At 54.9% G+C, this 57,150-nt stretch carries 53 protein-coding genes (2 of these 53 only partly in view); 38 read left to right on the top strand and 15 right to left on the bottom strand.

All coding sequences use genetic code 11. From position 1 onward, the window contains the following. Window positions 1-513, bottom strand: partial view of an AraC family transcriptional regulator gene (locus D3A97_RS04475; RefSeq protein WP_119077086.1) — the 5' portion only. 360 nt of this gene lie to the left of the window's left edge; 513 of the gene's 873 nt are visible here — the first part of the coding sequence; its start codon is at window positions 511-513; its stop codon lies off the left edge, out of view. A gap of 120 nt (window positions 514-633) precedes the next feature. Here D3A97_RS04475 and D3A97_RS04470 point away from each other — a divergent pair, with 120 nt between their 5' ends. The 9 genes from D3A97_RS04470 (at window position 634) to D3A97_RS04430 (ending at window position 14,555) form a co-directional block, all read left to right on the top strand. Then, window positions 634-2,034 (top strand): sugar porter family MFS transporter, encoded by a 1,401-nt coding sequence (locus D3A97_RS04470; RefSeq protein ID WP_119077083.1) that lies wholly within the window; start codon window positions 634-636, stop codon window positions 2,032-2,034. 68 nt (window positions 2,035-2,102) lie between these two features. Further along, window positions 2,103-3,524, top strand: coding sequence for a hypothetical protein (locus tag D3A97_RS04465; protein WP_119077081.1), 1,422 nt, complete (start codon window positions 2,103-2,105; stop codon window positions 3,522-3,524). A gap of 213 nt (window positions 3,525-3,737) precedes the next feature. Continuing rightward, on the top strand, window positions 3,738-4,514 hold the full coding sequence (locus D3A97_RS04460; RefSeq protein ID WP_119077078.1) for an SDR family NAD(P)-dependent oxidoreductase: 777 nt from the start codon (window positions 3,738-3,740) through the stop codon (window positions 4,512-4,514). Between the two features lie 28 nt (window positions 4,515-4,542). After that, the gene (locus D3A97_RS04455; protein ID WP_198673859.1) at window positions 4,543-5,778 is read left to right on the top strand and encodes a mandelate racemase/muconate lactonizing enzyme family protein; all 1,236 of its coding nucleotides are present in this window, start codon (window positions 4,543-4,545) and stop codon (window positions 5,776-5,778) included. A gap of 11 nt (window positions 5,779-5,789) precedes the next feature. Next, complete coding sequence (locus tag D3A97_RS04450) at window positions 5,790-7,073, top strand: aspartate aminotransferase family protein (protein WP_157986349.1); 1,284 nt, start codon at window positions 5,790-5,792, stop codon at window positions 7,071-7,073. 12 nt (window positions 7,074-7,085) lie between these two features. Further along, entirely contained in the window at window positions 7,086-8,579 is a 1,494-nt protein-coding gene (locus D3A97_RS04445; RefSeq protein WP_119077074.1) for a M81 family metallopeptidase, read from the top strand. Window positions 8,580-8,830: 251 nt separating this feature from the next. Further along, on the top strand, window positions 8,831-11,947 hold the full coding sequence (locus D3A97_RS04440; RefSeq protein ID WP_157986348.1) for a SusC/RagA family TonB-linked outer membrane protein: 3,117 nt from the start codon (window positions 8,831-8,833) through the stop codon (window positions 11,945-11,947). 23 nt (window positions 11,948-11,970) lie between these two features. Continuing rightward, window positions 11,971-13,404, top strand: a complete 1,434-nt coding sequence (locus tag D3A97_RS04435; RefSeq protein WP_119077069.1) for a RagB/SusD family nutrient uptake outer membrane protein — start codon at window positions 11,971-11,973, stop codon at window positions 13,402-13,404. A gap of 26 nt (window positions 13,405-13,430) precedes the next feature. Further along, the gene (locus D3A97_RS04430; RefSeq protein WP_157986347.1) at window positions 13,431-14,555 is read left to right on the top strand and encodes a glycoside hydrolase family protein; all 1,125 of its coding nucleotides are present in this window, start codon (window positions 13,431-13,433) and stop codon (window positions 14,553-14,555) included. A 45-nt stretch (window positions 14,556-14,600) separates the two neighbouring features. Here D3A97_RS04430 and D3A97_RS04425 read toward each other — a convergent pair whose 3' ends face one another. Next, on the bottom strand, window positions 14,601-14,903 hold the full coding sequence (locus D3A97_RS04425) for a GNAT family N-acetyltransferase (protein ID WP_119077063.1): 303 nt from the start codon (window positions 14,901-14,903) through the stop codon (window positions 14,601-14,603). Between the two features lie 157 nt (window positions 14,904-15,060). Here D3A97_RS04425 and D3A97_RS04420 point away from each other — a divergent pair, with 157 nt between their 5' ends. The 5 genes from D3A97_RS04420 to D3A97_RS04400 all read left to right on the top strand — a co-directional run bounded on the left by D3A97_RS04420 (window position 15,061) and on the right by D3A97_RS04400 (window position 19,325). Then, window positions 15,061-15,966, top strand: a complete 906-nt coding sequence (locus D3A97_RS04420; protein WP_157986346.1) for a YEATS-associated helix-containing protein — start codon at window positions 15,061-15,063, stop codon at window positions 15,964-15,966. A 279-nt stretch (window positions 15,967-16,245) separates the two neighbouring features. Continuing rightward, complete coding sequence (locus D3A97_RS04415; RefSeq protein WP_157986345.1) at window positions 16,246-16,782, top strand: hypothetical protein; 537 nt, start codon at window positions 16,246-16,248, stop codon at window positions 16,780-16,782. 219 nt (window positions 16,783-17,001) lie between these two features. Continuing rightward, window positions 17,002-17,589, top strand: coding sequence for a hypothetical protein (locus tag D3A97_RS04410; RefSeq protein WP_119077056.1), 588 nt, complete (start codon window positions 17,002-17,004; stop codon window positions 17,587-17,589). 123 nt (window positions 17,590-17,712) lie between these two features. Beyond that, the gene (locus D3A97_RS04405) at window positions 17,713-18,840 is read left to right on the top strand and encodes an acyltransferase family protein (RefSeq protein WP_119077053.1); all 1,128 of its coding nucleotides are present in this window, start codon (window positions 17,713-17,715) and stop codon (window positions 18,838-18,840) included. A gap of 35 nt (window positions 18,841-18,875) precedes the next feature. Beyond that, complete coding sequence (locus D3A97_RS04400) at window positions 18,876-19,325, top strand: DUF6265 family protein (protein ID WP_119077050.1); 450 nt, start codon at window positions 18,876-18,878, stop codon at window positions 19,323-19,325. Between the two features lie 74 nt (window positions 19,326-19,399). Here D3A97_RS04400 and D3A97_RS24780 read toward each other — a convergent pair whose 3' ends face one another. After that, the gene (locus D3A97_RS24780) at window positions 19,400-19,564 is read right to left on the bottom strand and encodes a hypothetical protein (protein ID WP_157986344.1); all 165 of its coding nucleotides are present in this window, start codon (window positions 19,562-19,564) and stop codon (window positions 19,400-19,402) included. Between the two features lie 112 nt (window positions 19,565-19,676). Here D3A97_RS24780 and D3A97_RS04395 point away from each other — a divergent pair, with 112 nt between their 5' ends. From D3A97_RS04395 to D3A97_RS04380, 4 genes are read left to right on the top strand one after another with little or no spacing between them, the layout of a single operon-like run. Further along, window positions 19,677-20,963, top strand: coding sequence for an enolase C-terminal domain-like protein (locus tag D3A97_RS04395; protein WP_119077048.1), 1,287 nt, complete (start codon window positions 19,677-19,679; stop codon window positions 20,961-20,963). Beyond that, the gene (locus D3A97_RS04390) at window positions 20,960-22,063 is read left to right on the top strand and encodes a plastocyanin/azurin family copper-binding protein (protein WP_198673858.1); all 1,104 of its coding nucleotides are present in this window, start codon (window positions 20,960-20,962) and stop codon (window positions 22,061-22,063) included. The genes D3A97_RS04395 and D3A97_RS04390 overlap by 4 nt, the downstream gene beginning before the upstream one ends. Then, entirely contained in the window at window positions 22,060-23,820 is a 1,761-nt protein-coding gene (locus D3A97_RS04385) for a DUF7133 domain-containing protein (RefSeq protein WP_198673857.1), read from the top strand. The genes D3A97_RS04390 and D3A97_RS04385 overlap by 4 nt, the downstream gene beginning before the upstream one ends. 49 nt (window positions 23,821-23,869) lie before the next feature. Next, on the top strand, window positions 23,870-24,292 hold the full coding sequence (locus tag D3A97_RS04380; RefSeq protein WP_119077046.1) for a DoxX family protein: 423 nt from the start codon (window positions 23,870-23,872) through the stop codon (window positions 24,290-24,292). 6 nt (window positions 24,293-24,298) lie between these two features. Here the strand turns inward: D3A97_RS04380 and D3A97_RS04375 are convergent, their stop codons facing one another. Then, window positions 24,299-25,663 carry an ankyrin repeat domain-containing protein gene (locus tag D3A97_RS04375; RefSeq protein WP_119077043.1) on the bottom strand — a complete coding sequence of 455 codons (1,365 nt, stop codon included), beginning with the start codon at window positions 25,661-25,663 and terminating at the stop codon, window positions 24,299-24,301. Between the two features lie 78 nt (window positions 25,664-25,741). On the opposite strand from D3A97_RS04375, the gene D3A97_RS04370 reads away from it, so the two are divergent. The 3 genes from D3A97_RS04370 to D3A97_RS04360 all read left to right on the top strand — a co-directional run bounded on the left by D3A97_RS04370 (window position 25,742) and on the right by D3A97_RS04360 (window position 27,486). After that, the gene (locus D3A97_RS04370) at window positions 25,742-26,269 is read left to right on the top strand and encodes a GNAT family N-acetyltransferase (RefSeq protein WP_119077041.1); all 528 of its coding nucleotides are present in this window, start codon (window positions 25,742-25,744) and stop codon (window positions 26,267-26,269) included. Between the two features lie 67 nt (window positions 26,270-26,336). Next, window positions 26,337-27,125: a HipA family kinase gene (locus D3A97_RS04365; protein ID WP_119077039.1), complete on the top strand. Its 789-nt coding sequence runs from the start codon at window positions 26,337-26,339 to the stop codon at window positions 27,123-27,125. Further along, window positions 27,103-27,486 (top strand): DUF3037 domain-containing protein, encoded by a 384-nt coding sequence (locus tag D3A97_RS04360; protein ID WP_119077037.1) that lies wholly within the window; start codon window positions 27,103-27,105, stop codon window positions 27,484-27,486. The genes D3A97_RS04365 and D3A97_RS04360 overlap by 23 nt, the downstream gene beginning before the upstream one ends. Window positions 27,487-27,557: 71 nt before the next feature. On the opposite strand, the gene D3A97_RS04355 is transcribed toward D3A97_RS04360, so the two are convergent. The 4 genes from D3A97_RS04355 to D3A97_RS04340 all read right to left on the bottom strand — a co-directional run bounded on the left by D3A97_RS04355 (window position 27,558) and on the right by D3A97_RS04340 (window position 30,082). After that, window positions 27,558-28,091: a DUF4199 domain-containing protein gene (locus D3A97_RS04355; protein ID WP_119077035.1), complete on the bottom strand. Its 534-nt coding sequence runs from the start codon at window positions 28,089-28,091 to the stop codon at window positions 27,558-27,560. 116 nt (window positions 28,092-28,207) lie between these two features. After that, window positions 28,208-28,684 carry a helix-turn-helix transcriptional regulator gene (locus D3A97_RS04350; RefSeq protein WP_119077032.1) on the bottom strand — a complete coding sequence of 159 codons (477 nt, stop codon included), beginning with the start codon at window positions 28,682-28,684 and terminating at the stop codon, window positions 28,208-28,210. A gap of 130 nt (window positions 28,685-28,814) precedes the next feature. Continuing rightward, entirely contained in the window at window positions 28,815-29,195 is a 381-nt protein-coding gene (locus tag D3A97_RS04345; RefSeq protein WP_119078419.1) for a VOC family protein, read from the bottom strand. A gap of 80 nt (window positions 29,196-29,275) precedes the next feature. Beyond that, a complete protein-coding gene (locus D3A97_RS04340; RefSeq protein ID WP_119077030.1) occupies window positions 29,276-30,082 on the bottom strand; it encodes an AraC family transcriptional regulator in 807 nt (268 codons plus the stop codon). A 333-nt stretch (window positions 30,083-30,415) separates the two neighbouring features. Between D3A97_RS04340 and D3A97_RS04335 the strand changes: the two genes are divergently transcribed. Both D3A97_RS04335 and D3A97_RS04330 read left to right on the top strand, forming a co-directional pair. Next, complete coding sequence (locus D3A97_RS04335) at window positions 30,416-30,577, top strand: phosphatidate cytidylyltransferase (RefSeq protein WP_119078418.1); 162 nt, start codon at window positions 30,416-30,418, stop codon at window positions 30,575-30,577. A gap of 25 nt (window positions 30,578-30,602) precedes the next feature. Then, window positions 30,603-30,884, top strand: coding sequence for a GNAT family N-acetyltransferase (locus tag D3A97_RS04330; RefSeq protein WP_119077027.1), 282 nt, complete (start codon window positions 30,603-30,605; stop codon window positions 30,882-30,884). 11 nt (window positions 30,885-30,895) lie between these two features. Here the strand turns inward: D3A97_RS04330 and D3A97_RS04325 are convergent, their stop codons facing one another. Next, the gene (locus D3A97_RS04325) at window positions 30,896-33,340 is read right to left on the bottom strand and encodes an AfsR/SARP family transcriptional regulator (RefSeq protein ID WP_157986343.1); all 2,445 of its coding nucleotides are present in this window, start codon (window positions 33,338-33,340) and stop codon (window positions 30,896-30,898) included. Window positions 33,341-33,687: 347 nt separating this feature from the next. On the opposite strand from D3A97_RS04325, the gene D3A97_RS04320 reads away from it, so the two are divergent. From D3A97_RS04320 to D3A97_RS04295, 6 genes are all read left to right on the top strand, one after another. After that, window positions 33,688-36,828, top strand: coding sequence for a SusC/RagA family TonB-linked outer membrane protein (locus D3A97_RS04320; RefSeq protein WP_119077022.1), 3,141 nt, complete (start codon window positions 33,688-33,690; stop codon window positions 36,826-36,828). Window positions 36,829-36,839: 11 nt separating this feature from the next. Further along, on the top strand, window positions 36,840-38,717 hold the full coding sequence (locus D3A97_RS04315) for a RagB/SusD family nutrient uptake outer membrane protein (RefSeq protein ID WP_119077020.1): 1,878 nt from the start codon (window positions 36,840-36,842) through the stop codon (window positions 38,715-38,717). 19 nt (window positions 38,718-38,736) lie between these two features. Next, a complete protein-coding gene (locus tag D3A97_RS04310; RefSeq protein WP_119078417.1) occupies window positions 38,737-39,414 on the top strand; it encodes a DUF3823 domain-containing protein in 678 nt (225 codons plus the stop codon). Between the two features lie 17 nt (window positions 39,415-39,431). Further along, complete coding sequence (locus D3A97_RS04305) at window positions 39,432-40,745, top strand: glycoside hydrolase family 99 protein (RefSeq protein ID WP_119077018.1); 1,314 nt, start codon at window positions 39,432-39,434, stop codon at window positions 40,743-40,745. Window positions 40,746-40,959: 214 nt separating this feature from the next. Further along, window positions 40,960-41,307, top strand: coding sequence for a TfoX/Sxy family protein (locus D3A97_RS04300; protein WP_157986342.1), 348 nt, complete (start codon window positions 40,960-40,962; stop codon window positions 41,305-41,307). A gap of 4 nt (window positions 41,308-41,311) precedes the next feature. After that, a complete protein-coding gene (locus tag D3A97_RS04295) occupies window positions 41,312-42,256 on the top strand; it encodes an alpha/beta hydrolase (RefSeq protein ID WP_119077014.1) in 945 nt (314 codons plus the stop codon). Between the two features lie 237 nt (window positions 42,257-42,493). Here D3A97_RS04295 and D3A97_RS04290 read toward each other — a convergent pair whose 3' ends face one another. Beyond that, window positions 42,494-43,603, bottom strand: coding sequence for a helix-turn-helix domain-containing protein (locus tag D3A97_RS04290; RefSeq protein ID WP_119077011.1), 1,110 nt, complete (start codon window positions 43,601-43,603; stop codon window positions 42,494-42,496). Window positions 43,604-43,825: 222 nt separating this feature from the next. Here D3A97_RS04290 and D3A97_RS04285 point away from each other — a divergent pair, with 222 nt between their 5' ends. From D3A97_RS04285 to D3A97_RS04275, 3 genes are all read left to right on the top strand, one after another. After that, complete coding sequence (locus D3A97_RS04285; protein WP_119077009.1) at window positions 43,826-44,401, top strand: Crp/Fnr family transcriptional regulator; 576 nt, start codon at window positions 43,826-43,828, stop codon at window positions 44,399-44,401. 63 nt (window positions 44,402-44,464) lie between these two features. Continuing rightward, a complete protein-coding gene (locus D3A97_RS04280) occupies window positions 44,465-44,899 on the top strand; it encodes a carboxymuconolactone decarboxylase family protein (protein WP_119077007.1) in 435 nt (144 codons plus the stop codon). A 27-nt stretch (window positions 44,900-44,926) separates the two neighbouring features. Then, window positions 44,927-45,781, top strand: coding sequence for a dienelactone hydrolase family protein (locus tag D3A97_RS04275; protein WP_119077005.1), 855 nt, complete (start codon window positions 44,927-44,929; stop codon window positions 45,779-45,781). 16 nt (window positions 45,782-45,797) lie between these two features. On the opposite strand, the gene D3A97_RS04270 is transcribed toward D3A97_RS04275, so the two are convergent. Beyond that, window positions 45,798-46,277: a hypothetical protein gene (locus D3A97_RS04270; RefSeq protein WP_119077002.1), complete on the bottom strand. Its 480-nt coding sequence runs from the start codon at window positions 46,275-46,277 to the stop codon at window positions 45,798-45,800. 201 nt (window positions 46,278-46,478) lie between these two features. On the opposite strand from D3A97_RS04270, the gene D3A97_RS04265 reads away from it, so the two are divergent. Both D3A97_RS04265 and D3A97_RS04260 read left to right on the top strand, forming a co-directional pair. After that, window positions 46,479-47,069, top strand: coding sequence for a winged helix-turn-helix domain-containing protein (locus D3A97_RS04265; protein WP_119077000.1), 591 nt, complete (start codon window positions 46,479-46,481; stop codon window positions 47,067-47,069). Next, window positions 47,056-47,832: an SRPBCC domain-containing protein gene (locus D3A97_RS04260; RefSeq protein ID WP_119076997.1), complete on the top strand. Its 777-nt coding sequence runs from the start codon at window positions 47,056-47,058 to the stop codon at window positions 47,830-47,832. The genes D3A97_RS04265 and D3A97_RS04260 overlap by 14 nt, the downstream gene beginning before the upstream one ends. Here the strand turns inward: D3A97_RS04260 and D3A97_RS04255 are convergent. Both D3A97_RS04255 and dnaA read right to left on the bottom strand, forming a co-directional pair. Next, window positions 47,821-48,675 (bottom strand): phosphatidylinositol-specific phospholipase C/glycerophosphodiester phosphodiesterase family protein, encoded by an 855-nt coding sequence (locus D3A97_RS04255; RefSeq protein WP_119076995.1) that lies wholly within the window; start codon window positions 48,673-48,675, stop codon window positions 47,821-47,823. The two genes, D3A97_RS04260 and D3A97_RS04255, sit on opposite strands and share 12 nt — an antisense overlap. A 95-nt stretch (window positions 48,676-48,770) precedes the next feature. Further along, window positions 48,771-50,204 (bottom strand): chromosomal replication initiator protein DnaA, encoded by a 1,434-nt coding sequence (dnaA, locus tag D3A97_RS04250; RefSeq protein WP_119076992.1) that lies wholly within the window; start codon window positions 50,202-50,204, stop codon window positions 48,771-48,773. 546 nt (window positions 50,205-50,750) lie between these two features. Here dnaA and D3A97_RS04245 point away from each other — a divergent pair. The 4 genes from D3A97_RS04245 to D3A97_RS04230 all read left to right on the top strand — a co-directional run bounded on the left by D3A97_RS04245 (window position 50,751) and on the right by D3A97_RS04230 (window position 55,252). After that, window positions 50,751-51,134 carry a DUF3127 domain-containing protein gene (locus D3A97_RS04245; RefSeq protein WP_119076990.1) on the top strand — a complete coding sequence of 128 codons (384 nt, stop codon included), beginning with the start codon at window positions 50,751-50,753 and terminating at the stop codon, window positions 51,132-51,134. A 112-nt stretch (window positions 51,135-51,246) separates the two neighbouring features. Further along, window positions 51,247-52,806: an NAD(P)/FAD-dependent oxidoreductase gene (locus tag D3A97_RS04240; RefSeq protein ID WP_119076988.1), complete on the top strand. Its 1,560-nt coding sequence runs from the start codon at window positions 51,247-51,249 to the stop codon at window positions 52,804-52,806. Between the two features lie 193 nt (window positions 52,807-52,999). Then, window positions 53,000-53,920, top strand: coding sequence for an ABC transporter ATP-binding protein (locus tag D3A97_RS04235; RefSeq protein WP_119076986.1), 921 nt, complete (start codon window positions 53,000-53,002; stop codon window positions 53,918-53,920). A 30-nt stretch (window positions 53,921-53,950) separates the two neighbouring features. After that, window positions 53,951-55,252: an ABC transporter permease gene (locus D3A97_RS04230; protein ID WP_119076985.1), complete on the top strand. Its 1,302-nt coding sequence runs from the start codon at window positions 53,951-53,953 to the stop codon at window positions 55,250-55,252. Window positions 55,253-55,391: 139 nt separating this feature from the next. On the opposite strand, the gene D3A97_RS04225 is transcribed toward D3A97_RS04230, so the two are convergent. Next, the gene (locus D3A97_RS04225) at window positions 55,392-56,348 is read right to left on the bottom strand and encodes an NAD(P)H-dependent flavin oxidoreductase (RefSeq protein WP_119076983.1); all 957 of its coding nucleotides are present in this window, start codon (window positions 56,346-56,348) and stop codon (window positions 55,392-55,394) included. Window positions 56,349-56,364: 16 nt separating this feature from the next. Then, window positions 56,365-57,150: the 3' portion of a sugar phosphate nucleotidyltransferase gene (locus D3A97_RS04220; protein WP_119076981.1), read on the bottom strand. 207 nt of this gene lie beyond the right edge of the window; the window shows 786 of its 993 coding nt (coding positions 208-993); its start codon lies beyond the right edge, outside the window; it ends in the stop codon at window positions 56,365-56,367.

Raw genomic sequence — 57,150 nt, 5'->3', positions numbered from 1 at the left:
GCTGGACAGCAGCTCGTAGTCTTTCGTGCGGGCTATCTTGTCCAGCGTTTTCAGGAAGAGGCTCAGGCGCTCAATGCCGGAGGCGCGGTAGGTGCTTTTGATCAGTTCCGCTATTTCCGCATGATCGCCGCCTTGTATAAGCACGCCCTGCTGCCCCCGCTGGAACAGCTTCCGGATGTGCGTGAACTCCACCAGGTCAAAGAAACCATCGCCCAGCGAGTCTTCCCGAAAATGTATCACGTAAACGTCTACTTTCAGCTGCTCGTTCTTCTGGTAAAAGTCCTTGTCGTTCCGCCATACATGCGGCAGGTCGGAGCCAATGAACATGAGGTCCCCGTCTGTGAAGTTGCCGATGTGATTGCCCATGAAGCGGATGCCGTAACTCTTCTCTACAAAAATGATCTCATATTCCGGGTGGTAGTGCCAGGGATAATCCATATAATCGGTAATTTCCCGTTTCACAGCAAGGGACGAAGAGTCACTCAGAAATATCTTTTCAAGGGCCGGTTGCATCACTTATACGTTTATATTGCTGGTGAAAGTAAGAAATAAAGGAAATAAGTGCAAATATAGTGTCGTAAGCAGAAAATATAGTTGTTGCTTTCGACGGGGGTGAACGATAGTTTTGTTATTATGACAGGCAATGGATCAGGAAATTTCTATATATACAAAATAGCCATGGTGGCTTCTATTGGCGGGTTTTTGTTCGGCTACGACCTTGTGATCATTTCCGGCGCGCTGCCGTTCCTGGAGCAGGAGCTGGGCCTCACGCCCGCCCTGAAAGGCTTTGCGGTAAGCAGCGCCATCCTCGGCGCCATATCCGGCCCGCTGGTAGGGCTTTGGTGTGCGGACAGGCTGGGCCGCCGCAAAACAATGATGCTGGCCTCTTTCTTTTTTATGATATCCGCTGTTGGCAGCGGGCTGGCGTCCGGCATCTGGGATTTCGGGCTTTGGCGGTTCGTAGGCGGCCTTGGCATAGGGCTGGCCATGATGTCTTCTCCCATATACATAGCCGAGCTGGCGCCCCCGCAAATGCGCGGTGTGCTTGTCAATGTGAACCAGCTGTCTAATGTGATCGGCATCAACCTGGCCGTCATTGCCGGTTACTTTTTTTCGTTTGACGGGTGGGGATGGCGATGGATGATGTTTTCGGAAGGCGTGCCGGTGGTGTTCCTTATCATGGGCCTGCTGGTGATCCCCGAAAGTCCGCGCTGGCTGGTAGCGCAGCAGCGGGAAGGGGAAGCGCTGAAGATACTGGAAAAGATCAATGGCAGGCGGCGTGCGGAGCAGGAATTGCAGGAGATACAGGCCGGCCTGCGGCAGGAAGTAGGGGGCCATTTCAGGGAATTGTTCCAGCCCGGTATCAAAACCGCGTTTATCATCGGCACCATTCTCATGATCTTTTCCCAGATCAACGGTGTGAACATGATGTTGCTGTACGCACCCACTATTATGGCGGAAGCAGGCGTGAACATGGGCTCCAGCGCCATACTCAGTTCCATTCCCGTATATTTCATCATTTTCATCTGTACGCTGCTGGCCTTTCCGCTGATCAAAAAGTTCAGCCGCCGCGGCCTGTTGCTGGCCAGCGTTTCACTGATGGCGCTCGGACATTTAGTAATGGCCGTAAACCTGCAGCAGGGCTGGCCGCCCATGTATACGCTCATACCCATGTTCATTGGAACGGGCGCATTTACGCTCGGCTTTGCACCCCTCAGCTGGATCATTGTGTCGGAAATATTCCCCACGCGCATCCGCAGCAAGGCGCTGGCCGTGGTCTGCTTTTTCCTTTACCTGTCATCTTTCCTGATAGCGCAGTTCTTCCCGGTAATAACAGATCATTTCACGCGGAACTTTGGCAACGCCAGCGGCGTGTACCTGCTGTTTGCCGCCATTTGTACGGCCTGCGTATGGTTCTCCTGGAAAAAAGTACCGGAAACCAAAGGGTTGAGCCTCGAGGAAATTGGGAGTTTCTGGCGGAAGAACGGCACGAAAGACGGCTTTGCAAAAAATAATTTGCTGGAACGTATATGATGCGGCGGATACCTATTGCTTTTCACATTTGATTTGGATATAATTGAGAGATCAAATGACAAAGCAGTATGATGATGAAACGCGATGAACTGTTAATTGGATGGGCGGTGGAGGATATTACCCCCCACGGCCCTGTGGTGCTGTTCGGCCAGTATTATGACAGGCAATCCCGTTACGTGGAAAGCGCGCTGACGGCTACGGCTTGCGCTATGGCATCCGGAGACGGGAAGGAGCAGGCCATATTGATCTCAATGGACCTCATCTGGTGTACCGCCTCCCTGCGGCTGGCACTTTCAACAATACTGCATAACCGGCTGCCCGGGTTTGACAGCCGGTACCTGGTGGTCAACGCCACCCATACCCACTCCGCACCCTCACCGGATATTGATACGGACTATGGCCGGCAACTGCTGGAAAAGCTGGGCAACATAGCCGTGAAAGCATGGCAGAACAAGAAGCCCGCCGGCATCAGCCGCGCGCTGGAATACGCCGCGGTGGGCCATAACCGCCGTGTGCGTTATGCAGACGGGTCTGCCGAGATGTACGGCGCTACTGACCGCAGCGATTTTACGGGTATAGAAGGCCCCTCTGACAGCGCGGTAGATATGCTATTCTGCTGGGACGATGCGGGCCGGCTTACCGGTGTTGTCATGAACGTGCCCTGCCCCGCGCAGGTAACGGAATCAAAATATTTTGTGTCTGCTGATTTCTGGAGCGAAGTAAGAAAACAACTCCGGCAGCACCTGGGCAACGATGTGCACCTGCTGCCGCAATGCGGCGCCGCGGGAGATATTTCTCCCCGCAACCTTCTGCGCCCCTATACGCCTGACGAGCCGAACATGTGGGACCTGCCGGGCATGACGGAAGCAGGCAGCAGGCTGGCCCGCGCATTGCTGGCGGCATACCCCGGCGCGGCAAAGGCCATACAGCGGCAGCCCGTTTTTAAACACATGGCGGCTGAAGTACAGATACCGGCCAGAACTGTAACGGAACAGGAGTTTGAAGAAGCAAAGGCCATTGTGGAGGAGATCCGCGCCAGGGAACCGGAAGACCCCGCTTCTCCCGCCACCGCGTTCAACCGCTTCCTGGCCGGGATCAGCGCCAACGAAGCCGTGCGCGCGTACGGCCCCTGGGATAACAAGAACACAGACTACGGCATACTCCGGAAAAAGGAGATGATACTCTCACAATACGCGCAACACCGCGTGCAGCCTTTCTATCCGGTGCCTGTACATGCCATCCGCATTGGCGATGCGGTGATGGCCACCAATCCTTTTGAATTATTTGTTGATTACGGCGCCCGTATCAAAGGGCGAAGCAAAGCAGCGCAGACTTTTGTGGTACAGCTTTGTGACGATTATGGCGATTACCTGCCCACGCAAACCGCCATTGAAGGCGGCGGATACAGCGCCATGGCCACGCCGGTAGGGCCTGATGGTGGGGCTGTACTGGTGGAGGAAACGCTGCGGCTGATCAACGCCATGTTTTAATTCCTGCGCATTTTTTATTTCGTTATACCCGCCGCCGGCAGACCATTGCAGGTTTGCTGTATGTGCGTTTGTACCTGCACCGTAGCACCTCGTACGCTCTTTATGCAGGATATACAAATATAGTGTCGTGATATGAAACTATAGTGGCTGATTAAATGCGGCGGCCGGGATACTTTTGCTGGTATACGATCAGCATTGCTAATTCAATATTCAATGAAAGAAACAAACGACGGCCGGCCGGAAAAGAAGTGCCTGGTAACAGGTGGTGCGGGTGGCCTGGGCACAGCCATCTGCACTACGCTTTGCATGGCTGGTTACCGGGTATTTATGCACGACCTGCCAGCGTCTCCCGGCGCGGAAGTGGCGGCGCAGATCAATGCGGCGGCGGGTACGGAGCGGATAACGTTCTTGCCCGGAGACCTGGCAGACCTGGATGCGCTGCGCCAGCGGGCCGCCCGGTTGCAGGAAGAAGAAGGGGGAATTGATGTGCTGGTCAACAACGGGGGCATTGATACTATTGGAGAACTGGATGGCATAACCCTGCATGAATTTCAGGATACGCAAACTATTAACTCCAGCGCCGCGTTTGTACTGTCACAGGTATTGAGCGCCGGCATGAGGCAGCTGGGCGGCGGCCAGATCGTGAATATCATGAGCATTATTCTCAGCGGGGGCTGGAACGCGCGGGTCCCGTACGCTATGTCGAAAGGCTCGCTGCTGGGCCTCACGCGTGCGCTTGCAAGAGAGCTGGGGCCTTACAATATCCGTGTGAACGCGGTGAGCCCCGGCGCCATCCCCACCAATATGGAACGTAAATTCTGGACAGACAGCCGCGAAGAGCTGGACCGTTTTATTCTCGATAAACAGGCCCTTAAATTCCGTGCCACTCCGCAGGATGTGGCAGATGCGGTGTTTTTTCTTGTATCAGACCAAAGCCGCTTCATCACCGGTCACGAACTGCATGTGAACGGTGGATGGTACATGGGATAAACCTATTATCGACTCAAATAAAAAAAGCATGACGTCAACCATCAGGATCACCAAAATAGAGACCGTACACATTTCGCACCTGCTCATGCTGCGTGTGCATACAGACGCGGGCATCACCGGCCACGGAGAAACATACTACGCGCCCGGCGCGGTGGCGGCATTACTGCACGACTGGATGTCTGACAAGCTGCTGGGCGCCAATGCGCTTGACATAGAAAAGCACTGGCGGTTCTTTTACCAGCGTTTCATGAACTTCGGCGGCCGCGGTGCGGAGATACGCGCTATTTCCGCGCTGGACCTTGCGCTGTGGGATATTCTGGGCCAGAGCTGCGGCCTGCCCGTATGGCAATTGCTCGGCGGCCGCACGCAAAACGTGTTACCGGCCTATAACAGCGCCGGCGGCACCAGTTACGGTGTGCCCGTTTCCGGCGGAGGAGAACGCCTTTCACAACAGCTTCTCTGGCCCGGCCACGGCAGCGCAGGCTTCAACGGGCCGCTGGAAGATAACTGGGCCAGCGTTCACCGCCCGGCTGAATACGCGGAAGAGTTGCTGCGGGAAGGGTATACGGCCATGAAAATGTGGGCGCTGGACCCGCTGGCGCACCGTTCCGGCGGCACCCTCCACCTTGGCTGGAAAGAGTTGAAAGCCGCGCTGGCGCCGCTGTTCAAGGTAAGGGAAAGAGTGGGGTACGATATCGAGCTCATGCTGGACGGTCACGGCTTCTTCCAATGGCCTGCCGCCATGCGCATTGCTGAAGTAATGCGTGACATCAAACCGCTCTGGATGGAAGACGTGCTCCGTACCGATAACATGGACACGCTGAAAAGGTTCCGGGATGCGGCCGGCGTGCCTGTTGCAGTGAGCGAAATGCTGACCGTGCGTGATGATTACCGGCAGGTATTGGAAAACGGCGGGGCAGACTATATCATGATAGACCCCACCTGGGTAGGCGGTATTTCGGAAACACGCCGCATCACTGAAATGGCCATTCCCTACAATATACCCGTTACCATGCATGACTGCACCGGCCCGCTGACCCTGCTTGCCGGCGTACATGTGGGCATCAGCAATCATAACGTGGTATACCAGGAAAGCGTACGCGCCCATCTGCGCGTGGCATATAAAAAACTGATCGATGCAGACATTACGGTTAATAACGGCGGCATACACGCACCAGTGCGGCCGGGGATCGGCGCGGCCTGGCTGCCGGAACTTTTCAGTGAGACCGCTCCCACCTACAGGGTATCTGTATGGCAACCATAAAAACGGAAAACATGGAACATATACGTTCGGAACAATTGTACGCGGAGGCCTGTGAGATCATTCCCTGCGGGGTATCCAGCTCCATGCGGAAAAATGTGAAGCCCCTGCTCTTTTTCGAACGGGCGGAAGGGCCGTATTATTTTGATGTGGACGGTAACCGTTATATCGATTACACGTTGGCATGGGGCCCGCTGATAGCGGGCAGCAATCATCCATTTATAAATAAGGCCGTTGCGGAACAGTTGCAGCGGAGCTACACGCTGGGCGCACAGCATCCGCTGGAAGTAACGCTGGCCAAAAAACTGACCGGCATATTGCCGGGCGTGGAGCAGGTGGCGTTCAGCAATACAGGCAGTGAGGCGGTACAGTCCGCCATCCGCATTGCCCGCACCTACACGGGCCGCAACAAGATCGTGAAGTTTGAAGGGCACTATCACGGCTGGCTGAACAATGTGCTGGTCAGCTACAAACCGCAGCCCGCCCAGCTGGGCACCCCCGTGGCATCGTGTGGCGGCCAGCCCGCGCCTGAATTTGAGGATACGCTGGTATTGCCCTGGAACAACCTGGCAGCTGTGAAAGAATTACTGGCCGCGCGCGGCCACGAGATAGCCTGTGTGATCACAGAGCCGGTGCTTGCCAACTCAGGCTGCTGCATGCCGGAAGAAGGATACCTGCAAGGTATCATTGACTGCTGCCGGGAGCATGGGGTGGTGTCTGTGTTTGATGAAGTGATCACGGGGTTCAGGCTGGCGCTCGGCGGCGCACGGGAATATTTTGGCCTGCGGCCGGACCTGTCCGTGTACGCAAAAGCCATAGCGGGCGGTTTTACGATGGCCGCGCTGGGCGGCCGGAAGGCTGTTTTTGATGTGATACGCGAAGGCAAGACCATTCACGCGGGAACATACAACGGTGCATCTGTTAACCTGGCCGCCGCTCTTGCCACCATCACGGTATTATCCGGCGATGGTTGTTTTACGCGCTTGCATGCATACGGCCATGCCCTGCGGGAGCATCTGCAGCTGGCCGCCCGCAAAGCGGGGCTTCTGCTGGTAACCGCCGGTACCGGCAGCGTGTTCAGCATGCACTTCGGCCTGCGGGAAGAACCGCGCAACTATGCGGACACACTGGCGGCTGATGCCGCACTGTTCGCAAAGTTCAGGGCGCTGATGCTGCATGAAGGCATTCACCTGCTGCCAGACGGGCGTTGGTACATCGGCATTACCCACACGGACGCGGAGCTGGCGTTCACCCGCCAGGCTATTGATAACACTTTTGCCGGCCTGGCCGGATCATAAAAAACACCGCGTATGACACCCACTGTTTTTGTAGCGGGTCTTTTCCACGAAACACATACTTTTCTCCACGAGAGAACGGGGATGGACAGTTTCAGGAAAATGGCGCTGTTCCACGGCCGGGATATTATTGCCAATAACGATGACAACGGTTCCCCGATGGACGGTTTTCTTTGGTACGCCCGGGAAAGAGGCTGGCAGGTAGTGCCGGGGATACAGATGGCGGCCATGCCTTCCGGCATGGTGGAGGAAGAAGTGTACAACTATTTCAGGGCGCATTTTTTTGCAGCGCTGGAGAAAAGCTGGCCTTCGCTTGACGCAGTGTATCTCGTATTGCATGGCGCCATGGTCAGCGAAGGTACGCCCGATGCGGAGGGCCGGTTGCTGGAGGAACTGCAGCACTTCCTGGACGCCCGGGGAAAACAGATCCCCGTGGTGGCGGTGCTCGATCTGCATGCAAACGTGTCGCAACAGATGGTCAGCAACAGTACCTGTTTATATGCCTACCGTAAAAATCCGCATACCGATGCGCGGGAGGCAGCCATAAAAGCGGCTGTGCTGCTGCATGAGATCATGTTGGAACCGGCCGTGCGGCAGGTATTCCGCGCCACCCCGTATATTATTCCCCCGGCAGGTTTGGGAACGGATGCTGACCCCATGCGGGCGGTGCTTCGCAAAGCGGCGGCCATGGAAGCGGCCAGCCCGGAGATACTTTGCATCAATGTAATGGCGGGCTTTGCGTATGCGGATATAGCGGATTGCGGTGTCAGCTTTACCTGCTGCACGCGTGGCAGCGCAGAAAAAGCGGACGCATGTCTTGCAGAACTGGAGCGGGAGCTGGCGCAACATCTGCAGGCCGCTTACCCGGAAGAAAACCGGCTGGAAGAAGTGCTGGCCCTTACCGGCAAACAAACGCCGGTGCTGCTCATAGAAGCAGCAGACAATATCGGCGGCGGTACGCCGGGAGACGGCACGGGCGTTCTGGCGCCGCTGCTGGCCACCGGCAGGAACGGGATCGTTGCCGTGTTAAATGATGCGGTGGCGGTACAGGCATGTGTTGCGGCAGGTATAGGCGCCAACATAGCGCTGCTGATAGGCGCCAAAACGGATGCCTTTCATGGTGAGCCCGTGAAGTTTGAAGGGACCGTGAAGAACCTGACAGACGGGCGGTTTGAGCTGGAGAACAAAAACTCGCACCTGGCGTCTATAATGGGCAGCCATGTGAACATGGGGACCTGCGCGGTGATCTCCAACGGGCAGGCCACCATCCTGCTCACTACTTGCAAAACACCGCCAATGGACCTTGGGCAGCTACGCTCGCAGGGAATAGCACCGGAAGCGGCGCGCTACATCATTGTAAAAGCCGCGGTATCTCACAAGCAGGCGTATGACCCGGTGGCGGCGGCCGCATTTTATATTGACAGCCCCGGCCTCTGTACCAGCAACCTCACAAGGCTGCCGTACAGGCACATCGGGAACAAGATCATCAGCATGCCTGCCGGAACGTGAGGCAGTGAGCAAGTAGCGTTTGCACGAAGCAGTAATAATTCCATCATACAATGCAAATATGATGTCATACTTGGATAACCACGTGTCCATTTAGCAACGGAATACGAACTATTTTTGAAATGGCTTGAGGAAGCCATTTTCAACCAGAACAAAATAGCATTATCAACCACGCACAGCCGTTTTCTGCAAACGGCCCGGTGATTTTTTTGAATTTTTTGAAGCATACTACTATGAATGTATCAGCAGTTTTAATGATCGCAATGTCTTTGGGTATGGCCGGTGCCACCGCAGCACCGGCGGCCGGAAGTGCAAGACCGGCGGGCGTCAGCCACACGGTTGCCCGCCCGCCTGTTTCCGGCAGGGTAACGGATGCCGCCGGCCAGCCGCTTGAAGGCGTATCCGTATTTGTAAAAGGCACGCAGCGGGGCACCGCCACCAATGAAGACGGGCGCTTCCAGTTGGAAGCTGCCAAAGGCGATGTGCTCGTTTTCCGCATTGTAGGATATAAAGAATTTAGCGTGATGGTTGGTGACCAGGGGATTCCCGCCGTAGTGCTGGAGCGCAGCCTGTCTGACCTTGACGAAGTGGTAGTGGTGGGGTATGGTACTTCATCCAAACGCCGCCTGACCACTGCTATTGCCAAGGTTTCCGGTGCGGACCTCGGCAGGCAGCCTGTTGCCAATCCCGGAGATGCGCTGGCAGGCCTGGCCGCCGGTGTACAGGTGCAATCCGCCTCAGGCAGCCAGCCGGGCGAAGCGCCTACCATCCGCATCCGCGGTATCGGCTCCATGGGCGCGGCCAATGATCCGCTGTACGTGGTAGATGGTTATCCGCTGCCAAATGCCGCACAGTTCCAGCGCATCAATGTATCAGACATTGAATCCATCGAGTTGCTGAAAGATGCGGCGTCTGCCGCTATTTACGGTTCCCGTGCCGCTAATGGCGTGGTAATCGTTACCACCAAGCGGGGAAAGGCCGGTAAAACGAGCTTTAATGTCAGCGCCTACACGGGTGTGCAGAGCGTGTACCGTAAAATGGACGTGATGAACAAAAGCGAATACCTGCAATATGCAAAAGATGCTACTAACGCAATGAACGGCAGGTATCCCGATATATTTGACACGCCGGAGCTGCTGGCGGATACAGACTGGCAGGATGTGATCTTCCGTTCCGCCCCGATGTCTGACATCCAGGTGAGCGCCCGCGGCGGCAGCGAAAAAGTGCGGTTTTCCGTTTCCGGTAACTACACCACGCAAAAAGGCGTGATGATCGGCACGGACTATAAAATGGGTACGGTGAACGCTAACCTGGATGCGGACCTCAGTGCCAAACTTAAGATCGGCGCAAGTTTCGCGCCTTCGTTTACTACCCGCAACCTGAAGCCCGGCCCTGGCACAGGCGGCCCCGCATCTTACGTGCCCGTGTATGCAGCCATGCTGATGCCGCCGGTAGTGCCTGTGCATCTTCCCAACGGGGATTACGGGCAGAATAACGTATTGCCGTTTACGCAGTACGGCTTCAGCGAGCCGGGCATTCACAACCCGCTGGCGGTACTGGAACTGTATGAAAATAAACAGAACTATTCCGGGCTGCTCAGCAATGTGTTCCTGCAATGGGAACCGCTGAAGGGGCTGCAGATCAGGTCACAGGGCGGTGTAACGGCCGGCGCCACTACTTACAGCGAGTACACGCCGTCCACCCTGGCATATGCCAGCGCGCCGTTTGCCAACCTTTCCAATCCCCTGCTGACGGGTCTTGCCAGCCAGGTAACCAGCAACCGCGTTGCCGGCTGGTTATGGGAAAATACCGTCAACTACAGCCGCAGCCTGAAAGGCGGTCACAATCTTGCCGGCATGTTGCTGTATTCCATGCAGCGCTACAGCGGCACCAGCACCGCCACCCGCGGCAGGGCAGGCTCTTTTGTGAACGACCAGGTGCATAACCCCGCCGCGGCCACCGACCAGATCGGTACGCTGGGGTATGAGCTGAACAGCTTCCTTTCTTATGCCGCCCGCATAAACTATGATTACAAGAACAAATATCTCCTTTCCGCCTCCATTCGTACAGACGCTTCCTCACGCTTCGGGCCGGACAACCGGTTCGGGGTATTCCAGTCCTACTCCGCAGGCTGGCGCATTTCGGAGGAAGCGTTCATGCAGCGCCAGCGGATCTTTGACGAGCTGAAAATAAGGGCCAGCTACGGCGAAACAGGTAATGCCAACATCGGTGACTTTACCTGGATGAGCGGCATCGGCTACGCCAACTACAGCCTGGGAGACCAGCGTGTGCCGGGTGTGTACCAGAGCGGGTATATGAACAAGGAACTGACCTGGGAAAAGAACAGACAACTGGGCATTGGCCTGGAAGCGGCCTTCCTCAAGGAAAGGATTTACCTGACCGTAGACCTCTATAACAAGGAAACCGACGGCATGCTCTTCTCCAAAGAACTGCCCGGTGTAATAGGCTACGCTACTTCCTTCCAGACCAATATCGGCAAGCTCCGCAACAGGGGGTTTGAAATAGAGCTGAATACCCGCAATATGCAGGGGGCTTTTAAATGGAATACCAACTTCAACATTGCCTACAACCGCTCCGAGGTAATGGACCTGGGCGGCAGAACATCGCTCAATACCTTTGCCGGTACCGGCGGCTGGCCAAACGTGTACCGTGTGGAAGTAGGTAAACCGCTTGGCAGTTTTTACGGGTTCATCATAGACGGTGTGTTCAAGAATGCGGAAGAGTTGCAGAAAAGCCCCAAGTGGCCCGGTTCCGGCGTGGGTGACTACAAGATCCGGGACGTGAACGGAGACGGTGAGATCAACGAAGGAGACCGTACCCTGCTCGGCAATGGTTTCCCGGACTATGTGTACGGTATCACCAATAATTTCTCTTACAAGAATTTCGACCTGAGCATCCTGTTCCAGGGTACGCTCGGCAACGGTATTATCAATGGCGCGGCGCGCCACTCGCAGTTGTGGATCGGCAAGTTCAATGCGGTGAAAGATATGGCCAACAACTATTTCAGGCCCGAAGAACCAGACAGGGATGTAAAGTACGCCCGTGTAGGCCCCCGCGCCGGTTTTGCCACGGCAAGCCATTTAAGCTCCTATGCCGTGTATAGCGGATCGTTCCTGCGGTTGCGGAACATTACCCTGGGCTACAACCTGCCAGACGCGTTTGCCCGGAGAATGATGCTCCAGTCTGCCCGGCTTTACGTTACCGCGCAGAACCTCTTTACCCTTACAGAATACCCGGGCTTCAACCCGGAGCCCAGCCAGTACGGCGCCTCCGTATACCAGCCGGGTACCGACCAGGGCGGCTATCCGCTCGCAAAAAGCATCATGGTAGGTATCAACATCGGGTTTTAATTGATCATAAAAACTAAGCGCAGATGAAATCGCATACATATAAACTGATGGGCATGGCCGCATTGTTACTTGGCCTGGGGCAGAGCTGCAAGGATTTTGTAGACCTGAAATCGCCCACGGTCGTGAACAGAGACGATTATTTCAACCGCGAATCGGATATCACGGCTGCCGTGAACGGAATGTACAACAGTCTTCGCGGATACTACGGCAACTATTATGTAGTGGCGGAAGTGCCCTCAGACAATACGGAAGCCAACGGCGCCAACCTGGGTTACGCAGACATGGACCAGCAAACATGGATGAACAACAACAGCTACGTGCAGTCGCTTTGGCTCAGTTCCTATTCCACTATCAGCCGCGCCAATATCATCCTCGATAAAATAGACGCGGTTACGATGAACGATAACCTGAAGAAACAATATAAAGGGGAAGCCCTCTTCGTACGGTCGCTGATGTACTTCCAGCTGACGCAGTTCTTCGGGGACGTGCCGCTCATCCTGAAAGAAGTAAAAACGGAAGCAGAGGCCTACGGCTACCAGCGCGAGGCGGTGAGCAAAATTTATGCGCAGCTGGAAACAGACCTGCAGGCCGCGGCGGAAGGGTTGCTCCCTACCTATACGGGCGCTTCGGTAGGCCGCGCTCCCAAAGCCGCCGCACAGGCGTTGCTGGGCAAGATGTATATTGCCACCGGTCAGTTCGAAAAGGCAGTGCCGGTGCTGAAAGCGGTTAAAGACGCGGGAGATTTTGGACTGCTGGACAACTACGAAAGTGTTTTCAGCGCTACCAACCGCAATAACCGGGAGATCATATATTCCGTGCAGTACCTTGCCGCCGGCAACGGTGAAGGCAGCAACTTCTGCATTGCCTTTGCGCCCTTTGGCTCCGGTACGGAAATAACATCCGGCGGCTTCCCAGCGGGCAGCAACCAGGGTACGGAAGACCTCTTTAATGCCTTTGAGGCGGGAGACCTCCGTAAAGGCGTGGCCATTGCGCGGTACCCTGCCACCAACGCCCTGTATACCCGTAAATTCATAGACCGGCCCATTGCCAGCAACGAAGGCAGGAACAACTGGCCGGTGTTGCGGTATGCGGATGTGCTGCTGATGTATGCCGAAGCCTTGAACGAGACCGGCGCCACCGGAGAAGCCATCAAGCCGCTGAATGAAGTGCGCAAGCGTGCGGGGCTGGAAGACGTTGAAGACGAAGGACAAGTGGCCCTGCGGGATACCATTCTGCATGAGCGCCGCGTGGAGCTGTGCTTTGAAGGGCACCGCTGGCTCGATTTGCTCCGCACCGGCAAAATGCTGCAGGTAATGACGGATTACAAGGAAAAGTATACCGGTGTTGGGTATCTCGTGGAGAACTACGATATTAAGGCGCGGAATGTGTTGTATCCCGTACCGTTCAGGGAAAGGAGCCTAAACCCTAACCTGTCCCAGAACGACGGATACGAATGATTTATAGAAGTTAAACAAGCACAGATATGAGGTTAATTGCAATGGTGCTGGGTCTGCTTTGCTGTACCGCGGCAATGGGCAACCCGATTACGCCCAACAATTTCAGGAAAGGAACAGACAGTGACCGGATAGAGGCCGCCATACAGGAGGCGCTGCGTACGGGCGTAAATTCCATCGAGATACCCCGCTGGAACCAGCAGCGTAAATCGGCGCAGTGGCTGATAGACAGGGCCATTCTGGTGCCCTCTGATTTTACATTGGTGCTGAACGATTGCCTTGTGCGGCTTTCTCCCGGTACGGCAGATAATATCATTACCAATGCCGGCGCGCGCACCAGTCCCTTGTCCGCCAACAAGAACGTTCGCATCATCGGTAAAGGCAACGCCGTGCTCAGTGGCGGGCTGGAGGCGCATTTCAATCCGCCGGGAGACAAGAGCGGTTACCGCACCATCGGCATTCTACTGTACAATACGGAGCATTTCACCATAGAAGGGTTTACGATGGAAGAAACGCAGGCCTGGGCCATATCCATGGAACATGGCTGCGCCTACGGCAGGGTGGCCAACGTCAATTTTGCCAACACCAACAAGTTCCCGAACCAGGACGGGGTAGACGTGCGTAAAGGCTGCCACGATATCGTGATCGAGAACATCACCGGCGTAACCGGAGACGATGTGATCGCCCTCACGGGCCTGGCCACGCCTAACGATACCGCCAGGACCAGCATGCAGGTAGGCGGGCGTTTGCCGCGTGCCAACGATGATATCTACAACATCACCATCCGCAATGTGCAGGCCAAAGTGATCGGCGGCCATGCGCTGGTGCGCCTGCTGAACCAGGACGGGATCAGGCTCTACAACATTTTTGTATCCGACATCCTGGACACTTCTACGGACAGCGAGATCAGGCCCGCCGCCGGCATCAGGATCGGGGAGGAGCACTACTGGTCTTCCCGCATGAACGTGCTGGGGGAAACGTATAATATTGTGGTGGAAAATGTGCGTACAAGGGCAAAATCGGCCGTGAAGATAGTGGGTACGCTGAAAAACGCAACTTTCAGCAATATTACCAGTTACGGCGGTAATTCACAGCTGATAGAATTTGGCCGGCAACCAGTAGAAGGGATCAGGGTAGACGGGTTGAAATGGTAATGAACGGAAACGATAAAAGGGCCGCCGGGTAATGGCGGCCCTTTTTTATTTTCTGTACAGCGAAGGGTCCAGCTGGCTGCGGTACTCTGGGTGTTCCTGGATAAACTTTGCCACAAACGGGCAGTATACCATAACAGGCCGTTTCAGTTCCTCCGCGTAGGCAAACGCGCGGCGGGCCAGCGCACTGGCAATACCACGGCCCTTCAGCCCTTCAGGTACGGTGGTATGCATCAAGGCGATGTTCTTTTTGTAAAACCGGTACGTGAGCACCGCCGTCTCACCGTTCAGCTGCACTTCCAGCTGTTGGTTGGCGGTATTGTTGATGATGTTGAAAGGTACGTTTTCCATGCAGCCGTAATTTAAGTAAAAATGTACCGGCATAGCGTTCTACAGGCAGCGCCCTACCGCCTTTTTTTATTATATTAGCGTACGATTGGATGCTATACCCCCAAACAGGCCCCGGATGTTAACGATGTAATATTATTCAACCCCAAATCCCTTTCGTATGTCAATACCTGTAGTAATTATGATCATGCTGGCTGCCGGCGTATTTGGCGGTATTGTGAGCTTTCTGCTGCCCGCTAACGAAAGCGCTGACACCGGCCGGAAACTGAAGCCCTGGTGGCAATGCGTGATACTTGGCATTGGCGCCACCGTGCTGGTACCCCTCTTCCTTGAATTTGCGCAAAGCAAGCTGCTGGACAATGGTTACCTGGCCTGGAGCTGGAAAAATCCCGATGTACCGGATGCCACCGTACTCACCAAAGATTACCTGCTGTATGCCGCGTACTGCCTGCTGGCGGCTTCTGCGGGGTTCAAGTTCATCAACATGCTGATCAGCAACGTGGTGAAAGACGAACAGTTCAATAAACTGAAAACGGAAAAGGAAGAGCTGGAAAAACAAAGCATCAAACGCATCAAGAATAACCAGAGCGAATCGTTGAAGGAAGAAGAGAACATCCTGAAAAAGGTGCCTGTGAGCAGGAGCCTGGAGTCTGCCGCGGACAGCGATAAGCTGCGCAACGCCATAGCGGGCCTGCCGCCCATCAAAGACCCGAATGACCCGCAGAAAGGCCGCTTTGGCGGCAAGCCGGAAAGGAACGGCCGCCGTCTCACCGCCAGGGTAGCGGCATCTGCCATTCCCGGGTTTTACAACGTGGAGCTGCGGGTGGAAAGTACAGACCCCCAAAAGCCGCTGAACGCACCGGTAATATTTTACATCCACGATTCCTTCACGCCTTCTGTATACACCGTTAAGCCGGAAGAATTTGAGAATGGCGTGGCCGTGGATAATGAGATCCTTTCTTACGGCGCCTTTACGGCAGGCGTAATGGCAGACAACGGAGATACCCTGCTGGAACTTGATCTGTCTGAAGACAGCAAGTTCCCCAAAGAATTTAGGATGCGGTAGGTACATACGCATGCCGGCTTTGCGCTAACCCGTTTGTGCATCCGGCCCGGGAATGCCTGCTAACAACAATCTTGTTAACAGGTTGTAAATGTTTGCAGCCTCCCGGCACGGGATATCCGGCTGTAACTCTTATCTGTACCGTGTTTCATGAGAAATACGTATAAATACCTGACTTTTATTGCAACTCACCCTTTCAATCTGAAAATGCATCTTACTTATATACGGGAGAGGGAATATGGATTATAGATAAACTAATGAATCAAAGAAAAATTGTATGACATGGCAACGAACATTGCAACAATGCCCCCGCATGCATTTCTCAGCCTGCTGCTTTCCCGCGCGGGCTTGCCGGAAGAATGGAATGGCTCCAACCTGTTTGAGGTATCGTTCCGGTTCACATCTTTCAAGACTGATATTCCGCTATGGGCGCTACTTTGCGCCATCGCTATGTTTGCGCTGGCGGTGCTGACGGTACATCTGCTGCATTACCGTTTCCTGTTCAAAAGCAAAACACGGCCTGCCTGGCTGTTTGCCGTTTTTTTAATCATGAAATACCTTTTGCCGTGGCTGGTGCTGAAATTAACGCTGGTGAACGGGGCCGGCTGGCATACACTGATGCCGGCCAGTATCTACATGATTTACCTCGTATTCAGCTGCGCTTTTCTGCTGGACAATGTGATATACCTTTTTAACCGCCGCGCCGCAGACGAGGTATTGGCGGGCCTTTCTTTTAGCCGGGCATATAAGTGGGTGGCCGTTCTGCTATGGGGCGCCATTGCATGGGCCATTGTTCATGAGTGCGCGGACAACGGGTAATAAGGGTGATGGCCGAGGTGTTAAAGTGAATATTTTGTTATTGAATTGCAAAATAACCTCGCCAATTAGCCCTCCGCCGCGCAAAAAACGATCTATAATTATATCTCACTACAGTAACTGGATGCAGGGCGAATGTAAAAACCAGCTATTGCGCCATGCATCTTGCATGGAGAGGGCACTGCTGTATCGGTCCAACAAAAAAATTTAAAACCATTTATCATGAAGAAGAACATGCTAGACGATTTGAACGTTATGCTGCAAACGGCCAGGGATTTCAAGCAGGAGTTTTTTTTGTACAGGAAGTACACGGAAAAGGTGGTAGGGGTGAGTTACACGGAACGGAACTTTATTTCAAATGCGCTGATGCGGATGTCTTTTATTAACCTGTACCAGTTGATCAGCGTGTCAGGCTATGACTATTTCAGCCTGTGGAATTTCTGGGGCAGAATAGAGAGAGGAGAATACCGGGAGGCGCATGTTTGCCCCCTGACCATTGGGGGGTGGCGGCAGGCATTGCTGGGCTGGCGTGAGCAGATAGAGATAGTGAAGAATCTAAGGAACAAGTACGCGTCGCATCTGGTTATAGACACAACAGCAGATGAGCAGGTAATTGCATTGAAGGATGTAGAAGACATGTTCTGTTTTGTTGAAGGGGCTATACTGGAAGTGCTGAACCCGCTGGTAAACGGCAACTTCACACATATCGGCATTGTGAGCGACCAGGCGCCCGGAGGGGCCGGCGCCCCGTCTTCTACACCGGCAGCCAGCGCCACGCCGGTAGTTAACCTTACTTTTCACGCGGCGTAACCACATGCCGCCCAGTTGGAACGCCCCCTTCCGGGAAGCCGGGCTCCCGTATTTGATGCCGCTATGTTTGAATTATCCCAATATTGTTTACTTTTATAAGATACCACACAATTACCGATACCAATGAACACTACTCAAGCGGCGCCGGCACCCCAGGGTATGGGGCGGCTTTACTCCCTGGATGCACTTCGTGGTTTTGACATGTTCTGGATAATGGGGGCGGAAGAAATTTTTCACGGGCTGGGAAAAGCCACCGGCTCCCCGTTCTGGCAGGCTATAGCACAGCAGTTTGTGCATCCTGACTGGAACGGGTTCCGGTTCTACGATCTTATTTTCCCCCTGTTCCTGTTTATGGCGGGCGTGTCTACCCCCTATTCCATAGGCCGCGAGCTGGAAAAAGGGGCGCCAAGGCAACAGCTGTTGCTGCGTGTTATCAGGCGGGCGCTGGTATTGGTGCTGCTGGGGCTGGTGGTGAACAACGGCCTGGCGCTGCGCCCCGTTTCGGAGATCAGGTTCGGCAGTGTGCTGGGCCGCATCGGGCTGGCGTATATGTTTGCCAATATCATCTACCTCTATAGCCGGCAGCGCACGCAAATTGCCTGCTTCTGGGCCTTTATCATCGGCTACTGGCTGCTGCTGAAGTTTACGGCGGCTCCCGGCTATCCGCCCGGAGATCTCAGCATGGAAGGTAATTTCGCTTCCTATGTAGACAGGTTGGTAATGCCGGGCAAATTGTACCTGGGCATTCATGACCCGGAAGGCCTTATGTCTACCATCCCCGCTATCAGCACGGCATTGCTGGGCATCTTGACCGGAAACCTGCTGAAGCACAGTCCGCTGGCGCCTGAAAAGAAAACCTTGCGCATGCTTCTTTGGGGAGTGGTCTTTCTTGTGCTGGCGCAGTTGTGGAACCTCGATTTTCCTATTAACAAAAACCTGTGGACCAGCTCTTTTGTGATGCAGGTAGGCGGTATTAGCCTGTTGCTGCTGGCCGTATTTTATTACGTGATAGATGTAAAAGGCTACAAGGGCTGGACGCTTTTCTTCCGGGTAATAGGCATGAACTCCATTCTCATTTACATGTCAGATCACTTCATTAACTGGGGCTATACCACTAACGCCGTGTTTGCCTGGCTGGGCCAGCTGGTGGGAGATCCCTTTAACGTGGTGGCAATGGCCATTTGCATGGTAGGCATCAAGTGGCTGTTCCTGTACTTTATGTACCGGAAGAAGGTGTTCCTGCGTGTATAGGCGGCAACACCGGATTTTATGTAATTTAGGGTACCATGAAGTACCTGCTTGTTCTGTTCCTTTTCTCATTCACGGCTGGCGGCCCCATAGACAAAGCCGGCTGGCTGATCGGTAGCTGGCAAAGTAATGCCTCCGGCCGTCATATGCTCGAAACCTGGGTGAAGGTGAATGATTCCACCCTTGCGGGCAAAGGGCAGCTCGTCAAAGGGCGGGATACCCTGCTGCTGGAGTCTGTCAGCCTGGAGCAGCGGGGCGGGCAACTGTATTACGTGCCCACGGTCACAGGGCAAAACAAAGGGCTGCCGGTGCGGTTTGCCCTTACGTTCATAGACAGCCGGCAGATGGTGTTTGAAAACCCCGCGCATGATTTTCCGCAAAAAGTAAGTTATACATTGGTCAGTCCCGATTCACTGCTGGCGGAAATTTCCGGTGTGGCGAACGGTGTGCTGAAAACACGGCAGTTCCCGATGCAGCGGCTGCGCTGAACGCCGTGCCTGATCCTGCCGGCGGGCTGTTTTTTGAACATGCTTTCTCCTCAACTTGCATAGGTACCACCGCTTCATTGTTTATGCAACGCCGGGTGCATCCTGTCTGCGCTCATGCGGGCGTACCGGCTTGCCTGCTGCCCGCGCATTACCCTTTCCAGGAAGTTTTGTTTATGCAACGCCGGGTGCATCCTGTCTGCGCTCATGCGGGCGTACCGGCTTGCCTGCTGCCCGCACATTACCCTTTCCAGGAAGTTTTCCCGCCCGCTGCACCGCTCGTCAAATTTTTACCGGGTACGTACACAATCTGGGAAAAATGAGTAATATTATACCGCTGAAATCGAATTGCTGATGTTAAAAAAGATCCACGTCACTGCCACCAGCTCAAATTTTGAACGGGAACCGCTGGTACGCCCCTTCGGGTTCAAAGGCAACTACCTGACGGAATTGTGGCAGGTAGCCGCCCACCTGCAGGCTGCTTCGGGCGTTTCCGGAACGGGCCTGGCCACGCAAAGCGTACTGTACGGAGATGCTGACTTTTTTGCGGCACAGCCGGAAGCAGGCGGCAATGCGCTGATGTACGCCCTCTGTAACCGGGCGCTTGAACTGGTAAAAAAAACACCCTTCCATACGCCGGTAGACCTGTTGCATGCCATTCTGCCCGCCGTAAAAGAAGCGGCCACGCAACTGGCCGGGTGTACCGTGAACGACAATTTTATATTGAATGCGCTGGTGAGCGTAGACAATGCCGCCTGGCTGTTATATGCCGCGGAGAACGGCTTTTCTTCCTTTGATGACATGTTGCCCGCGGTATTCAAACCGGCGTTGCAACACCGCAACCAAAGCATTGCCATCCTCTACCAGGTATCTTACAATATGCCCGTGGCAGATATTGTGCGGGCGGCCCATGAAGGTTTTTTTGTGTTCAAGATAAAAACGGGCCACCCGGGCAGCCAGGAGGAAATGCTGCGGCTGGATATGGAGCGCCTCACCGCCATCCATGCTGCATTGAAAGACCTGCGTACGCCACACACGGCCAGCAGCCAGCTGTTGTACACTATGGACGCCAATGCGCGGTACAAAAAAAAAGAGACCCTCCTGCGCTATCTTGACCATGCCCGTAAAATAGGCGCCTTTGACCAGGTGCTGTTGTATGAGGAGCCTTTGAGCGAGACCAATACAGAATATGTTGGTGATGTAGGCGTACGTGTGGCGGCGGATGACAGTATTCATAATGAACAGGATGCGCAGGCGCGGCTGGAGCAGGGGTACGGCGCGCTGGTGCTGAAAGGCATTGCCAAAACGCTGAGTATGTCGCTGCCCGTGGCGCGCCTGGCGCACGAAAGAAATGTGCCCTGCATGTGCTCCGACCTTACGGTGAACCCCCTGCTGGTGAACTGGCACAAAAACCTGGCGGCGCGCCTGGCGCCGTTTCCCGGCATGGGTATGGGGCTGATGGAAACCAATGGCGATGCCAACTATTGCCGCTGGCAACAGATGAAGCAGCACGCGCCCGGCTGGGAAGATCCTTCGGACGGTATGTTCCGGCTCAATAAAGATTTTTATGAACGCAGCGGCGGTATTTTTGAGCCGGTTGCGCATTACGAAAAGATGTTCAGCAAGCACTCCCGCATATGAAAACATTACTCTGGCTGCTGGCCTGCTGTTACGCCGGCAGCTGCATGGCGCAAGACACGCCGCTCATCATTCACATGAAAGTATTGCAAGGCCTGCAGTACGATGTGGTGCGCTTCCATGTGAAGCCGGGCGCGCGTGTAAAACTGGTATTCACCAATACGGACGATATGAACCACAACCTGCTGATCACGCGCCCCGGCACGCGGGAGCAGGTGGTGAACATGGCGCAGGAACTGGGCGCGCAGGGCCCTGCAACGGATTATATCCCCGCCGGGGAACAGGTGCTCTGGTCTATTCCCGTTACGGAACCGGAGCAGGAAAGAACGCTGGAGTTCACCGCGCCGCAGCAGGAAGGCGTATACCCTTATGTATGCACCTACCCCGGTCATGGCCTCATCATGTATGGCGCTATGTATGTAAAGCAGGATGCGCAGCTGCCAGACCTTGCGGCAGATATGAACATCCCGCCTTCCCGGCGGCAGTCTGACGCCAGCCTGGAAGAAGATGAAACGCACCATACGGCTCATCACGGGCATGCATCCCAAACACTGCATCCGTACACGCCGGTGCCGCCTTATCACTACCGCGTGTTCATTGAAGGGGCCAGTCCCGCCGCAATAGCCGTAAGCCTCCCGCAAAACCTTTCCTACTGCTGGGATGCGGGTACCTGCAAACTGCGTTTTGCCTGGGAGGGTGGTTTCCTGGATAATTCAGACCTCTGGAAAGGTAAAGGCGATGCGCTGGCAAAAGTAACCGGCCACATCTTTTTTACTGAAGCGCCGGCTTACCCGCTGGCCTTCCAGGGAGCGCCGCAGGCAGCGGTTATCCGCTTCAAAGGGTACCGGCTGGTAAACCGGTATCCTGAATTTCACTACACCGTAAACGGCGCTCATGTATACGAGCTTATCAAACCGAAGGAAGACGGCAAAGGCATTGTACGCTATTTCCGGATCACCGGCAACACAAAAGGCCTGGTGTTCCATACCGCGCCGCAAACGGGCGTTGCCTATACCGCTTCCGCCGGCCAGTGGAAGCAGAACGCCTTGTTGTTAACAGCCCTGCAGGCCAGGGAATTTAATATCACAATCACCGTATTATGAAGTACCGGGTGCTCTTGTCAGCATGGCTGTTGAGTGCGGGCAGCATTTTTGCACAGTCATACAAAGTGGAAACCATCCCCATGCCGGAAGGCCTCACCGCGGAAGTAGGCGCTATTGAATTGCTGCCGGACGGCCGGTTGATGGCCGGGTTTACCCGCGGCGAAATAATGACGTACCAACCCAAAACAAAACAATGGAAACTGTTTGCCGAAGGCCTGCATGATCCCCTGGGCATGCTGGTGATCAGCAACGCCGAAGTGCTGGTCATGCAGCGGCCGGAGCTGACGCGCCTGAAAGATACGAATGGGGATGGCGTGGCAGACCTGTATGAGACGGTAACGGACGGCTTCGGTATTTCCGGTAACTACCATGAGTTTAACTACGGCCCTGTGAAAGACAAAGCCGGTAACCTGTTCATTGCGCTTAACGCATCTTCGCCCGGCGGCTCCATGCGGCCGGAAGTGCGGGGAGCCATCAGGCCGGAGGGAAGAGACGGGGCAGACGGGCAAAAGCAGATGTTCTCCGCCGTGCCTTACCGCGGCTGGGTAATGAAGCTGACGCCCTCAGGCAAACTGCTGCCCTATGCCAGCGGTTTCCGCTCACCGAACGGCATCGGTTTTGACCTGGCGGGCAACCTGTTCGTTACAGACAACCAGGGAGACTGGATCGGTACCAGCTGGCTGTTGCATGTAAAGGAAGGAGCTTTCTACGGCCATCCGGCCAGCCTGGTATGGAGAAAGGGATGGAACAGGGGCAGCCCTTTTGCATTGCCGGTAACGGCGCTGGACAGCCTGCGTACCAAAGCTGCCGTGTTGTTCCCTCATGGCATCATGGCCAACTCGCCCTCGCAGCCGCTTTGCGATGCAACCCGCGGCAAGTTCGGCCCCTTTGCCGGGCAGCTGCTGGTAGGGGAAATGAACCAGGGCCGCATTGTGAGGGTGATGCTGGAAAAAGTGGACGGAGAAATGCAGGGCGCCTGCGTGCCCTTCCTTGACGGCCAGGGCCTCCGGAAAGGCAACAACCGCCTGGCCTTTGCGCCAGACGGCAGCCTCTATGTTGGCCAGAACGCTCATGGCTGGCTGGGAGACCTGGGCATTCAACGCATTGTTTACACCGGAACAACGCCGCTGGATATTCATACCATGAAAATAACCAGGCGGGGTTTTGACCTCACGTTCACCTTGCCGGTAGATGCCGCCACGGCGCGCAACGCTGCCAATTATTCCCTGCGCCACTACAATTACAGCTATCATAAAAAATACGGGTCGCACCAGATGGATCTTGACAGTGTGCCTGTTAAACAGGTGATACTGTCTCCTGACCGCAAGCGCGTGTCCATCATTCTCAACAGCCTCCAGGCCGGTTATGTATACGAACTGAAGTTGTCTAACATCCGCACCACAGGGGGCCGGGAGCTGCGGAACAAACTCATCTGCTATACGGCAAACCGGCTGCTGCCGGATAATACGCCTGTTATGAAGGCGCCGGTGTTCGCTAAAAAAGATATTGAAGAAGGGCGGCTGCTGATCTCGAAATCAGACTGTGTGGCCTGCCATAAACCTGCTGAAAAACTGATCGGCCCATCTTACGCAGACATCGCAAAAAAATACAGGCCCACAGAGGCAAACGTGGACCTGATTGCACAAAAGATCATCAAGGGCGGCAGCGGGGTATGGGGCCCCGTGCCCATGTCTCCCCATGCCAATATCCCGCTGACGGATACGCGGAAGATAGCCCGGTACATCCTCTCCTTATAACGAAATGCTGAAAAAAGCGTAAATTAAGAGTGTTCAAACCTGATACACCATGTTCAAAGTACCTGCTACACCTACAGCAACTTCAACCGCTCTGTTTGTATTGCGCCTGATAGTGGGCGTTGCGTTCATTATGCATGGCTGGGGCAAGATCCAGGCTCCGGCCTCATGGATGCCGGCAGGCGGGCCCGTATCTTTATCACCGTTCTGGCAGGTGATGGCCGCAGTGTCAGAATTTGGCGGCGGCATTCTTTTAGTACTGGGTTTAATTACGCCCATTGCATCGCTGGCTATTGGTATCACCATGGCGGTGGCCGTGTATTTTCACAGCGTGGTCTTTAAAGATCCGTTCGTGAACATGACCGGCGGCGGCGCTTTTGAATTGCCGCTGACGTTCTTTGGCATTGCACTGCTGTTCCTCTTTGCCGGGCCAGGCAAAATTTCGCTGGACTATAAGATCTTCGGGAAGCGGTAGCGCGGCTTACAACGTATAATACGGGGCTAACAGCTTGTCTACCTCATGATAGCCGCTGGGGTACTTCACACCGGCCGTATCGGCGCCTGCATGTAGCAGCGCGGCTACAGACGCGGGGTTGCGGCGGTCTGTCCAGTAAGAGTCTGTACAGGCCAGCACGGCCAGCGCCAATGCACTGCGCCCCTGCCCGTCTTTGGCGTTTACGGCGGCGTGGTGTTTGAGCAGGAGCTGTAGCGTACTGTGATGCGCACGCCAGGCAGCCACGTGCAGGGCGGTGCTGTTGCCGGCAATGCCGAAGTACCCGTTGCCATGCACATACGGCGCATCTACATGCACGCCCAGTTGCAACAGCAGTTGCACCCCTTCCGTATTGCCATTGCCGGCAAATTCCGCCAGTAATGTACCTTCCTCCGCCAGCAGCGCTGCCAGGAGGGCCGGGTCTTCATCCACCAGGGTTTGCGCGCGGGCGGCATCGTTGAGGGCGCAGGCCGCTATCAGCGCCTCTACGCCGTGCAGTTCAAAAGGTACGCCCCATTGTTCAAACAGGCGCAGCAGGTCTCCCCGGCCCCGCCGGGCGGCCATGGAGAGGGAGGAGCGGCCATCAAACCCGTTTTCCAGCAGCGGGTTGCCGCCATGTTCCATCATCAGTACTACAATGTGAAGGTCGTTATCACGGAGCACAGCGCTTTGCAGCGGGCTGCGCCGCCAATGCGTCATATAGTTGGGGTCAGCGCCTGCGGCCAGCAGGTACCGTACGCCGTTATAGTCGTGCCAGTCTGTTTTCCGCAGCAGCATGGCGTTGATACTTTCCCGGCTCAGCCGGCCCGTTTCCACCAGCGCTTCCATGGCCTCGTTATGATAGCTTTCCGGTGTATGGTACACCGTTTCTCCGTCATTCGGGTCTGCGCCGTATTGCAGCAGCAGGCGTGTGAGCGGCCCGTGGTGGGCAATGCCCGCGGCGCCGTAAAGTACGCTTTCCCATCCGGGTTCAGGGAGATGGCTGTCATCCATCCACCCGGCATTGGCATTAGCGCCGTGCTCCAGCAGCATGCGGGCGCAGTGCAGATGCCCGTTGCCGTTACGGCGGGTGGAAGGCATCCACAGGTATCTTGAAAAACAAAGGTAGGTAAGCGCGTCCCAGTTGTGCGGGCCGCCCTGCGCCGTGGCCAGCGCCGGTTGCTGCGCCAGCAGTTCCTTCACGCGGTTTTCATGGCCCAGTATGGCGGCTGTGTAAATGTTGGCGTCTGCTGCTTCAGGGTGTGCTGCCAGTATGGCTTCTGCCGCATCCAGCGTGCCGGATACATGCGTGTCCCCAACCGGCACGCAGGCGGCCGCAATAAAGGCGGATGCTGGGTTGTGTACAGTTTGCATACAGCGGGGTTTGTAATAAAATTAGGTAAAAAACCAACGGGCCGCTGTATATCAAACATTAAATGATAGTTTCGTTATATGATCATCAGACCTTATCTCCCTGCTGATAAAGCGGGCTGCCTGAAAGCGTTTGAAAGCAACATACCCCGTTTTTTTGCACCGGATGAGCTGACGGATTATGCGGGCTGGCTGGACGAGCTGGCCCAGCGGGAACCAGGCGTTCCGCCAAACAAAGATGAACAGGCGCCTTCAGACGCTCCGCCCGGCAACACGCCCGGCGCAGGCGGTGTGGAACATTACTATGTGGTGGAAGAAAACGGGGAAGTTATAGGCTGCGGCGGTTTTTTTGCAGACCTGCAAAAGCGGGAAGCCACAATGGCCTGGGGCCTCATCACCAACGCCCTGCACAAAAAAGGGCTGGGCAAGGCCCTGTTCCTGTACCGGTTGGAAAAGATCCGGGAAATTTGCCCTGGCAGCACCATCATCCTGGACACTACCCAGCATTCCTGCCGGTTTTTTGAAAAGCTGGGTTTCCGCACCGTACGCGTTTCCAAAGATGCTTACGGCCCGGGGCTTGACCGTTATGATATGGAAATGCGCCCGTGATTGCCCGGCATAACGGAACTGCACCCTGGCCAGCCAATTGTTATATATATTTGCAACGAATTTTGATATGGAAGAACGCCAGCAAACAATCATCAGAAAGGTAGATGTAACGCGCTACGTAACCCCGCTGCGGGAGGGCGGCTCGCTGCCGGCTATTGCCGAGGCAGACGACGGTTTTTTGTACGTGCTCAAATTCCGCGGCGCGGGCCAGGGCATCAAGGCCCTTATTGCGGAGCTGATAGGCGGTGAGATTGCGCGCGCCGTGGGACTGAAAGTACCCGAAATCGTATTTGCCCATCTGGATGCCGCCTTTGGCCGCACCGAGCCTGATGAGGAGATACAGGACCTGCTGAAGGCCAGCGCAGGCCTTAACCTGGGACTGCATTACCTTTCCGGCGCTATTACGTTTGACCCGACGGTTACTGCGGTAGGCCCGGCGCTGGCATCGCAGATCGTCTGGCTGGATGGCCTGCTGACCAATGTAGACCGTACCGCGCGCAATACCAACATGCTGATGTGGCACCGGGAGCTGTGGCTGATAGATCATGGCGCTGCGCTGTACTTTCACCATGCCGGGCAAAACTGGGAAGAACCGGCCAAACGGCCCTTTGTGCAGATAAAGGATCATGTGCTGCTGCCGCAGGCCAGTGAGCTGGAGGCTACAGACAAGGCTTTCCGCGAAATACTGACGCCGGCCCTCATCCGCAGCATAGTGTTATTGCTGCCGGATGCCTGGTTCCCGGATGGCGCGGCCGGCGAATACCGCGAGATGTATTATAATTTTCTGACCACACGAATAGCCAACGCTGAAGTTTTTGTAAAAGAAGCACAACATGCCAGAAAAGCACTCATTTGAATATGCCGTTGTACGCATTGTGCCAAGGGTGGAACGGGAAGAGTTCCTGAACGTGGGCGTGATCCTCTACTGCAAACGCCCCGTTTTCCTGCAGGCCATGATCACGCTGAACGAAGCGCGGCTCCGGGCATTTTGTGCGGCTATAGATGTGGAAGAAGTAAAGGCATACCTGCATGCCATTGACAATATCAGCAAGGGAGGGCCGGGCGCCGGCCCCATTGGCCAGCTGGATGCCGGCTCCCGCTTCCGCTGGCTCACCGCCACCCGCAGTACCATTGTGCAAACCTCCAAGGTGCATGCGGGCCTGTGCACAGACCCGCTGCAAACCTTGAAACAATTACATGAAGAGCTGGTGATGTAGGCGTTGCGTTGTACCGGTAACCCTGTAGCGCATCGCAACGCGGAGGGCCATATTGCCTTTTCCGGTCAGGATCAGGCTACCGCGGGCCGGGGCTGTTTTCTTCGCAATATCCAGGCGGAAATAAGCGCTATCAGCGCGCCCAGCGGCAGCACCTCCAGGTAAGTGATCACTATCACCAGCAGCGGGTTTTTGTACATTTCCCTGAACTTGTTCATTTCTGCCGTTTTGCTGGCCATTTCCGCGGCCGTGGCCCCTTTTTGCTGCGCCTGCCGCAACATATTGGCAATGTACTTGTCCAGGAAGTCGGGGATGAACACGTAATAGTCCACCAGCCATACCACCGTATACATGGTGGAGGCTACCAGCGCAATGAGGAAACCCGTTTTAAAGGCCTTGCCAAAGGAGATCACGCCATTGTTGTACTTGTCGCGGTAATTTTTAATGCCTACAAAGATCAGGGAGAAAATGAGGATCATACTCAGGTACCCTACCGTTTCATTACCCTCAAATTCCGGGTTGGTATAACACATAACAGTAGAGAAGATCATCATGGCGGTAAGGAGAAGGCCGGCTATAGACCCGAAAATGAGCACGTTCTTTTTCATCAGGTTTTGTTTTAAGGTGATGGCCCAAAAATGGCATATTCCCCGCGTTCCCCGTTCATACTTTAGCATGAATTTGGGCCCCGGAGGGCATTTTAGTACTAAAGAAGGAGGAACGGTTATGGTATGATGTGCAGTCTTTTTCCCATTTCAACCGCCTGGGTACGCCGTTTTACGTCCATTTTCTCGAAAAGGCGCGAAGTATGGGTTTTTATGGTGCTCAGCGATACAAACAGCCGGGCGGCTATTTCCTGGTTGCTCAACCCTTCTGCCATGAGCTGCAGTACTTCCAGCTCCCGGTTGCTGATAGCCAGGCGGGCCAGTTCTTTTTCATTCAGTTCAAAACCGTTGCCCTGCGGTTGTACCAGTACTTCTTTTTCCACCACAATGGTCCTCACTTTGGGCCGGCTCAGCCGGAGGGCCAGCCAGATGCCCAGCAGGGTGAACAGCACGGCAATGGCCCCAACATACAGCTCAAAGGCATGGTCTATGATCACCAGCCGCAATTCCAGCCATTTTAGCAAAAACAGCAATACGGCCAGCGAAACGCCATAGAGAATGATATGTTTGTTCTTTGAGAGGAATCCGGGGACCATATGAATATGCAATTCCCGTCAAAATTAAACATTTTGGGATGAGTAGGGAAGCGGCTGCCTGACGCAGCACTTTCTCAACCGCTCCGGGCCGGCAGAACAGTTTACCGGCCCGGTTAACGGACGTTACCCGTTATTCTCCCGGCGCGGAATACTGTACAATATCAATCCCCACCCCGTTCGGGTCACGGATGGCAAAGTGTTTGTCTCCCCACGGTTCTTCCCGGAGGTCTATCACAATTTCTACCGCCTTTTTCCGGAGGTCTGCATACACGCTGTCTACATTGTCCACTTCAATGGTCAGGTATACGCCCTGGCCCCCGAAAGCGGCCTGGAAGAGCGGCTGCTGGCTGGGGTGGCCGGGCAGCAGAAAGCTGATCTCGCCAGTATGGCCGGGTGTATGCAGCAGCAGGTAAAATTCATTTTCAAAAGTAACCCCGAAGTTGAGCACGTTCAGGTAGAAGTGTTTTGTTTCGTTGAGTTTGGCTGTGATGATGCCTGCGTTGAGTTTCATGGCCTGTTTGTTTTGATGGTTAAATGATAACACAAAATTCGGGACGGGCAGGTTGCGGGTATTGTAAAAAACGGACAAAGTTACCGGAGGGCAATAGTAGGCGTGAGACCGTACATGGCTTTAAACTCCTTGATGAAATGAGCCTGGTCATAATACCCGTCATAAAACAGCTTGTTCTTTTTCAGGCTTTCAACAGACGGTTTGGCATGCAGGATGTGCTGGAAGCGTACCACCTTGCTGAAGGTTTTGGGCGTGTCCCCGATGTAGAAGCTGAACAGCCGCCGCAGCTGCCGCGGGCTGATGCCGGTGTTCAGCGCGCTTTCTACAGGCAGCGTGCCTTTGGCGTCAAGAATAATGTCTATGGCGTTGAACAGCCGGCTGTCTGCCTGCAGGGGAGCGCTGTTGAGCACCTGCAGAAAGAACCGGTCAAGGGCGGGCTGTATGGCCTGCGCAAACGAGGGTAACGCGGCCAGCGCAGCCAGGTCTTTTGACAGCCGGGGCGCCACATGGGCCAGGTGTTCAAAACGGTTGGTCAGTTCGGCGGCGTTGATATGGAACAGCAGCGGAAAAGCGGCGGGCAGAAAGCGGATGCCCGTATAGTGGAAGACCGGCGGCAAGGGGAACTCCGTGTACGCGGTTGAGAAGCCCATTACGTAGTTCTCTTCCGGCTGATGCAGGTCAAAGAAGATATCCATACAGCCGTCTGCCACTACCCGGTAGCAAAACGGCCTGGTAAGCGGCTGCACGGTTTGGAGTTGCCAGTAGCAATAGATGTAGGGCGCCAGGCGCATGTCCGGCAGCAGCTCGGCATACACTACCTGTTCCCCCGCGTCTTTTACCGTGGGCTGCACGGGCTGGAACCGCTGTCTGAAATCTGGTATCTGCATACAGGCGGGCGTTGTTTCACGGGCCCCGGGTAAAAATACTGTTTACTATGGTTTCCCCGCCATGCGGGCAGAAGAAAATACCAGGACAATTAACTGGCATTACCTGCCGCCGTCCGCGAAAAGGGAATGGGCATCCGCGAGGGCAAGGGTATACGCTCCGCCGCCTGCGAGGGTATAAGCCAGCCGCCTGCAACGGCATACCCCCTATCGCCTGTAACGGCATATACCCCGCCGTCTGTAACGGCTGTAGAATTTTTTCCCCGTGTGTTTTGTTCCTGCCCTGTGCAGGAGGTACGGCACGGTATATGTTTCCGTATCCGCAAACAGCATTTCATGAAAAAAGCAGCTTATCTACTATTATTGGTACTGGCCGTTACGCTCAGCAGTTGCGAACTGGTAGAAGGGATCTTCAAGGCTGGCGTATGGACGGGCCTGCTCATTGTAGCGCTGGTGTTGGGGCTCATCATCTGGTTAATGTCCCGGGGCAGGAAGTAGCGGGAAAATCCGCTATATTCGGGTCATGAACATCCAGCAGACAGACAACGGGAAAAAGGGCAGCTTCAAGGCTGTGAGCAACAACGTGCAGGCCGGTGAAATGACCTACACCTGGGCGGGTACAGACAAATTTATCATTGACCATACAGACGTAGATGAAGCCTTTGCGGGGCAAGGTGTTGGCAAGCAGCTGGTAATGGCGGCGGTAGCCTTTGCCCGGGAGAAAGGCATAAAGATAATGCCCCTCTGCCCCTTTGCCAGCAGCGTGTTTGATAAAGACGCGTCCCTGGAAGATGTACGGTTTTAAATAGCGGCCAGTTAATTGTTCCCGCTTCCTTCCCGCGTTATTTCCCGGAAAGATTTTTCATAATCCTGCCCGTAACTTTCCTTGTATTCTTTCGCAAATTTCAGGTAAGCGTCTTGCGCTATTTTATGCCTGCCGGAAAGAATGAGGCAGCGGCATTTGTAGGCCAGGGCTTCCTCATTCAGCTGGTCAAACTGGAAAACGGCATGGGTGAGCTGCAGCACAAATTCTGTTTCCCGCTGCAGGTCCGCATGCGCCATATAGTCCAGCAACAGGTCGGTTATCTTGATGGAAACGTCTGACTTGATATTGTCCAGCCACTCGTAGGGTACATTTTTCAGGAAGCTGCCCCTGTCCGCAATTTCCCGCAATACCGGTATGGACACGGGGCCCGCTGCCTGCTGCATATACACCTGGTAGTCTATGTACAGCGCCGGGTCCGTTACCTCCAGTTTCCAGCGGCCGGCATCTTTCAATATCTGCATGCCGCCTGTTTTTTCCAGGATGGCCTTCAGCTTCACCACGTTCACAGAAAAATTGTTGCGCGCGTCTTTCAGCGGTTTATCTTCCCACAGCAACTCATAGAGCTTTTCAGGGGTAATGCCTTTCCCGTTTTTAACGGTATGAATGAGCAGCAGCAGGAAAAGCTCTTTCAGCAGGGGTGTAAACAGTTTGGTACAGTCGTTCCCTTCCTTGTCTGTTACTTCAAATTCACCGAACAGGTAAATGGCCGGATGTCTCTCCACCGGCGCCGCGGCCTCCGGCGTTTTCTCCACAGGCGGGGCGGAGGTTGTTTCCCGGGCGGGCGTATCCGTTTCATCCAGGAACTGCCAGCGTTTCCACACAAAAAAGAAGAGGGCGCCGGCCGTAAGCACGCAGGCCAGGCCCAGCAGCACACGGCCCCGGTTGAACGGGCGCGGCGCGGCAGGCACGGCGCTTACCGCGGGGTTGGGCGGAAAATGGAGTGTATAGGCATTTAATTGCGTCACATTGTTTTTGGCGGTATAGTAGGTAACGGCCACCAGCTTTTTGCTGGCAGGCGCATAATACAGGTCTGCAAAAGAACGGATGTCATGAAAAGAATACGGGATGGAATCTCCCATCCACTGGTACGCCGGTTTGTGCAGGGAGCCTTTGATGAGCTGGAGCTGGGAGTTGAACCGGTCTTTCGGGTGTACCAGCGCGTAAAAATCATGACGGGCCGCATCTATCACCAGGCTGTTGGCAAAACAGAACTGCCGCTCGGGCTCCGGCAACTGGTATACGTGGCGGAAGGTGTGGTCTTTTACGCTGTAGGCCAGCAGGTCATACACATATTTGGGGTTAATGGCCTGGTTCCCCGTGCTGCTGCCATAGCCGCCGATAATGAAGGCCGTGTCTGCCGCGGGCGTAGTGCCCAGGGCGGCCAGGTAGCGCGGCATAAAGCTGTCTCCCCGGGTGGCCACCAGCTCCCAGCGTTTGGTGGGGAAGTGGTAGCGCTGCACCTTGTTTTTGTATTGCAGCTGGCCGTACCCGGCTACGATGTATAAAGAAGAATCTGCGGGGGAGAGGAATTTGTTGGCATGCCAGTATTCTCCCAGTTCCGCGGGCGTAAAGTTCATGTTCCACTCCTTTGCCGTGGGCTGGTAGGTGCTTACGCGCTGCTGGTCTATATAAAAGTCATGCAGCAGGCCGGTATGCGCGTCATAAACGGCCTGGTGGCCCGGCAGCAGCGTATCCCGGCTGCGGGCCAGTTTTTCGCCGCCAAACTGCCCGTCTTTAATGGAGAGGTGGTACAGGGTGTCTTTCGCAATGATATAGAGTATCTCCTGCCGTGCGTCAAACGCCAGGGCGGGAGAGCTGCCGGTATGCATGCTGCGCACCAGCTCCCAGTGCTGATGGCGGGGTTTGATCCACAAGGGGTTTTTGATGGCCGCGCGCAGGCCTTTCACTTCATCCGTACCATTGTCTGCCAGCGGGAAAAAATAGGCCAGCCGCCCATTTTGCGTGATGCGGATGTCTTTCAGGCTCATGGGAGGCAGGTCCAGCGTCTGGAACCGGTCAAGGCTGCTGGCGCCAAAAAGCAGGTGGCAGCAGGTAGAAGGTTGTAACGCCGCGCGGCCCTTGCACATCAGCCGGTTGTTGAAATAGCAGGATGCCTCCTGCCGCTGCGGGTCAAGGTGTATCCGGAAGCGGTTCCAGCCGCTATAGAGCTGCATGGTGTCTGCCACAAAGCTGCGGGTAAATGTTTCGCCAATTACAAAGTTGAAGGAGAACAGCCGCTGGTTGTACACCAGGTCTATATTTTGCCCTTGCGTGGTGATGAGCCGCATCACGTACCCGAAGTAGGTTTCCATGCCCGGCCTGAACTGGAGGTCGAAAGAAATGTCCACAGCCCCGTCAATACACATCGGCCCGCCGCCGGTCAACTGAAGGCCCGTTCTTTTCTCAGGCACTACCTCGTGACTGGAAAATGCCAACCCGTGAGACTGCGCAAACCCGGTGCAGTAACAAATAAACGTAAAGAATACACTAAGAATATATTTCCCCATGGGACCACAAGCGGCTTGGTTGAATACTTTAACTAACGCGTTTTTAAGATAAGGATAATTTGGAAGAGCTGAAATTAATTGCCGCCAATACTGGATTAATATTGTTGAGAATCAGCTATTTACCTGATTATTTAAAATTAATTTCCCCGTTAGTGCTTCCGTTAATCCTTTTGTTAGTGCCCCGGGGGTTACTTGCAGTATGTTATGAAAAAATGAGATAAAGCCTGAGAGACCTATTCCGTAATCTATTCCTTCAGCCAAGAAATCAAATCGTTATGAAAAAAATCTATTATTTATGGATGCTGCTATGCAGCCTGCCGCTATGTGCTTTTGCGCAACAACAGTCCGTCAGCGGCAAAGTAACCGATGTAAAAGACGGTGCCCCTTTACCTGGCGTAAGTGTTTACACGGTAGATGCGGCGGGAAAAAGAACGGGCGTTACCACCAACGCCCGCGGGGAATACCTGCTGCAGGCGCCGGCGGCGGCCGCCGAGCTGTTTTTTGTGTACCTCGGCATGGCTACCGTCAGGGAGCGCATCAACGGCCGGAGCACTATTGATGTAAACATGACGGCCACGGACGAAATGCTGAGCGGCGTAGTGGTGGTGGGCTACGGCACCCGGCGTAAAGAAACGCTCACGGGTGCGGTGAGCAACATCACAGCCAAAGAGATCCAGACCACTACCAACATCAGCCTGGCGCAAAAGCTCCAGGGCAAGGTGGCGGGCCTGCAGATCAGGCAACTGGGCGGTGAGCCGGGCACTTTTGACAACATGATCAACCTGCGTGGCTTTGGCACCCCGCTCTTTGTCATAGATGGTATTGCGAGAGACGGGGCCTCGGAATTTCAGCGCCTGAACGCGGATGATATTGAGAGCATCTCTTTCCTGAAAGATGCTTCGGCCGCTATTTACGGCCTCCGCGCCGGCAACGGCGTGGTGATCGTGACCACCAGGAAAGGCGCCCGCGGAAAGACCAGTTTCAACTACAGCGGCACCGTAGGCTGGATCAGCCCTACAGACGTGCCCACCATGGCCAATGCCGCCCAGTGGATGCAGATGCGTAACGATGCGGACATTTTCAGTACCGGCACGCCCTTTATCACGCAAGACGAGCTGCAGAAATGGATGGCCGGCGGCCCCGGTTACGAGAGCACAGACTGGTACAGCGTGGCCATGAAGAACGCGGCCATGCAAACGCAACATACCTTGTCCGCTTCCGGTGGCACGGATAAAACGCAGTACTTTGTGAGCCTCGCTTTTGCCAATGAAGACGGCCTGCTGCGCAGTAACGACATGAACTACAAGCGTTACAACATCCGCTCCAACCTCACCACGGAGCTGCACAAAAACCTGAAAGCGGAAATACTGATGGCCGGGCGGTACGACAACCGCACCGTACCCGGTGAGAACTTCTTCAATATTTTCAAGGGTACCCGTGTAACGCTGCCTACAGAAAAGCCCTACGCCAACAACAACCCGGAGTACCCCGCCTTTGTAACGCCTTCCACGCAAAACCCGCTGGTGCTGTCGCAGCGCGGTATTACGGGTTACAACGAAAGCGTAACGCGTAACTTCCAGTCTTCCATGGCCCTCACCTACACCGTGCCTTTTGTGGAAGGTTTGTTTATCCGCGGGCTGGCGGCTTATGACATGACAAGTTACTCCAACAAGGACCTGCAGAAAGGCTACAAGCTCTACACCTACGTAAACGGTGAGTATGTAGCGCAGCCGCAGCGGGTGGGCAATTCCAGCATCGCCAACAACTACGGCAACAACAACCGCCTCACCCTGCAGGCGCAGGCTAACTACAACCGGCAGATTGCGGGCCATCACAACATAGCCGCCACTTTTGTGGTGGAACAGCAGCAATACTGGAGCCGCGACGCCTATTTGCGCCGCTTCTATGACTTTTATACCAATGACCAGATCAATGCCGCGGGCACGGCCAAAATGGAAGCTTCCGGCGGGGAAGACCAGCAGGCCAACCTCTCTTACATAGGCCGCCTCAACTATGACTACAAACAGAAATACCTGTTTGAGTTTGCGTTCCGGCAAGATGGGTCTTACCGTTACCATCCCAGCCAGCGCTGGGGTTTCTTCCCCGTGGTGTCTGCCGGGTGGCGGCTGTCTGAAGAACCTTTCATGAAAGAAGCCGTACCGGTTATATCCCATCTGAAGCTCAAAGCATCTTACGGCCGGGTAGGCCAGGATGCCGGCAACCCCTTCCAGTACATTGCCGGTTTTTCTACCCAGGGCGGCGGGCGCTATGAGTTCGAGAACGGGGCGCTCACCAATGGCGCGGCATCTCCGGCCATTGTGAATGAAAAGCTGAGCTGGTTCACCTCTACCATTACAGATTTCGGTATTGAAGTGGGCCTCTGGAAAAACAGGCTGAGCGTGGAGTTTGACGTTTACCGCAGAGACCGGAAAGGCCTGCTGGCGTACCGCAACGTATCACTGCCCAATACCTTTGGCGGCACCCTGCCGCAGGAGAACCTGAACAGTGACCGGGTGCAGGGTTTTGATCTCACTATTGCCCACCAGAACACCGCCGGCAATTTCCGGTATGGCGTTTCCGCCAACGTCAACTATTCCCGCGGCATGAACCGCTATGTTGAAAGGGGCGCCTACACCAACAGTTACAACCGCTGGCGCAATGGAGCGGACTACCGGTATAACGATCTGGTATGGGGCTATACTTACCTGGGCCAGTTCACATCAGAAGAGGAAATAGCCAAATACCCCCTCCAGAACGGGGACCAGGCAAACATCCGCGAGCTGCCCGGAGATTTTAAATATGCGGATGTGAATAACGACGGGTTGGTGAACGGTAACGACATGCTGCCGCTCTGGTACGGCGCAGCAGGTACCAATGACAACCAGAACCCGCCCGGCAAAAACCCCAAGTTCAACTACGGCCTCACGCTCAACGCCGCCTACAAGGGCTTTGACATCAACGTGCTGTTCCAGGGCGCGGCCGTGTACACTGTGCGCTTCAGCGAAGTGTACGCGGAAGTGATGGCCTTCAGGGGGAATACGCCCGCCTACTTCTTTGACCGCTGGCACAAGGCAGATCCGTATGATCCCAACAGTGAGTGGGTACCCGGCAAATGGCCCGCATCGCGGTTCAACTTCAATGTGGGCGCCATGTACGCGGAAAGCTCCGTTTGGCGGAAAGATGCATCGTACGTGCGGTTGAAAAGCCTGGAGCTGGGCTACACCATCCCCACGCAACTATACAGGTCCGCCGGCATCAACAGCATCAGGGTCTATGCCAACGGTTTCAACCTGTTCACCATTGCAGACCCGTTTGTAAAGGCATTTGATCCGGAGCGGCTGGAAGGCTTGTTCAACGCGGGCTTCAACTACCCGCTGACCAAAAACTTCAATGTGGGCATCAACCTTAACTTCTAAAAAACTGAAATATGCGCAGATTTATATTACTGGTGGCCGGCCTGGCGCTCTTTAGCTGCAACCGCGTGCTGGAGCTGAAGCCTACAGACAAGATCAGGGCGGAAGACCTGTTTGGCGATCCCGCCGGCGTAAAGCTCTACATGGCCAACCTCTATTACCAGCTGCCAATCGAAGACTTTACCTACTTCCGCGCCGGCTTCAATCAGAACGGCGGAGATCCCAACAACGGCGGCTTTGCACCCGCCATGGTGACGGACGAAGCGGTACACAGCGAGTTTGGCGACTTTATCGGCAACAACGATTTTGCCTGGTGGGAGCCGGCCTACAAGCTCATACGTGATGTGAACATCCTGTCAGACGCTATCCCTTCACTGAGCATTACGGAAGATGAAAAGAAGGCCCTCACGGGTGAAAGCGCCTTCATCAAGGCCTTTGCCTACTTCGGGCTGGCCAAGCGCTACGGCGGCGTTCCACTTATCAAAAGCACGCAGAAGTACGAAGGGGATGTAGAATCGCTGAAAGTACCGCGCAGCACAGAAAAAGAAACGTGGGACTATGTGATGGAACAGTGTGACCTGGCCATTGCCAGCCTGGGAGAAGGCACCGGCCGCCGCGCCACCAAATGGACGGCCTGCGCGCTCAAATCAAGGGCCGCCCTGCATGCCGCGTCTGTGGCCAAATTTGGCCCGCGGGCCACCATGAGCGGAGACGCGGTGACGCAACAGCTGATAGGCCTGGATGCCTCCGCCGCCAACAGCTATTACGATGCCAGCATCAAGGCTTCAGAGATGCTGATGGCTTCCGGCAAGTTTGGCCTCTACGAGCCTGACCCCGCCTCGCCCGAAGTGGCTGCGGAGAACTACCGGAAAATGTTCCAGGACCCTAACACCGCCGCTATAGAAGCTATTTTCATTAAAGGGTTTACGCTCCCCGGCAATAACCAGGGGCACAATTATGACATCTGGTACCAGCCCGCGCAGGTGGCCAACGGCTGGCCCCACCCCGGTCGCATGAACCCTACGCTAGACCTGGTAGATCTCTACGAACGGTATGATAATCCCGGTCAGCCCGCTCCCGTGGTGACCACGGCGGAAGGGAACGTGAATGATTACAACGGCTACAACCCCGCCCTGAACTATATCCGCTTTGACACGCCCAACGATATTTTCAAAGGGAAAGACGCGCGCCTCTGGGGCACGGCCATTTTGCCGGGTACCAGCTTCAAGGAAACGCCCATCATCATACAGGCCGGTTTTGTAAAGCCGGACGGGCAGGCCGTGATCCGCACCAATGACCAGGTAACCGTGAACGGCGCCACCTACTATACCTATGGCGCCCCCAGCACTACCATGTATTCCGGCTTCGATACGTACGGCGGCAACAACACGCGCTCCGGTTTCTCTTTCAAAAAATTCATGAACCAGGCCAGCCCCATCACCGCCGGCTGGAACCAGAGCACTTCGGATTTTATGGAATTTCGCTTTGCCGAAATTTTGCTCAACTACGCAGAGGCGGTAGTAGAAAGCGGCCAGGGAGATGCGGCGGCTGCCGCCAAGGCGCTGAACGACATCCGTAAACGCGCCGGGCATACGGTCAACATACCCCTCACGGCCGCCAATGTACAGCGGGAAAGGCGGGTAGAGCTGGCATTCGAGAACAAACGCTACTGGGACCTCATCCGCAGAAGGGAATACCATACGGAGTTCAACAACCGCATGATGCACGCCCTGCTGCCGCTGCTGGACCTGCGCGCGCTGCCCGCCAGGAAGTACATTTTTGTGCGTGCCAACGTGCCCAACGCCAATTCAAAAACATTTGAGCCCAAACTGTATTACAAACCCATACCCGGCATAGGCGCCAATGGCCTTGTGCAAAACCCGCAGTACTAACCGGTTAAAACAGTTCTTTATGAAAAAGATGATCATATGCATGGCCGCCCTGGTTTTTATGGCCTGCGAAAAAGATAACTATGATGGCCCTAATGCCGCCCTGTCAGGCAGTTTCATAGACGCTGAAACAAAAGCGCTGGTGGAGCAGGACATTATCAGGGGCACTACCATAGAAATTGCAGAACATGGTTACGACCCCGTGGAGAAGCAGATACTCATTGTTAAAAACGACGGTACCTACGCTAATTCCCTGCTCTTTGCCAATACCTACACCGTACAGCCCGTACGCGGCAATTTTATTGACGTGGCGCCGCAAGACGTGCAGATTTCCGGCAATACCACGCTGGATTTCACGGTGGTGCCTTACATCCGCATAAAAGAGGCCAGCATTGTGAAGAACGGCACCACGGTAGTGGCTACTTTCAAGCTGCAGCAGAACGTGACCACCCATGTGAAAAAGATAGGGCTTTATGCCCACCAGGACTCGCGGGTGGGTGAGCCCATGCGTTTTGTGGCGGCAGAGTCGGAGATCAACGCCGTGGTAGATCCCAACCATGTTTATACGCTCAGTATAGACCTGCCCTCCAACAGCTCGCAACTGAAGCCGGGCAAGTCTTACTATTTTCGGGTAGGCGCCGTTATAGACAATGGCGATGCCAAGTTTAATTATGCACCGGTGGTACAACTGGATATCTGATCACTAAAAGATTCAACATGCGTTTATCAGTTTGCCTTTTATTCATTTTTTTTGTTTCCGTCAGCTGCGCCAAAAAATCAGGCGGCTCCACGCCGGAGCCGCCCATGGCCAAAGACACGGTGTACGATGAAACCGGCTGCCTTTACACCGCCTACAACAACCTGGTAATGGCCGGCTACCAGGGCTGGTTTGCGGCGGAAGGCGACGAGTCCGGCCGCGGCTGGTACCACCTGCAGAACGGCAGTTGCGGCGGTTTCAAACCCGGCTGCTCTACGGTAGATTTTTTTCCCGACATGACGGAGTATACCCGCAAGTACAAAACGGTATTCAAATACCCTGACGGCAGTGATGTGTACATGTACAGCCCGTATGATGAAGAGACCGTAGACCTCCATTTCAAATGGATGAAAGACTACGGGATAGATGGTGTGTTCATGCAGCGTTTTGTGGTGGAAGTGAAAGACAGCAACCCCAAAGGGAAACGCCATTTCAACAAGGTGCTGGAGAATGCGCTCAAGGCCGCCCGCAAATACTCCCGCGCTATTTGCGTGATGTATGACCTGAGCGGCTGCACCCCCGCGGACGTGGCCTGGGTGGAAAAAGACTGGGCGGAACTGCAGCAGCTGTTCCAGCTCTTTGACAATAAGGAACACCCTACCTACCTGCGGCACAATAAAAAGCCGCTGGTGGTAATATGGGGAGTGGGTTTCAATGACAACCGCAAATACACCATTGCAGATGCGGACCAGCTGGTGACCAGGCTGAAGGGCAGCAACAACCGCGTGTCTGTAATGCTGGGCGTGCCCTATTACTGGAGAACGATGACGAAAGACACGGAAAATTCGCCGCTCCTGCACCCCCTCATCAAACGCGCGGACATTGTAATGCCCTGGGCCGTAGGCCGTTACAACAGTAACAGTTACAACAGCGTGGCGGGTACGGAACTGGCGGGAGACCTGGCCTGGTGCAATGCCAACCAGGTAACGTACGTGCCGCTGGCGTTTCCGGGCTTTAGCTGGGGCAACCTCAGGAACGACCCGTCGCTGTACAATTCCATTCCGCGCGGGAAAGGGGATTTTCTGTGGAAGCAGGTGGCGGGCGCCAAACTGGCCGGGGCGCAAGCGCTGTACGTGGCCATGTTTGACGAGATAGACGAAGGTACCGCCATTTACAAATGCGCCCGGGAGGCAGACGTGCCGCTGCATGGGGACAGGCAGTTCATAGGTATAGAGAACGAGCTTTCTTCAGACTATTATTTATGGCTCACCGGCCAGGCGGGGCGCTGGTTCAGGGGGGAGAGCGGCTTTAGCGCCGTTAAACCGGTGAGGTGAGTGTGCCTTTAGCGCTGTAACCAACAGGAAAAATAAGGCCGGCTGAAAACAGGTTTTTCAGCCGGCCTTTGTTATTCCGGGATACGTTCGTTAGCGCATGCTCCCGGGAGGCATTTCACCGAAAGTAGGCGCCGCCGGTATTTATGTTATCCCGGAAACACGTGTCGTTCCGGAAAACAGCGGAATCTGTTATCTTGCAGAAAATCTTTCGGCCATGGCGTTAAACGAAAAATTAATGGCCCGGGTGCGGGAACTGATAGCCGCGGAACAGTACGAAGCAGCGGAGAAAAAGATGTTTGGCGGCTGCTGTTTTATGGTGAACGATAAAATGTGCGTATGCGTGCGGGACAGTCATATCATGGTACGGCTGGACCCCGCCGGTGTGGATGAGGCGCTGGAGCTGCCCGGCGCTTCGCAGATGGTGATGAACGGGCGTACCATGACGGGATATGTGTATGTGGACGAATCCGCCCTCGGTACCAAAAAACAACTGGCCTGGTGGGTCAGCCGGGCGCTGGCTTTCAACCACCTTGCCCGGTCTTCAAAGCAAAAGAAAAAATAAACAGATGGTTACCGGAAAAATATGGCGGCGGCTGGCCTGGTCCCTGCTTGGCCTGTTTGTGTTGCTGAACGTATTTGCTGCTTTTCACGCCTGGAAATTCACGCACTTCACGGATACTGTAGCTCCCCGTACCGATCCTAACAAACTGGGCATTGCCGGCAAGCTGAAGACCATCTGCTTTGGGGTAGACAATCCGCGCCCCGTCAACAAACAAAAGCCTGACCGCGCTTACAGAACAATACACCTGCAAAGCCGCGAGCGCCTGGAATGCTGGTACATGCAGGTGCCCGCCGCCCGTGGCACAGTGGCCCTGTTCCACGGCTACAGCGGGGAAAAATCCGCCATGCTGCCACGCGCCTACGAGCTGCTGGCGCTGGGGTATAACACCATGCTGGTAGACTTTATGGGTTCCGGCGGCTCCGGCGGCAACCAGACCACCATCGGGTACCTGGAGGCGGAAGATGTGACCGCCACCTACCGGTACCTGGCCGCGCAGGGGGAAAAAAACATCTACCTGCTGGGCACCTCGCTGGGGGCCGCCGCTGTGCTGAAAGCGCTGCACGATGAACCCTTGCGGCCCAGGGGCATCATACTGGAATGCCCTTTTGCCACCCTGTACGATGCCGCCAGCGCGCGGTTCAGGGCAGTAGGCGTGCCGGGTTTCCCGCTGGCGGGTTTCCTGGTGTTCTGGGGCGGGGTGGAAAACGGCTTCTGGGCCTTTTCCCATCGCCCGGTGAGTTATGCCGCTGCTGTTACAACGCCTGCCTTGTTCTTTTATGGTGATAAGGATGAAAGGGTGGCCAGGGAAGAAACAGATGCGGTGTACGGCGCGCTGGCCGGCAAAAAAAAGCTGGTCGTATTCCCGGAGGCGGGCCATACCAACTATCTTCCACGGTACCGCGAAGAATGGGTGCAGGCGGCAAAAGAATTTTTACGCGAAAATGAATAGATACGGCGCGCCCCGGTTGGCCGGGGCCGCCATATCTGATTTTTTGTCTCAAGTTGGGAAGGGAAGGGATTTGCCTAGTTAGTTCTGGCTATAAGCTAAATTGGAGAAAACACTACTAGTTATATTCGAAAGAGGGCGTCTGTCAATCCTGATGGAACAAATATGACAACATTTCTCCACAGCAAGGTTGTATTTGCTGCGCAAATTATTGTACGAATTGATTTTTCCGCTCTCAGATCAGGAGTCGCGGTACTTGGCGCGGTACTGGGCCGGGGTAACGCCGTATTCGGCCTTGATCAGTTTGGTAAGGTGTGAAGGGCCAGACAAACCGGTTTCCGCCGCTATGGCGCTCAGCTTGTTGTCTGTGCGGCGCAGGCGGAAACGCGCTTCGGCAAACCGTACGTCTGTAAGGTATTCCCGCATGTTTTTACCGAAGGTCTCATTGAACTGGCGGTTCAGCTCCCGCGGGTCCGCCTTCAGGTGGGCCACCACGTCAGTAGGGGTAACGGGCTGGTGGTTCTTATTGAGAGAAGCGTAGTGGGTCTGCATATAGTCCACGGCCCGCAATACATCTTTGGGCAGGGCGCCGCGTTCCGTCATCAGCGCAAAATAGCTGACGATCATGAGCCATACCTGGCCGTAGAGGTAAGGCGTTAGCCAGTGGGGGTTCTGATCGTACCCCACCATTTGCCTGATTATTTCCCTGTGCTCGCTGCCAAGCGGCAACAACAGCCCCTGCACGCCGTCCGCTTCCTGCTTCTCCTGTTTGTCCACCATGGCGCCAAACTCCCTGTAACCCTCATGCCCTTTGGCCTGCGCGGCTTTGATGGCGTCAGAATATTGCTGGTATTGTTGCAGGGGTACGTCCAGCAAGGGCTGGAAAGACGTATACTTCTCCCGGAAGCGGGTGATGAAGGCATGTGAGAACGAAATGTACAGCGATGTATAGTGAAACGGCTCAAATTCCGCCTTGTTGAAACCGCTGGGCGGTACGTAGTAGAAACCGAGGCGCTTTTCCGGCAGCATCAGCTTGAGCGGAGAACCCTGCAGGTCACACGGGATGTTGCCTTCAATACCAATGTAAAGGGCCAGCAGCGGGTCTTTTGTGATGGGGAAAAGGTTTACCTTCTTTTTGATGTCAAAATTCAGCCAGCCAATGATCCAGTCCCGGTCTACCACCTCCTGTTTGAAGAACGCGCCGAAAGGCCCTTCGCGGTAAGTGACCTGTGTGCCTTTGATGCTGTAATGGCTGTATTTTTCAGGTAAGGTATGGGAGGTACTCGTATCTCGCTCCATTTCAGGAGGAACGTCAAAGTTCATAACGGCTGGCTTGTCCAGTGTTGACATGGGTATCAGGATTTTGGGACTTCTAATTTACTGAAATTTTTCAGAGCTAGCGCAAATACTGTTTGCCCACCGGCTCTACCGGCGATGGCAGCGGCTGGTGGCCCAGCATCTCCAGCAGGTTGATCTCTATGGTACGGCTGATGCTGTCTAGCGGCAAGGGCCAACCTGCCCGCTGCCAGCATAATTTGAGATATTTTTGCAGGTACCTGAAATCTGTATCATATGCTTGCCGCCCTTATTGCACACATCCGCCGCTTTGTACCGCTCTCCGGCGAGGAAGCCGCCCTGCTGGAACAGTATATTGACTTGCGGGAACTGAAAAAGAAAGCCTTTCTGCTCAAAGAAGGGCAGGTATGCGCCGCCAGTTATTTTCTCATCAAGGGCTGTTGCCGCTCCTACTTCATCACGGAAAAGGGTATCGAGCAGATCAACCTCTTTGCCATAGAAGACTGGTGGATCACGGACTATCAGAGCCTGGAGCTGCAAACGCCTTCGCAGTTCTATATACAGGCTATAGAGCCGGCCACGGTGGCCGTGCTGCCGCGCGCCGTGCAGGATGCGTTGTTTGAGCAGTTGCCGCAGCTGGAAAAATACTTCCGCCTGATATTGCAAAAAGCGCTGGCCGCTGCGCACCTGCGGGTCAAATACATTTTTTCCCAGACGGGGGAAGAGCGGTACGATCATTTTACCACCCTGTTCCCCGGCTTTGTGCAGCGTGTGCCGCAATACATGCTGGCGTCTTACCTGGGCTTTACGCCGGAGTTCCTGAGCAAGATCAGGGCAAAACGGATTTCTTGAACTAGTTCAATTTCCGGCCGGCGCCGTTGTGCGAATTTTGTACGGAACAAAATCAACATTATCATGTCAAACAGGATCCGTATCAAAAATGTTTCTCCCGCGGCTTACAAAGCCATGATGGCCCTGGAGGCCTACCTGCAAACCACCCGCATCAGCCCGCTCCACCAGGATATGATCCGCATCCGCGCATCGCAGATCAACGGCTGCGCCTATTGCATAGACATGCATTCCAGGGAAGCCCGTGCCCTCGGCGAAACCGAACAGCGCATCTACGGGCTGATGGCCTGGGAAGAAATGCCGTTCTATACGGAAGAAGAAAAGGCCATACTGGCCCTTACAGACGCCGTAACGCTCATTCATAACAAAGTGTCTGACCAAGTATATGAGCGCGCCGCAAAGCTCTTTGATGAAGAATACCTGGCCCAGGTCATCATGGCTGTTGTGACCATCAACGCCTGGAACCGCATAGGGGTCTCTACCCGCATGAGCCCGGAATAATTCGTACCTTTCTGTAAATGCTATCATATGGACCAGCGTATCATCAACCTCTTTGACGAGTATACCCACAAGCCGCTCCGGCGGGAAGAATTTCTGAAGCGCCTGGTGCAGCTCACCGGTACCATGGCCGCGGCCATGGCGGTGCTGCCTTTACTGGAATCCAACTACGCCCGCGCGGCGGCGGCCCCGCTTCCGGAAGACCTTACGGAAGAAGAGATCACCTACCCCGGAGAAGGCGTAACCATGAAGGGTTTGCTGGTAAAACCGAAGGCGGAGGGCAAATACGGCGGCGTGGTGGTGATACATGAAAACCGCGGCCTTACCCCGCATATCAAAGACGTAACACGCCGCGTGGCCCGGGCCGGTTACCTGGCGCTGGGCGTGGACGCGCTCTCTGTTTTTGGGGGAACGCCGGCCAATGAAGATGAAGGCAGAACATTGATAGGCAAGCTGGACATGGCGCAGAACCTGCAGAACTACCTGAAAGGCCTCAGCTACCTCAGGAGCCGGCCAGACAGCAATGGTAAAACAGGCTGCATCGGTTTTTGCTGGGGCGGCGCCATGGCCAACCAGCTGGCGGTGCATGACCCTGAACTGAAGGCGGCTGTGGCCTATTATGGCCGCCAGGCGGAAGCGGCAGACGTACCGAAGATCAAAGCCCGGCTGCTGCTGCACTACGGAGAAATGGACGAGCGTGTGAATGCCGGCATACCGGCCTATGAAGCCGCCCTGAAAGCAGCGGGCACCCGGTATGAACTGTATGTTTACAAAGGCGCGCAGCATGCGTTCAATAACGATGCGTCTCCCGCCCGCTACAATGAGGCGGCCGCCAAACTGGCGTGGGAGCGTACCTTGCAGCTCTTTAAAGAAACGTTGCGGTAAGAAGTAAGATGTGGCGCTACTGCGCACGTTTGTTGTACCACCACTGCGTTAACCATACAATAGGAATGCCCACCAGCAGCATGTGTATCACCCAGCCGGTGATCATGCCCTCCCAATTGAACGTCAACGGCGGCACGTGGGTAAGCGGCACTACCACCAGGTTCATCATCAGCCATACAAACAGGCCGTACATACAGCCCACTACCCATTTGTTGCCCCGCAGCAAAGGCCAGTAACGGTATGCTATAAAGAATACGGCGCTCCATATCACCGCTACAATAAAGTGCAGCACAACCCCTGCCGCTATCATGGCCCCGCCTCCCGTGTAGGCCGCTTTGCCGTACATGGCGCTCGCAATGTATCTGAAAACTTTTTCCGGCGGGATGCCGGACTTGAGCCAGGCATTGACCAATGCCGCGGCGCCATCCAGCACGCCCACGGCGCAGCCTGTAACCAGTACCGCTACCGCGCCGGGGCGTTTGGTGGAAAATTGCATAAGGCAAGATTTAGATTTAGATTCTGGCTGATGCAGCGGATATATTACAATTTAACCAATTCAAGCTGAATACGGACAACACTACAAAAACAAATTTGTAATTATATTTTTTAAACATGTGTAGAAAATAAAAAACCAGTTGGTTGCTTTGAAACTTAGGGTTTCCTTGAAAAATTAATTTTTCGGTGTTACCTTCATTATATGAGAGCGCATAATTTTATACAGGATACCCAGGTAGCGGCGGCCATGATGAACCCGCTCCGCATCCGTATACTGGAAGAGCTGCGGGAGCCCAATTCCGCCGCCGGCCTGTCCCGCGTGCTGAACATGCCGCGGCAGCAGCTGAACTACCACCTGAAAGAACTGGAAAAGAATGAATTGATAGAGCTGGTGGAAGAGCGCAGGAAAGGCAACTGCACGGAACGCGTGCTGCGCGCCACTTCCCGCTCGTACATGGTAGTGCTTAACACGGCCGGGGCAGACCCGTCTGCCGTGCAGGACAAGTTCTCTTCCGCCTACCTGGTGGCCGCGGCGTCACAACTGATACAGGATGTAGCCGCGCTGCAGACCGGCGCGCAAAAGGCCCGGAAAAAGCTGCCCACCTTCACCCTCCAAACAGCAGTGCGTTTCTCCAGCCCTGACCAGCTGCAGGCTTTCACGGAAGAGCTGGCCAGGGCCATCAGCAAGCTGGCTGCCAGGTACCATACAGACAAGGCGCCTGACGGCAGGGCTTACCAGTTCCACCTGTTTTCTCACCCTGTGTTAAAAAAGCAGCATCATGAAAAACAGTAACAGGGCCATTCACGCGGCCCGGGAAATCAATGCGCCGGTAGAGGCGGTGTGGAAAGCGCTCACCCAAGCCCGGGAACTGGAGCGGTGGTTCCCGCGCAAGGCGCGGGTAGAGAACGGCAAGGTGGATCTTTCCTGGGGAGGCGGGGTAGACTGGGAAATGGAAATAGAAGAGCAGCAGGAAAACAAATACCTGCGCCTCGGGTACAACGAGGATCATTATAAAATGGTATCCGCTGTGCCGCGACGGCTGGCGGTAGAATTTTTCCTGGAAGCCAAAGAAGGAAAGACCCTGCTGCGCATTGTACATGCGGGCTTTGGCGGAGAGAGCGGCTGGGATGAGATCTATGACGGCGTGCGCCGCGGCTGGGACACAGAGTCTCTCAGCCTCAAACATTACCTGGAGCACCATGCCGGCAAAGACCGCGTGGTGGCGCTGGCGCAGGTGAACGTACAACTGCCCGTGCAGGAGGTGTGGAACCTGCTGACCCGCGGGGGCATTACGGTACATGGAGAACAATACGTATATACCACGCCGTTAGGCAGCCGCTATGAAGGCCGCCTGGTATACCTCAATCCCCCGCAGGACCTGTGCGGTACCCTGGAGCACCTGAACAACGCCATGTTCCGCCTGACGGCGGAGCGTTTCCAGCCCGGCGCGGACGTTACCATCTGGGCGTGGATAGGCGCCTATGGCGTACCTGCGGAAGTGGTAAAAGCAGAAGAGCAGCGCTGGCAGCGGCAGCTTGATGAGTTATTTGGATGATGCCGCCTGCAGGTAATCCGCCAGCCCGTTTACCTGGTCTGTATTGATATAGTCTACACCCAGCCGCATCATGGCGGCCCAGGCCGCGTTGGTATCTGGCGTGGCCCAGAAGCGGAATTTCTTTTGCAGGGCGTGTACCTTGCTGACAACGGCCGTTATGTTGGCCTCATCCTGCGCGGGCAGATCATCCCGCCCGTTCCACGATGCATAGCTGCGGAAGTTGTCGCTGAAAAGAGGAATGCGCTGCAGTTGCTCCGCGGTGTAGCTGGCGTTGGGCAGCCCGTCAAACAGGATGTAGGGCGGATAATTTTGCCAGAGCGCCGCATCGGGCCGGCTGCCGCTAATGACCAGCTGTACCTGCGGGTGGGAGGTAATGAGCGGGAAGTTTTGCAGCTGTTGCAACAGGGCCTGCATGGTAGGCACGCCGGCGGTCTTGAAATCTATCAGCAGCAGCAGGGTGCGGTTTCCGGCAGCAAGGGTGTTTTGTGCGGCGGCATTCCCCTGTGTGGCCCAGCCCGCCGCTACTCTTTTGAGCATGGCGTCTTTTCCCTCTTCCGCAAACACCCCTCTTTTTTCCATGATCATTTGTTGCAGCGGTTGCAGGTAAAGCCTGCGCAAGGTGCGCGCCGTATCTATTTCCGCGGCCGTATGCGCCACGTACAGCTCGCCGTTGCGTTCAAAAACATCTGCCTCCACAGCGCCGAAGCCCCGGTCAAACGCCAGCTGGAAAGGCCGGGCCTGCAGGTAGTCGTTATGAGAATGGGCATTGGCCGTGGTGTACTGCGCGGCGGCGGGCAGCAGGGCAAGGAGGCAGCAAAGGGCGGTGAAGAGATGGCGTAGCATAATAACAAATGTGCGTTGTGGCCATAAGGTACCAAAAAAAGCGGGGCTTGTCAAGTGACAGGCCCCGCCGAATTACTTTGCATTGGTTGCAGGGGTTACATGGCAGCGAGTTGCACTTTTTGTTGCAATTCAATTACGCTGTCCCGGAAGCTGTTGTCTGTATCCATCAGGTCTTTTACGGTTTGGCAGGAGTGGATCACCGTAGTGTGGTCACGGCCGCCAAAATGCTCGCCGATGGTCTTGAGAGAATTTTTGGTAAAACTTTTTGCCAGGTACATGGTGATCTGCCGGGCCTGTACAATTTCCCGCTTGCGGGTTTTTTGCAGCAGTTTGTCATACGGCACATCAAAATACTCGCATACCATTTTCTGGATGCTGTCTATGGTAATTTCTTTGGAAGACGTTTTAACGAAAGATTTCAGCACGCGTTTGGCCAGTTCCAGGTCAATTTCCTTCCGGTTGAGGGAAGACTGCGCCAGCAGCGAGATCAGCGCGCCTTCCAGCTCCCTTACGTTGCTCTGGATGTTGTAGGCTACGTACTTCACTACTTCTTTGGGCATCTCCAGCCCGTCGTTCCGCATTTTCATTTCCAGTATCTCCATGCGGGTCTCGAAGTCCGGCAGCTGGATGTCTGCGCTCAGGCCCCAGCGGAAGCGGCTCAGCAGGCGCTCCTGCACCCCGTCCAGGTCTTTGGGCGGTTTGTCTGATGTCAGTATCAGTTGTTTGCCGCTCTGGTGAAGGTGGTTGAAGATGGCAAAAAACGCGTCCTGCGATTTTTCGGCGCGGGCAAAGAACTGGATATCGTCTACGATCAATACATCTATCAATTGATAAAAATGTATAAAGTCATTGATGATGTTGTTCTTGGAGTGGTCAATGAACTGGTTGATGAATTTTTCCGCGCTCACGTACAGTACGGCCTTGTTGGGGCTTTGCCTTTTCACCTCGTTGCCGATGGCCTGCGCCAGGTGGGTTTTGCCGAGGCCTACGCTGCCGTAGATCACCAGGGGGTTGAAGGAGGTGCCGCCCGGCTTGTCAGATACGGTTTTGCCCGCCCTGCGCGCCACCCGGTTGCAGTCGCCCTCAATAAAGGCCTCGAACGTATAGTTGTGGTTCAGCTGGGAATCTATCTGCACACGTTTGATGCCCGGTATCACAAAGGGATTCTTGACCGGGTTTTGTATCGTTAACGGGAAATCAACTTCGCTGTCCTTCTGAGGCTTGGTAAACTGCGTAGGCATATTCACCGTTTTAGGATGTTGGTGGGGGGTACCATTTTCAACCACTATCCGGTATTCCAGCCTGGCTTCTTTTCCTAATTCGCGTTTGATGGTTTTACCTAATAGACCTACATAATGCTCTTCCAGATATTCATAAAAAAACTGGCTGGGGACCTGAATGGTTAAAACATTGTTTTCAAGCTTTACGGGTTTTATCGGTTCAAACCATGTTTTGAATGGCTGCCATTCCACAATATCCCTGATTATATTCAGACACCTTTCCCAAACTTGTTCGCAAGTTTTGTTCATTTAGATAAAAAAAATTAATCGTGTTTATAATTTGGGTGTTCTCGAATACAAATTCTTCAATACGGGCGGTTGAAGAATTTTTTTGACAGGACGACGAATATCTGATTAAAATGTTGAAAAAAAAAATAAATCTGCCCTTGTTTTATTTCCAACAATTACAGTGTGTGTTGCTCCTGTTTATTCAAGTTTTTTCGGCTAAAACACCCGTTTAGCCAGCAATTCCACCACAATGAAAAGTGCTAAACCGTACAGGCATGATTAACAGGTATTTTGTAAAACTGTTTACTGGTTTGCATAAAAAACACAGCTTAACAGGTAAAATACCATTGCTTGTAAAATCCGGTTGTAGAGGTATGGTCCAGCGGGTATTTAGTAGGCTGTAGACATCTCACTTTTTTGGATACTGCTTTGCTGTTATTCTCAAATTCCGTGCAAATGTATGGTGTTGTTCGCTAAAAAAGTAGAATAACTTGTGCAAAAGTAATTAAGCGATCCTACACTGAAAAACTTATCTTTGGCGCAACTGAAATTTTTAAATTTGTTATTATGAGTTTTGAAATTACCGGAAAGCTGGTAGTGAAGTATAACACCGTTCAACGCAGTGAGTCTTTTAAAACCCGGGAGTTTGTAATAGAGAAAACAGACGATATCAATGGCCGGGTAATCACCAACTATATCAAGTTCCAGTCCGTACAAGACCGCACTACCATTATTGACCGTCACAATGAAGGAGAAATGGTTAAAGTTTATTTTAATATAAAAGGCACCCGCTGGGAAAAAGACGGTAAGGTGAATTACATCACCAACCTCGATGCATGGCGTATGGAAAGCATGATGCAGGCACAGCCGGGCGCTGACCGCATGCCGGACTACAACACTTCCCAGGAAGCACCCTCTGCAGGCAACAGCGGGGACGATCTGCCGTTCTGACAAATACCCGTTAAAAATATCAGGCCAAGGGGACACCGTTACACAAGCGGTGTCCCCTTGCCGCTTTTATGTTATCTTTGCAGCCAGTTTTAGGATAAATACCTAACCGCGCATGATACACCAGCTCTCTCTCAAGCTGCCTCCCCGCGAGGCCGCCCTTCACCAGCATATTACCCGGCACGCCGCCGCGGCCCTGGGCGTGAAGCCCGGCGCCATCACCGGCTTCAACCTGCTCAAACGCTCTATAGACGCCCGCTCGCGCCAGGTGTATTTTGTATTGACGCTGCAGGTGTTCGTGAACGAGCCTTTCCAGGAAAGAACATCGCCACAGTTCCACTACAAGCGGCTTGCCGCCGATGCCACGCGTGTAATAGTGATCGGCGCCGGCCCCGCGGGCCTCTTTGCGGCGCTGCGCCTGGCAGAGCTGGGTTACAGGCCCGTAGTGCTGGAGAGAGGCAAGGATGTACGCGCCCGCCGGCGGGACCTGGCCACGCTCAATAAAACCGGTGAGGTAGACCCGGAGTCCAACTACTGTTTTGGAGAAGGCGGCGCCGGCACCTATTCTGACGGCAAGCTGTATACCCGCTCCAACAAGCGCGGCAGCATCAACCGCATCCTTCACATCTTCCAGCAGTTTGGCGCTGACGAAAATATTCTTACAGACGCCCATCCCCATATCGGCACCAACAAGCTGCCGCACATCATCACCGCCATGCGCGGGCAGATCGAAGACTGCGGCGGCGAAGTGCATTTTGAACAAAAGGTAACAGGCCTGCTGCTGAACAACGGCCGGGTAACAGGTGTAACAACGGCGGATGGCGAAAGCTGGCAGGGCGCGGCTGTCATATTGGCTACCGGCCACTCCGCAAGAGATATCTTTATCATGCTGCACCGCCAGCAGGTGTTGATAGAGGCCAAACCTTTTGCACTGGGCGTACGCGTAGAGCACCCCCAGGCGCTGATAGACAGCGCGCAGTACCATACCCTCTTCCGGGGCGAGTACCTGCCCCCCGCCAGCTACAGCCTGGTAGAGCAGGTGCAGGGCCGCGGCGTGTTCTCTTTCTGCATGTGCCCCGGCGGCATCATAGCGCCCGCCGCCACCGCGCCGGGAGAGCTGGTAGTGAACGGCTGGTCTCCCTCCAAACGCAACAACCCTTACGCCAACTCCGGCATGGTGGTAACGGTAGATGAAAGTGACTTTGCGCCGTTCGCAAAAGAAGGGCCGCTGGCCGCCATGTATTACCAGCAGGCGGTAGAACGCGCGGCGTTCAAGGCCGGCGGAGGAAAGTTCGTAGCGCCGGCACAGCGCATGACGGACTTTGTGAACGGCAAGGTGTCAGCCTCGCTGCCGGATTGCTCCTACATTCCCGGTGTAAAAAGCGCGGACCTCCGGCAGGTATTGCCCGGCGCTGTGCATACCCGCCTGCGCGAAGCCTTCAGGGCCTTCGGCAAAAAGATAAAAGGGTACTATACGGAAAACGCCATACTGGTGGCCACAGAGTCCCGCACATCCTCTCCCGTACGTATTCCCCGCCATGCGGACACGCTGGAGCACCCGCAGCTCAGGGGCCTGTACCCCTGCGGGGAAGGCGCCGGTTACGCGGGCGGCATTGTGTCTGCCGCTATGGACGGAGAGCGGGTGGCGGAAGCTATTGCCATGCAGGCCCGGTAAAACCGGCTGGAAGTCCGCCGCGGTAATAGTGGCATATTCACCCGCTTGCAAAGATCTTACCGCAGCGCAGCAGCTATCACCACCCGGCCCCGGTAAAACCGGTTGGTACCGTTAATCTGCGTGTTGGTGTATTATTAGGAAAATCCCTCATAAATTCCTTGGCCGCAATACCTCAAATAGGTAATTTGCCGCCATGAACGTACTGGAACTTCAGCATCTCAAAAAGCACTACGCTACCCATAAAGCGGTAGACGATATCAGCTTCTCCATCCCCAAGGGAAGCATCTTCGGCCTGCTAGGTCCCAACGGCGCGGGCAAAACCACGCTGCTCCGCATGATCACGGGCATCTTTTACCCGGATGCCGGCAACATCATTTTTGACGGCAGGCGCTTTGACCCGCAAAACGACGTGCAGCACATCGGGTACATGCCGGAAGAACGCGGCCTGTACAAAAAAATGAAAGTAGGGGAACAGGCGCTTTACCTTGCCCAGCTCAAAGGCCTCAGCCGTAAAGACGCGCAGGAGAAAATAGACTACTGGTTCAACCGGCTGGGGATCGCCTCCTGGGTCAACAAAAAAGTAGAAGAGCTGAGCAAGGGCATGCAGCAGAAAGTACAGTTCATTTCCACCGTGATGCACCACCCCAAGCTGCTGATACTGGACGAGCCCTTCTCCGGCCTTGACCCCATCAACTCGCAGCTGATCCAGAACGAGATATTTGACATGGCCCGCAACGGCACTACCATTATTTTCTCCACCCACCGCATGGAACAGGTAGAGGAGATCTGCGACCATATTGTGCTGGTGAACAAAGGCCGCAAGGTGCTGGACGGGCCGGTGAAGCAGATCAAGCAAGATTTCAAGCAGCACCTTTTTTATATTTCGCTGGAGCAGCAGCCCAACCCCGCCCAGATGGCTACGCACCACTTCACCATCATCCAGCAGCACGACAAGGCGTACACCCTCAAGCTGAACGAATACAGCCAGACGAACGACATCCTGCGGCACTTCATCCACCACAACATACAGGTGAACGTATTCCGCGAAATACTCCCCACCATCAACGAGGTGTTCATCACCCAGGTGGCCCAGGCCGCGCAGGCCGCCGTTTAACATGCCTATTATCTCAACAAAATCTGAACAATGAACAAGATCTGGATCATCATAAAAAGAGAGTACCTCACCAGGGTCAGGAAAAAATCCTTTATCATCGTTACGCTGCTGTTGCCCGTGCTGTTTGTGGCCATGTTCCTCATTCCCATTTTTGTAATGCAGGCGGGAGATGATGAAAAGGTGGCCGTGGTGGATGAAAGCAAAATATTTGAAGGCAAGCTGGCAGACGATGGCGGCGTTCACTACAAATTTATTGATGCCCGTATAGACACCCTCAAGAACAACTACCAGCGGCTGGGCTACACCGGCGTGCTCCACATCCCGGCCATGGACGTGAACCGCCCGCCCAGCGTGATCTATTACAGCAAGGGCCAGATGAACGTGATGCTGAAAAGCAACATGGAGCGCCGGCTGGAGAATGTGCTGGAAGACAAACGCATGGAGCTGGCGGGCATAGACAAGGCCAAGCTGGAAGGCATCCGCGCGGATGTAGACATTGTGAACCTTGCCGGCAAGGAAGAGAAGAAAGGCAGCGCGGGCCTGGCCTATGCCATTGGTTACGGCGCGGCTTTCCTGGTATACATCATTCTGCTGGTGTTCGGCACTACGGTGATGCGGGGCGTGATGGAAGAAAAAATGAACCGCGTGGCGGAAGTAATGGTATCTACCGTGAAACCTTTCCAGCTCATGATGGGCAAAATAGTGGGCATAGCCGGCGTGGGGCTTACGCAGTTCCTGATATGGCTGGTGCTCATCATTGGCCTGTATACGCTGATGGGCCTGTTCCTCAGCCCGGAAACCATGAACGCCGCCGCCAATAACGGCATGGCCGGCGGGCAGAACGAGGCCGCCATCAAGGCCATGCAGCAGATATCTTTCGTAGTAGAGAGCGCCAACTGGCCGCTCATCATTGCCTGCTTCATCTTTTACTTCCTCGGCGGGTACCTCTTCTACGCGGCGCTGTTTGCCGCGGTGGGCAGCCTGGTGAACGAAGACCCTAACGAAGCGCAGTCTCTCACCTTCCCCATTACCCTGCCGGTGATCATTTCCATCTTCATCATGTTTGCCGCGGTACGCAATCCCAACGGGCAGCTGGCGGTGTGGGGCAGCATTATCCCCTTCTCTTCACCGGTGGTGATGATGGCCCGCATTCCTTACGGGGTGCCCGGTACCGTGCCCTACTGGCAACTGGCGCTTTCCGTGATATGCCTGATAGCCGGTTTCATCGGCACCACCTGGATGGCCGCAAAAATTTACCGCACGGGCATTTTGCTGTATGGTAAAAAAGTAACGCTGAAAGAAGCGGTGAAGTGGCTGGGCAGGAAGAATTAGGAAGAATAGTTAAAACAGATATGCAGACAGCAGGGCTCCGGAAGAACCGGGGCCCTGCTTGTGCTTTTCGGGGCCTGCTTCATCAGCCGGCGCTTGCTATTTTCTTTTCAGTTTACCGTTTCCATACGGCACAGCGCCTTCAGGCGCCCTGCTCCGCCAGCTTTTTCCTTACGGCGTTAAACTCCTCCCAGATATGGCGCAGAACGGCTGCGGCGGGTTGAATATCATGGATCAGCGCGCTCACCTGGCCAATTTCCAGCTCTCCTTCTTCCAGGTGGCCTTCAAACATGCCGCGTTTGGCACGGCCGCGGCCCAGCAGGGCGGCCAACGCGCCGGTGTCTGCGCCGGCCTGTTCCGCTTTCCGCACTTCTTCAAAGAACGCGTTTTTGAGCAGGCGTACAGGGGTTAGTTGTTTGAGGGACAAGAGGGTATCTCCTTCGCCTGCTTTCACCACGGCCTCCTTGAAGTTGATGTGAGAAGAGGCCTCCGGCGTGGCTACAAAGCGGCTGCCCACCTGCACACCCTGCGCGCCCAGCGCAAAAGCCGCGGCCATGGCCCTGCCGGAGCCAATGCCCCCGGCCGCAATTACAGGAATGCTGACAGCGTCTGCCACGGCGGGCGTCAGCACCATGGTGGTGGTCTCTTCGCGGCCGTTGTGCCCGCCGGCCTCAAAACCTTCCGCTACCACCGCGTCTACGCCCGCATCCTGGCTTTTGACGGCAAACTTTGAGCTGGACACCACGTGTACCACCGTAACGCCATGCTGTTTGAGCAGCGGCGTCCATGTTTTGGGGTTGCCGGCGGAGGTGAACACAATGCGCACGCCTTCGTCCAGTATCACTTGTATATGCTGGTCTATATCAGGGTAGAGCAGGGGCACGTTTACGCCAAAGGAGCGGGCGGTGGCCTGTTTGCATTTGCGGATGTGCTCGCGCAGCACTTCCGGGTACATGCTGCCGGAGCCGATAAGCCCCAGCCCGCCGGCGTTGCTCACCGCGCTGGCCAGGCGCCAGCCGCTGGCCCATACCATGCCGGCCTGCACAATGGGATAGTCTGTTGCGAAAAGCCTTGTTACGCTGTTGCTGAATGCGGCCATGTATTGTAGTGATTGGTTAGCCCAGATCGATCTCCGTATTGTCCCCGATGTTGAGGCTCTGGCTCAGCCCGCGGATGTTGGCATCGCTGCCTATGAGGGAAGACTTCAGCACCACTTCGTACAGGTTGCTGAAAGAGCCGATGATGGAATCTTTTACGATGGAATAGCTCACCACCGTATTGTCTCCGATGGCCACGTTGGGGCCTATGATGCTGTTCTTGATATTGCAGCCCTCGCCAATGCTCACGGGAGGGATGATGATGGTGTTCTCGTAGGGCAGCACCGGGTTGGTGGCCGCCTTGTATTTTTTGAGCAGGGTGGCGTTGGTTTCCAGCAAGGTATCTTTCCGCCCGCAGTCAAACCAGTTGCTCACCTTGAAGGCGTTGAACTGTACGCCGTGCGCTATCATGCACTCCAGTGCGTCTGTGAGCTGAAACTCGTCGTGCGAGCGCAGCTGCCGCTCAATATTATCCTGCAGGCACTGGTACATCTGCTCCGTTTCCCTGATCTTGTACATGCCTACCAGCGCCAGGTTAGACTTGGGTATCTGGGGTTTTTCCACCACCCGCGTAATGATGTTGTGCTCATTGATCTCCGCCACGCCGAAGTTGCGGGGGTCATCCACCTTTTTCACGCCCAGCAGGGAATGGGGGTAATTGATCACTTCCTTGAAATCGCACTCCACAATAGTATCGCCCAGCACTATCAGCACCTCATCGTTCTGCACCACCTCCCGCGTAAGCAGAATGGCGTGGCCGGTGCCTTCCCGCACATTTTGCTGTACAAAGTGCATGGTAAGGTC

Source organism: Chitinophaga alhagiae, from assembly GCF_003568665.1.
Lineage (GTDB): Bacteria > Bacteroidota > Bacteroidia > Chitinophagales > Chitinophagaceae > Chitinophaga > Chitinophaga alhagiae.
Note: the sequence above shows the minus strand (reverse complement) of the source record. Positions and strands in the feature narration are given on the sequence as shown.

Coding starts and splice junctions, on each gene's coding strand:
- D3A97_RS04470 (WP_119077083.1), top strand. CDS start 634: ATGACAGGCAATGGATCAGGAAATTTCTATATATACAAAATAGCCATG.
- D3A97_RS04465 (WP_119077081.1), top strand. CDS start 2,103: ATGATGATGAAACGCGATGAACTGTTAATTGGATGGGCGGTGGAGGAT.
- D3A97_RS04460 (WP_119077078.1), top strand. CDS start 3,738: ATGAAAGAAACAAACGACGGCCGGCCGGAAAAGAAGTGCCTGGTAACA.
- D3A97_RS04455 (WP_198673859.1), top strand. CDS start 4,543: ATGACGTCAACCATCAGGATCACCAAAATAGAGACCGTACACATTTCG.
- D3A97_RS04450 (WP_157986349.1), top strand. CDS start 5,790: ATGGAACATATACGTTCGGAACAATTGTACGCGGAGGCCTGTGAGATC.
- D3A97_RS04445 (WP_119077074.1), top strand. CDS start 7,086: ATGACACCCACTGTTTTTGTAGCGGGTCTTTTCCACGAAACACATACT.
- D3A97_RS04440 (WP_157986348.1), top strand. CDS start 8,831: ATGATCGCAATGTCTTTGGGTATGGCCGGTGCCACCGCAGCACCGGCG.
- D3A97_RS04435 (WP_119077069.1), top strand. CDS start 11,971: ATGAAATCGCATACATATAAACTGATGGGCATGGCCGCATTGTTACTT.
- D3A97_RS04430 (WP_157986347.1), top strand. CDS start 13,431: ATGAGGTTAATTGCAATGGTGCTGGGTCTGCTTTGCTGTACCGCGGCA.
- D3A97_RS04425 (WP_119077063.1), bottom strand. CDS start 14,903: ATGGAAAACGTACCTTTCAACATCATCAACAATACCGCCAACCAACAG.
- D3A97_RS04420 (WP_157986346.1), top strand. CDS start 15,061: ATGTCAATACCTGTAGTAATTATGATCATGCTGGCTGCCGGCGTATTT.
- D3A97_RS04415 (WP_157986345.1), top strand. CDS start 16,246: ATGGCAACGAACATTGCAACAATGCCCCCGCATGCATTTCTCAGCCTG.
- D3A97_RS04410 (WP_119077056.1), top strand. CDS start 17,002: ATGAAGAAGAACATGCTAGACGATTTGAACGTTATGCTGCAAACGGCC.
- D3A97_RS04405 (WP_119077053.1), top strand. CDS start 17,713: ATGAACACTACTCAAGCGGCGCCGGCACCCCAGGGTATGGGGCGGCTT.
- D3A97_RS04400 (WP_119077050.1), top strand. CDS start 18,876: ATGAAGTACCTGCTTGTTCTGTTCCTTTTCTCATTCACGGCTGGCGGC.
- D3A97_RS24780 (WP_157986344.1), bottom strand. CDS start 19,564: ATGTGCGGGCAGCAGGCAAGCCGGTACGCCCGCATGAGCGCAGACAGG.
- D3A97_RS04395 (WP_119077048.1), top strand. CDS start 19,677: ATGTTAAAAAAGATCCACGTCACTGCCACCAGCTCAAATTTTGAACGG.
- D3A97_RS04390 (WP_198673858.1), top strand. CDS start 20,960: ATGAAAACATTACTCTGGCTGCTGGCCTGCTGTTACGCCGGCAGCTGC.
- D3A97_RS04385 (WP_198673857.1), top strand. CDS start 22,060: ATGAAGTACCGGGTGCTCTTGTCAGCATGGCTGTTGAGTGCGGGCAGC.
- D3A97_RS04380 (WP_119077046.1), top strand. CDS start 23,870: ATGTTCAAAGTACCTGCTACACCTACAGCAACTTCAACCGCTCTGTTT.
- D3A97_RS04375 (WP_119077043.1), bottom strand. CDS start 25,663: ATGCAAACTGTACACAACCCAGCATCCGCCTTTATTGCGGCCGCCTGC.
- D3A97_RS04370 (WP_119077041.1), top strand. CDS start 25,742: ATGATCATCAGACCTTATCTCCCTGCTGATAAAGCGGGCTGCCTGAAA.
- D3A97_RS04365 (WP_119077039.1), top strand. CDS start 26,337: ATGGAAGAACGCCAGCAAACAATCATCAGAAAGGTAGATGTAACGCGC.
- D3A97_RS04360 (WP_119077037.1), top strand. CDS start 27,103: ATGCCAGAAAAGCACTCATTTGAATATGCCGTTGTACGCATTGTGCCA.
- D3A97_RS04355 (WP_119077035.1), bottom strand. CDS start 28,091: ATGAAAAAGAACGTGCTCATTTTCGGGTCTATAGCCGGCCTTCTCCTT.
- D3A97_RS04350 (WP_119077032.1), bottom strand. CDS start 28,684: ATGGTCCCCGGATTCCTCTCAAAGAACAAACATATCATTCTCTATGGC.
- D3A97_RS04345 (WP_119078419.1), bottom strand. CDS start 29,195: ATGAAACTCAACGCAGGCATCATCACAGCCAAACTCAACGAAACAAAA.
- D3A97_RS04340 (WP_119077030.1), bottom strand. CDS start 30,082: ATGCAGATACCAGATTTCAGACAGCGGTTCCAGCCCGTGCAGCCCACG.
- D3A97_RS04335 (WP_119078418.1), top strand. CDS start 30,416: ATGAAAAAAGCAGCTTATCTACTATTATTGGTACTGGCCGTTACGCTC.
- D3A97_RS04330 (WP_119077027.1), top strand. CDS start 30,603: ATGAACATCCAGCAGACAGACAACGGGAAAAAGGGCAGCTTCAAGGCT.
- D3A97_RS04320 (WP_119077022.1), top strand. CDS start 33,688: ATGAAAAAAATCTATTATTTATGGATGCTGCTATGCAGCCTGCCGCTA.
- D3A97_RS04315 (WP_119077020.1), top strand. CDS start 36,840: ATGCGCAGATTTATATTACTGGTGGCCGGCCTGGCGCTCTTTAGCTGC.
- D3A97_RS04310 (WP_119078417.1), top strand. CDS start 38,737: ATGAAAAAGATGATCATATGCATGGCCGCCCTGGTTTTTATGGCCTGC.
- D3A97_RS04305 (WP_119077018.1), top strand. CDS start 39,432: ATGCGTTTATCAGTTTGCCTTTTATTCATTTTTTTTGTTTCCGTCAGC.
- D3A97_RS04300 (WP_157986342.1), top strand. CDS start 40,960: ATGGCGTTAAACGAAAAATTAATGGCCCGGGTGCGGGAACTGATAGCC.
- D3A97_RS04295 (WP_119077014.1), top strand. CDS start 41,312: ATGGTTACCGGAAAAATATGGCGGCGGCTGGCCTGGTCCCTGCTTGGC.
- D3A97_RS04290 (WP_119077011.1), bottom strand. CDS start 43,603: ATGTCAACACTGGACAAGCCAGCCGTTATGAACTTTGACGTTCCTCCT.
- D3A97_RS04285 (WP_119077009.1), top strand. CDS start 43,826: ATGCTTGCCGCCCTTATTGCACACATCCGCCGCTTTGTACCGCTCTCC.
- D3A97_RS04280 (WP_119077007.1), top strand. CDS start 44,465: ATGTCAAACAGGATCCGTATCAAAAATGTTTCTCCCGCGGCTTACAAA.
- D3A97_RS04275 (WP_119077005.1), top strand. CDS start 44,927: ATGGACCAGCGTATCATCAACCTCTTTGACGAGTATACCCACAAGCCG.
- D3A97_RS04270 (WP_119077002.1), bottom strand. CDS start 46,277: ATGCAATTTTCCACCAAACGCCCCGGCGCGGTAGCGGTACTGGTTACA.
- D3A97_RS04265 (WP_119077000.1), top strand. CDS start 46,479: ATGAGAGCGCATAATTTTATACAGGATACCCAGGTAGCGGCGGCCATG.
- D3A97_RS04260 (WP_119076997.1), top strand. CDS start 47,056: ATGAAAAACAGTAACAGGGCCATTCACGCGGCCCGGGAAATCAATGCG.
- D3A97_RS04255 (WP_119076995.1), bottom strand. CDS start 48,675: ATGCTACGCCATCTCTTCACCGCCCTTTGCTGCCTCCTTGCCCTGCTG.
- dnaA (WP_119076992.1), bottom strand. CDS start 50,204: ATGAACAAAACTTGCGAACAAGTTTGGGAAAGGTGTCTGAATATAATC.
- D3A97_RS04245 (WP_119076990.1), top strand. CDS start 50,751: ATGAGTTTTGAAATTACCGGAAAGCTGGTAGTGAAGTATAACACCGTT.
- D3A97_RS04240 (WP_119076988.1), top strand. CDS start 51,247: ATGATACACCAGCTCTCTCTCAAGCTGCCTCCCCGCGAGGCCGCCCTT.
- D3A97_RS04235 (WP_119076986.1), top strand. CDS start 53,000: ATGAACGTACTGGAACTTCAGCATCTCAAAAAGCACTACGCTACCCAT.
- D3A97_RS04230 (WP_119076985.1), top strand. CDS start 53,951: ATGAACAAGATCTGGATCATCATAAAAAGAGAGTACCTCACCAGGGTC.
- D3A97_RS04225 (WP_119076983.1), bottom strand. CDS start 56,348: ATGGCCGCATTCAGCAACAGCGTAACAAGGCTTTTCGCAACAGACTAT.